Source organism: Ruegeria sp. CDSB013 (genome assembly GCF_059611165.1).
The window spans coordinates 56,104-110,790 of record NZ_JBXWPA010000016.1 but is presented as its reverse complement, the minus strand read 5'-3'; the positions used below and the strand labels follow the sequence as shown (position 1 = coordinate 110,790).

Sequence of the window (54,687 nt, the reverse complement as noted above, 5' to 3'; positions counted from 1 at the left end):
TGGCTCCGGCGGTAGGGATCGAACCTACGACCAATTGATTAACAGTCAACTGCTCTACCGCTGAGCTACGCCGGAACTGAGGGGCGTATAACAATCCGTTTTTTGCCCGTCCAGAGGAGAACTGCATCAATCGGAAAAAAATTTGGACAAGTCACGCGGTTCTGAAAAAATTGGCATTTCCCGATAGCGCATCAAGTGTGGAGACTTTTGATTTACCATATAGATCAATTAGATGCGCAAACACGTTGCGCTCGGCGGCTGGCAGCAGCGCGATAGGCGTATCGGTGTAAATGCGCTCGGCAAGTTGGCGGGCGGTGCCGGGCTGATCCTCGAGCGCCGCCAGTATCTGAGCTTCGCGCGTGAGGCGGTGATTGATCAGCCAGTCCAAACGTTCGCCAGGATCGGTGATCGGTGCACCATGGCCTGCGTGAAACACGGACCAGCTCCGGGCGCGCAACCTTTGGCAGGCTTGCATGAAATCCGTCAGATCCCCGTCCGGAGGGGAGACCAGCGAACTGGCCCAGCCCATGACGTGATCCGCTGTAAAGCAGACATTGCCCCATCCCAGGGCGATATGGTTTCCCAGATGACCGGGTGTATGGATGATCTCAAGCTGCCAGTCTTCACCCTCGACCATCTCGCCGTCCGCCAGTTCGATATCCGGACGAAATGCGGTGTCTATCCCTTCACCTCCGCCGACCAGACCTTGATGCGCCAGTTCGGTCATCACTGCACTGCGTCCGGCTTGTGGCCCGCCAAAGGCCAAAATCGGCGCACCGGTCCGTTCTGCCAATGGTGCCGCAAGTGGCGAGTGGTCGAGATGGCTGTGGGTGACGATGATGTGGCTTATCCGTTGACCCGGCTGCATGGCGTTCAGAATCGCCCCAAGATGCGTGTCGCTCAGGGGGCCAGGATCGATGACCGCCAGATCGCGACCTCCCAATAGATACGTATTCGTACCGCGATAAGTCATCGGAGACGGGTTTGGTGCCAGAATCCGCCGCAGGCCAGTTTGTAATTCGGTTGCCTGACCTGGTGGCGGGTTGAAATCGTCGGGCACCTGCATTCTGAGCTCTTTCTCTTGGCGGATCAGCCCGTTAGGTTTAGCGCATGTCCAGTCAATGGCTCAAACACTATATGCCGCGCAGCCTTTATGCCCGAGCAGCACTGATTCTGGTTCTTCCGGTTATCGTTCTGCTGTTGGTGGTTGGGATTGCCTTTTTGCAAAAACATCTTGAGGACGTCACCGCACAGATGACCCGATCCGCGGCGCGCGAAGTGACTCTGGTGCTTGAAACGATGCAGGGGGCCGAGACCCGGCAGCAGGCATTGGCAGCCATACGCCCGGATTTGGTTGCGCTTGAGATGAAGGCCCGCTTTGTCGACCCCGATCAGGATCCATTGACCGACAAGCGGCGGTGGTACGACTTCATCGCACCTCAGGTCGAGGCAAATTTACAGATGCGACTGCCCGATCTGGTTTCTGTGGCCTTGCCTTCGGGTGACGAGGCACGGTTGTATCTGGAAACCGATCTGGGGCTTCTGCAGTTGACGATAGATCGCCGCCGCTTGTCACCCACGGCGCCGCATCAGTTGATTGTGACTATGGTGTTTTTTGCCGTGGTCATGACCACGATCTCATTCCTCTATATGCGCAATCAACTGCGGCCCATCACCCGGCTTGCTGACGCCGCGCAGGCCTTTGGCCGGGGCAGGGTGGTACCCTATTCGCCGGGCGGTGCGATAGAAGTGCGCGCAGCCGGTAGTGCGTTTCTGGAAATGCGGGCAAGAATCGAGCGCCAGATGGAACAGCGCACGATGATGCTGTCGGGGGTCAGTCACGACTTGAGAACACCGCTGACGCGCCTGAAACTGGGCCTGTCCATGTTGCCTGAGGATGAGGCAGCACCGATGCAGCAGGACGTAGACGAGATGCAATTGCTGTTGGATGCGTTCCTCGATTTCTCTCGCGGCGCCGCTGAGGGCCCTGCCGAGGCAATCGAGCCCGCCGCGTTGTTGCGCCAGATTGTCGAAGACGCGCGACGGGCAGGTCATCAGGCCGAATTGGTCTCACTCGAAGGTGACGGCACGGCGATGCTGCGCCCTATGGCCATGCGCCGCGCGGTCGAGAACCTGATTGGCAATGCGGTGCGATATGGCAACCGGGCCGAGGTCAGCCTGTCCCTGACGCCCAAAACCACGCGCATCCGGGTCGAAGATGACGGACCGGGCATTCCGGTAGAGCAGCGCACTGAGGCTGTAAAACCGTTCTCGCGTCTTGATCCCGCACGCAACCAGAATCAGGGCAGTGGCGTTGGTCTTGGGTTGGCGATTGTTGCGGATATTGCCCGCGCACATGGCGGTGTCCTGCGGCTTGGCAAAAGTGAAAGGCTGGGTGGCCTTTGCGCAGATATCATTGTTGGGAGGTGATTTTGGTGGGATCGGAATTTACGTTTTGGTTCTCTGCCATAAGCGGCGCGCAAAATTTTTCTTTGGTCTAAAGCACCGATCACCCCGTACAACCTTTAGAATGGGAGGAAGTCATGACCAATAGTTTCGACGTAAAATCATCGTGGGTATCGGTAATGGATGAAACGAAAAACCCACTAAAAAAATACTCGCTATCCACAGCACACATGCTGATGCAGATGTTGGCATGGATGTGGAGCGCAATCTTCTCGCTGATGGTTGGCAGCTATTTTGTTTTCGGTGTAACCGCATTGGGCCATTTGCTTCTGATCGGCGGGTTGTTTGTCACCTTGGCAGTTTTCCAAAAGGCTGAGGCGACAGATCCTGAAGCGTAAATTCGCCGCCTCATATTAGACCGAACGGCTTTACCCGGGGTTTTTTGGTCCAATTCTTGACCCGCTCCGTATCGCCTTCACTACCCCAACTGCCTCCCGCGTTGTTTGTAACGGTTTCCCTCCGAACAACGCGGGTTTTTTGGAGCGGGAACGAGTGGCTACCCTGGTGTTTAACGGGGTGTAACTCCCCCATTAGACTTGAGGCGCATTTCTATCGTAACGTTACAGAACGTCTTTTGCGGCATAGGTTTAGGTATGGACAACACTGTATTGTATTTCTTGGTTGGTATATTTGTCGTCGGGCTTTTGACGCTTGGATATTACTCAAAAAGCAGTGGTGCATTGATCTCGATTGTCATCGTTGTTGGCGTTTTGGGTGCGATGGTCGGATACTTTGGTGGATACTTCGGTGAACCTCCAAGGTAGGCCTGAACTTCAATTGGAGGTTTGCCGGTGCGCTTTGTCTTTGGAAGCTTTTTTTCAAACTAAAAACGGCACAAAAAAACCAGCTTCGCGGTCCGAGTGAGCGGAGGGGTCGCGAAGCCGGTCAATTTCCTCCTACTGGGTGCTAGTCGGAGGCTGGGATGCACATGTATGGGACGTGCAAGATCATAAAAACATGAATTTACAAGTTTCGCTGAATGGAAATGGGATAGCCAAAAGCCCATTCGAATAGGTGATGTATCCAAAAGTATAGTATGCGTATGTGTCATTTTGTCTTGAATGTACCAAATGGCACTTCCGCTTGAGCGGGGACTCCGAACTCTAGGGGCTTGAATAAGGCTCAGAGTTACTGGGCAACCCTGCAGATTTAGAAGAATGAATCTTATGTTTGAACAGGACAGCAGAAACACCGTGCATTGCTGGTCTGGCAAGCATCTTTAACTGATAGCAAGGAATTAGTAGACGGTGGTAGGCCCGGCAGGACTTGAACCCGCAACCAAAGCGTTATGAGCGCTCTGCTCTAACCAATTGAGCTACAGGCCCGCCTGAGCGCTTTGAGTACCATGGTGAACAGCCGCGTCAAGCCTGACCGTTGCAACAAGTCGCACAATCGAATAACCCGCGCGGGAACCATTCATAAGGGGCTGGCCATGACCACGGGCAAGAACGGAATCACATATGCCGATGCGGGCGTTGATATTGATGCGGGGAATGCCCTTGTCGATCGGATCAAGCCGGCCGCAAAACGCACCAACCGCTCGGGCGTGATGAGCGGGCTGGGCGGCTTTGGCGCTCTGTTCGATCTAAAGGATGCCGGATATCAGGACCCGATTCTGGTTGGGGCCACTGACGGAGTGGGCACCAAGTTGCGCATCGCCATTGATACCGGCGTCGTCGACGGCGTGGGCATCGATCTTGTGGCCATGTGCGTCAATGACCTGATCTGCCAGGGCGCTGAGCCGCTGTTTTTCCTGGATTATTTCGCGACCGGCAAGCTGGATACGGATACGGCGGCGCGGATTATCGAAGGCATTGCCGAGGGCTGTGTGCAATCTGGATGCGCTCTGATCGGCGGTGAAACCGCGGAAATGCCCGGCATGTACCCGGATGGCGATTTCGATCTGGCCGGGTTCTCGGTCGGCGCGATGGAGCGTGGTGCGCATCTGCCGACTGGTGTTCAGGAAGGCGACGTGCTTTTGGGGCTGGCGTCGAACGGGGTGCATTCTAACGGCTATTCGCTGGTCCGCAAACTGGTAGAGATTTCGGGTCTGGGCTGGGATGCCGCCTCACCGTTCAGTGAAGGATCGCTGGGCGAAGCTCTGCTGACACCCACACGTCTGTATGTGAAGCCAGCTCTGCAGGCGATCCGAGCAGGGGGCGTGCATGCGCTGGCCCATATCACCGGCGGCGGCCTTACAGAAAACCTGCCCCGTGTGCTGCCCGAGGGGTTGGGTGCCGAGATTGACCTGAATGCATGGGATTTGCCGCCTGTATTCCGCTGGATGGCGGAAACCGGTGGGATTGTTGAGGCTGAGATGTTGAAGACCTTCAACTGCGGCATTGGCATGATCGTCGCGTGTGAAGCGGATCGCGCGGATGATTTGGCGGCGTTGCTGGCCGATGCGGGCGAAACGGTTGCGCGGATTGGCACTGTGACCGGGACAGCGGGCATGGCCTATTCGGGCACCCTGTTGTGAGCCATAAGCGCGTCGCAATTCTGATCTCGGGGGGTGGCTCGAACATGGTGTCGCTGGTCGACAGCATGACCGACGATCACCCTGCGCGGCCTTGTCTGGTTCTGTCCAATGATGCGAATGCGGGTGGCCTGACAAAGGCGGCAGAGCGGAGCATTCCGACGGCTTCGGTGGATCACCGCCCGTTCAAGGGCGACCGTGCCGCGTTTGAGGCCGAGTTGCTGAAACCGCTGGAAGAAGCGCAACCCGATATCGTTTGTCTGGCTGGCTTCATGCGTGTTCTGACAGGCGATTTCGTGTCACGCTTTCAGGGACGGATGCTGAATATCCACCCTTCGCTTCTGCCGAAATACAAGGGTCTCAACACCCATGCGCGCGCTATTGAAGCCGGGGATGCTGAACATGGATGTTCGGTTCACGAAGTCACCGCAGCCTTGGATGACGGTCCGATCCTTGGGCAAGCGCGAGTAGATATTGAACCGGGTGATACGTCCGAGGCATTGGCCGCCCGGGTGCTGGTATGGGAACACAAACTCTACCCCGCAGTGTTGCGCCGTTACGCCAGTGGGGATCGGACTCCGGTGTTGCTGCCCTGAACGTCTCAGGGCGATTTACACGCGCGTCAAATTCATCCTATGGTCCGCAATACGGCTGGGTACGGAATGAAACAGACAATCAGCCGCACAGAACAAGAGCAAGAACAGTACCGCGCATGAAAACCCTGACGACGACGCAAGAGCTGGCCGATTTCTGCAAGGCCGCGGCGGATTATGACTATGTCACCGTAGATACCGAGTTTCTGCGCGAACGGACTTACTATTCAAAACTCTGTTTGGTGCAGCTTGCGGTTCCATCTGATGATGAAGGCAGCGCCGTTCTGGTGGACCCATTGGCTGATGGCCTGTCTCTGGACCCGCTTTATGACCTGTTTCGCGATGAAAGCGTGGTCAAAGTGTTCCACGCCGCACGGCAGGATCTTGAGATTTTCTGGGTCGAGGCGTCCGTATTCCCGCAACCTCTGTTCGACACTCAGGTCGCCGCGATGGTCTGTGGCTTTGGCGAGCAGGTGGGATACGAGACTTTGGTGCGCAAAATCTGCAAGGAAGGCGTCGACAAAACCTCGCGTTTTACCGATTGGTCACGTCGGCCATTGACAGATGCGCAAAAGACCTATGCCTTGGCGGATGTCACGCATTTGCGGCAGATTTACGAATATCTGGCAGCCCAGTTGAACAAGTCGCAGCGCAGCCATTGGGTGTCCGAAGAGTTGCGCACCCTGACCCAACCCGGAACCTACGATATCCGTCCGGAAGATGCATGGAAGCGGGTAAAAACCCGGACGAATTCGGCCAAGTTCTTGGCTGTCGTGCGCGAGTTGGCGCAGTTTCGCGAAGCTTATGCGCAAGAGAACAACGTTCCGCGCAGCCGGGTGTTCAAGGATGATGCCTTGATCGAGCTTGCCTCGACCAAGCCAAAATCTCCGTCGGACCTTGGTGGTTCTCGCCTGCTGCTGCGCGAGGCGCGCAAAGGCGCGATTGCCGATGGTATTCTGGCGGCGGTGAAACAGGGGGTGAATTGCCCTGCCGATCAAATGCCGCGCGTTGATAACAGCCGTGACAAGCTAAAGATCAACCCGGCGCTCGCCGATTTGCTGCGCGTTTTGCTCAAGTCCAAAACCGAAAGCTCGGGCGTGGCGGCCAAGCTGATCGCCACCAGTTCCGAACTGGACCAGTTGGCTGCGGGCGAGCGTAAGCTGCCTTCGATGTCAGGCTGGCGATTTGAGGTGTTTGGCGAGGATGCCCTGAAACTGTGTGACGGCAAGATCGCTCTGGCCGCCAAGGGGCAATCCGTACAAGTCGTGTCGCTTTAGCGGCGGTTAGCGCCGCCGGGACTCTAGTGCATTCTGTTCACCACGAACGCGAACCAAACGGGTGTTTCGCAGCTCGGCCCGGCCAAGCGTCGTGGCACCATTGACCTCACGCGATTTTTCAGAGCCCTGATTGGTCGCGTAGCTTGGGTAGCTGACTTCGAACGTGTATTCCAGAATGCCGTTCTTTTCGTTTTCTTCGCTTTCCACGGGGACAAGGCGCGCATTATAGGCGCCCTGTCTTGCGGCCGTACCTTTGACATAGACGATTGCCCCGGTAGACGTGGGATCGATGCGCAGCTCATCTACCTTGGTTATGGCAAAGCCGATCACTTCCTTTTCGGGTCGCGAAAACAGGCCCGGGCCGTCGCGCCCCTGGGGCACCAGAGCATCGGCTTCGTTTACGGATACTTCAGTAGGGGCGGGTGTACTGGACCCGAACCAATTGGTCGGGTTCACGCGCGACTCGCTCCAGCCGCTGCAGGCGGCCAGTGTAAGCGTGCCGACCAATAGAAGAGGTGTTGATTTTTTCATGGTCCCAAAGCCCAGAGAAGTATTTTCAGCAATGGGTTATCGTAAATTCCAAAGATTGAAAACCCACACCGGGGCTAGACAGGTGCCCAACGGAGGCCTAGGTCACAATTGTGATCGCAACAAAAAGGACCACACCGAAATGGCAACGCCCGCCTTTGAGGAAATCGTCGAGGATTTCGAGTTTCTGGATGACTGGGAAGACCGGTATCGCCATGTCATAGATCAGGGTAAAGCGATGGAGCCGCTGGACGATGCGTTCAAAGTACCCGCCACTAAGGTGCATGGTTGTGCCAGTCAGGTGTGGCTGCAGCCCACGATCGAGGGGGGCGTTTTCCGGTTCGACGGCGACAGCGACGCGTTGATTGTGCGCGGGCTGATTGCGGTGTTGCGGTCTTTGTATAATGGCTTGCCTGTTGGCGAAGTCCCAAAGGTCGACGCGGGCGGCGAGTTGGCACGCCTTGGGCTGAATGATCACCTGTCCGCACAACGCTCTAACGGCTTACGGTCAATGATCGAGCGTATCCGCGAAGTCGCGCAAGAGAACGCCTGACGATCAGGCGGTCGACTTGCGGGCGGCCCACTCGGTCAGGGTGGTTTCCAGATCCCCATAGCCGGTGAACCGGCGTTCAAACGTCAAACCCATGCGTTCGGCGCATTCCTGAGCGCGGGCCGTCAGGTCCGGATCGTCTGTCTGGGCTTGATAGACAAGCTTGGTATAGTTCCCGAAATACATGTCCCGCAGTTGGGGGTGACGGTCCAGGCCAAGCGGTTTCCACACAAAGGCATCGAACTGGCGGGCCAGAAAATCCGTCAGGTAGAAGGCTGTTGTTTCATCATCGCCATGGTCTTCAAAGGCTTGATTTCCTTCGAAAAAGGAATAGCAGTGCGGGCCTTTGATCATCTCAATGCCCATCTCTTCGCAAGCCTTCTGCAACAACCCTCCGGTACCACAATCGGCATAGACGACGAAGATCTGGTCAAAGCTACCGCGGTGCTTGGCAACCGCTTCTTCGACGGCCTGCGTGATCCTTTCAGGGTGGACGTGCAGTATGGCGGGCAGGCAGGTCAGGGTCATATGATCCCAGCCGTTACGCTTTTTCAGATGCAGGATTTCACGCGCCAGTGCACCGCAGGCCAATAGCAGTATGCCGCCTTGCCGAGTGTCTTCGGTATAGCCTTTTGTCGTCAGGCTTACGTCATCCGGTGTGGTGTTCTGCTGCATCGTCAATTCCCTGAAGGATTGCAGCATCAAAGAATGAATGCCGGATCAAGGCAAGTCCGCTTCCGACATCCCGTGTCAGGCCACCGACGCACGCGTTTCAAAAGATTGAGGCGATGGGCGGGCAGGGGGACCATAGGCGGTGATCCCGTGACTGGCCAGTTCCGGAAACAGCGACAGGATCTCTTGCCGTGTGTCATCCTCAAAACTGTTCCACGCCTGGATTCCAGGGTGAAAGCTCTCGCTCAGGCACCCTTCGCCCCAGATCAGTTCGTGCTGGTCGAACATCAGGTGATAATAGGTCACAAGACCGCCGGGCTTCATCACGATATCGCGGCCATTCACCAAATGCTTGGCAGGCGCCAGCGCCTCAGCGTGGCCCGTATGCAGCTCGACCCGCCAGTCGCTGATCAGCATCCTGTGCTGTTGCGAGACCAAGAGATCGCGATCATTGCCAAGCGCACCCGCCTTGATCAGCACAGGCGTGAACACGCCTGCGGCACGCGCGGTCTGAGAGCCAATCCAACGCAGTGTTTGCAACCCATGATCCAGCGTCGGAATTTTGTCACCCACGCGCAAATTCTCGACCTCGACCAGGCCACGTTCCGTTTCGATCAGAGTGCCGGTTGCGAAACATCTGGCGATGTCCCAGGATTCACGGTCAGCGTTCAAACCCGTAGTTGTGGCGGTGTTTATACTGTTGAGCGTTAGTGACCTGATGCCCGCAAATTCCAATGCGGCCTGATCGCTGTTGGCTGAGAATTCTGGAACCAGAAAAGTGTTCCCGAGCGTGTCTTGCGCGATGACTGCCGTTATGTCTGCCGTTGTGCCGTCGACATACGTAATTGTCGCATTGTAGGCGACAGCTGCATCGAAAATGGTCGCAGCGCCATCAATTGCAAAAAAATCCACGTCAGAGTTGGCGTTGTTTTCGTAGGTTCCACCAGGGTTTCCTACCGGTGTCCAAACGACAGCGTCGTCAAGTAATGGATCACCCGGACCACCAAAAGTTTGTCCAACCAAAGCGCCCGCGTTTTCAGCAGTGTTGTTACCCTCAGTCGGGTCGATGATTGCAAGATTACCAAGAAAAATAGCATTAAACGTCGTAGGCATAACCCACCCTATATGTACTCGTTAACAACACGTGCGTCACAACAGATTCGCACTATCACAATTGACAGGTAATAAAACCTGTACTGCTTATCAAGCAGTTGAAGACAAAAAAGCCGCCCCGGAAAGGGCGGCCTTGATCATTTTCGTGTCACCTGAATTAGCTGGCCAGTTGGTTATGCTTGCGGGACACAAAGTCTTTGGCAGTTTCCACCGCAACCGCCGCGTCACGGCAATAGGCGTCTGCGCCGATGGCCTTGCCGAATTCCTCGTTCAGAGGGGCACCGCCAACCAGTACGATGTAATCTTCACGCCGTCCCTGTTCGATCAGCGTGTCTATGACCACTTTCATGTAGGGCATCGTTGTGGTCAGCAGTGCAGACATGCCCAGAATGTCTGGCTGTTCGGAATCCAAAGCTTCCAGATAGTTTTCGACCGGGTTGTTGATGCCAATATCCACGACCTCAAAACCGGCTCCTTCCATCATCATCGACACCAGATTTTTGCCGATATCATGGATGTCGCCTTTGACGGTGCCGATCACCATCTTGCCGACCCGCGGCGCGCCGGTTTCGACCAGCAGCGGCTTGAGGATCGTCATCCCACCTTTCATCGCGTTGGCCGCCAGCAAAACCTCGGGCACGAACAGGATGCCGTCGCGGAAATCGTGGCCCACGATGGTCATGCCACCGACCAATGCTTTGGTCAGGATGTCATATGGTGTCCATCCGCGTTCAAGCAGGATGTTCACACCTTCTTCGATCTCTTCTTTCAGGCCGTCATAAAGATCGTCGAACATCTGCTCGACAAGTTCGTCGTCGTTGAGTTCGGACAGGACGATGTCTTCTTCATCGGACATGGGGCATTTCCCTGTGCTGGGCGGGCCATCGGCCCGTGGTGGCATTTTTTCCGTTTTGGCCATTTCGTCGCAGTTAGACTGTTACGATTGCGACCTTGGCAGTTCCGGGACCGACCTATACGTCAAATTGTTTGCGATCACGATGGAATTATCTGCAACAACATCCTGCAATCTGTTCACAACCGGGGAAAAACCGGGCGTCCAGGATCGGGGGCGAATAGGGCGGTTCGCGCAGTTTTCCTTGTCGCATGGCGATTCAGGGTCTATTGATTCCTGAGCGAGAACATAACAGGAACAAATATGCCTGCACTCAACATAAAGGCCCGCGGCGTGGCCAGCAATGAATCAGGCAGATTCGAACGCTTTGCGACCGAGGCCTGTGACGATGGCTGGGAGATGGAAGAAGAACTTCCCCAGCTCAGAACCGAGGTCCGAGAAGAGGTAGCGCGCAGTGTGGTCACCTACAACCGATCGCCCGATCTGCCGTTTGACCGCTCGATTAACCCCTATCGCGGGTGCGAGCATGGGTGCGTGTACTGTTTTGCCCGCCCGACACATGCCTATCTGGGATTGTCGCCGGGATTGGATTTTGAAACCCGGCTGATTGCACGGCCAAACGCGGCAGAGGTCCTTAGGAAAGAACTGTCCTCAGCCCGGTACAAAGTGGCGACCATTGCGATGGGAACAAACACCGACCCGTATCAGCCGATCGAAAAATACCACCAAATCACAAGGGCTTGCCTGCAGGTCTTGCAAGAGTTCCAGCACCCGGTCGCAATCGTGACCAAAGGTGCGATGATCGAGCGGGACTTGGATATCCTTACCCCTATGGCGCAACTTGGATTGGTTCGGGTCGGCATTTCGTTGACAACTTTGGACCCAGGCTTGTCTCGACGTATGGAACCACGCGCGCCATCCCCTGTAAGACGGCTGGCGACGATCCGACGGTTGACCGATGCAGGAGTGCCGGTACGCGTCATGACATCGCCTTTGATACCGGGTCTGACGGATCACGAATTGGAATCCATGCTGGAAGCCGGGCGAGACGCGGGCGCTGATTCCGCAACCTGGATCATGCTGCGCCTTCCGCGCGAAGTCTCTGAGCTGTGGCAATCCTGGCTGCATCAGCATGAGCCGGCGCGAGCTGAAAAGGTCATGTCCAAACTGCGCGAAATGCACGGTGGTCGTGACTATGACCCGCGTTGGGGGCACCGCATGCGGGGGGAGGGTGAGTATGCCGGGCTGGTGGCCAAGCGGTTCAGCCTCGCGGTCAAACGTTTGAGGTTGGCCACAAAAACACCGCCACTACGATGTGATCTGTTTTCCAGGCCCGCGCAAGCCGGGGATCAACTGACGTTGTTCTGAAACGAAGAACGCCCCGGACAAGGGTCCGAGGCGTTTCGAAATTGTAACCGGCTATCAGCGGTTTTCGATGTCCACATAATCGCGGGTTGTTTCGCCGAGATACAGCTGACGCGGACGACCGATTTTGTTCTGTGGATCTGCGATCATCTCTTTCCATTGGCTGACCCAGCCAACGGTGCGCGACAGCGCGAAAATCGGCGTGAACATTGAGGTGGGGAAACCCATCGCCTCGAGGATGATGCCCGAGTAGAAGTCCACGTTCGGGAACAGTTTTTTCTCGGCGAAATACGGATCTTCCAGCGCCTGCTTTTCCAGTGCTTTGGCAACCTGCAGCTTCGGATTGTTCTCGACGCCAAGCAGTTCCAGCACTTCGTCGGCTGATTGCTTCATTACAGTCGCGCGCGGGTCGAAGTTCTTGTAGACGCGGTGGCCAAAGCCCATCAGGCGGAACGGGTCGTTCTTGTCCTTGGCACGGTCGATGTATTCCGGAATACGATCGACGGAACCGATCTCTTCCAACATCTCCAAACAGGCCTGGTTTGCGCCACCATGGGCAGGACCCCAAAGGCAAGCCACACCCGCCGCGATACACGCAAACGGGTTGGCGCCTGACGAAGACGCCAGACGCACGGTCGAGGTTGACGCGTTTTGTTCGTGATCCGCGTGCAAAGTCAGGATCCGGTCCATCGCACGGCTGAGGATCGGGTTCACCTCATATTCTTCGGCGGGAACGGCAAAGCACATGCGTAGGAAGTTGGACGCGTAGTCCAGATCGTTGCGCGGATAAACGAAGGGCTGGCCGATGTGATACTTATAGGCCCATGCGGCGATCGTCGGCATCTTGGCGATCAGACGGTGAGAGGCGACCTCACGCTGATGCGGGTCGGACACGTCGGTCGAGTCGTGATAGAACGCCGACATTGCTCCAACGACACCCACCATAATCGCCATCGGATGCGCATCCCGACGGAAGCCGCGATAGAAATACTGCATCTGTTCGTGCAGCATGGTGTGGCGGGTGATGGTGGTTTCGAACTGCTCGAGGTCTTTGGCGACCGGCAGCTCTCCGTACAAAAGCAGATAGCACACTTCGAGGAAGTGCGATTTTCCGGCCAGCTGGTCGATCGGATAGCCACGGTGCAGCAGCTCACCTTTTTCGCCGTCAATATAGGTAATGGTGCTGTCACAGCTTGCGGTCGACGTAAAACCGGGGTCGTAGGTGAACACTCCGGCATCGCTGTACAGCTTACGGATGTCGATGACGTCAGGTCCAGCGGTCGGAGAATGAACCGGCAACTCGTACGTTTCACCATGGACTGTCAGAGTGGCTGTTTTATTGCTGTCGGTCATAGTGTCCCTTCCTCATTCTTACGCATGTCGAATCGCTGTCCGACCTTGCGGGCAACGGCTGCGCGCGGGCGCGCAGTCCGGGTGTTAGCGGAGCAGCGTTACCCAAATATGAAGATTGGGTTTACGTCGCTGCGTCAGAAAGCCGGGCCAGGGTTTCTTCCTTCCCCAGCACAAGCATCATGTCAAAAACTGAAGGCGTCACTGCCCGACCTGCCAACACGGCCCGCAACGGGCCCGCCAGTTTGCCGAACTTAACCTCTTTCGCTTCTGCAAACGAATTTAGGGTTTGCTCCAGTTCGTTTCGCGTCCAGCTAGCATTTTGCACGTGCGGCGTCAATTCACTCAGTATACCATCGGATACTGAGGCCAGTGCTTTTGCGGCCTTTTCATCCGGCTCAATTGGGCGAGATGTCAAAACAAAGTGAGCTTTTTCAAGAAGTTCCGGGAACATGCGCGCGCGGTCCTTGAGGCAATACATCGCACGTTCCAGATCACCGGATTGTGTTTCCGTGAGGTCAGGCAATTTCGCCGCCGCCAGATAGGCTTCGATCTCTTGCCGCAATGCAGCATCACCCGCGATGGCGATATGCTGTCCACACAGATTTTCCAGCTTTTTCAGGTCGAAACGGGCAGGGCTTTTGCCGATTCCATCCAGATCGAACCATTCCTTGGCCTGTTCGTCAGTAAAGAATTCATCATCGCCGTGGCTCCAGCCCAAACGCGCCAAATAATTGCGCATTCCAGCCGCGGGGTAACCCATGGCCTGATATTCCTGCGCGCCCAACGCGCCGTGGCGTTTGGACAGCTTTTTTCCATCCGGCCCATGGATCAGAGGGATATGTGCCCAGACAGGGACGTCCCATCCCATCGCCTCATAGATCATCATCTGTCGCGCAGCGTTGTTCAGGTGGTCATCGCCGCGGATCACATGGGTCACGCCCATGTCGTGATCATCTACCACGACCGCCAGCATATAAACCGGAGTGCCGTCCGACCGCAGCAGGATCATGTCGTCCAACTGATCGTTGCGAATGGTCACATCACCCTGAACCTGATCGCGGATTACCGTCGTGCCGTCCTGAGGCGCCTTGATGCGGATCGCAAACGGAGCGTCCGGATGGGAGGACGCGTCTGCATCGCGCCAAGGGCTACGGAACAGGGTCGATTTCCCCTCGACCCGCGCTTGTTCGCGGAAGGCCGAGACCTCTTCCTGCGTTGAAAAGCACTTGTACGCCTTGCCCTCAGTCAGCAACTGATGCGCCACCTCGGCGTGACGTTCGGCACCCTCGAATTGACTAATTACATCGCCGTCGTGATCAAGACCCAGCCACTCCATCCCTTGCAGGATTGCAGCCGTTGCTTCGGGGGTCGAACGTTCACGGTCGGTGTCCTCGATCCGCAACAGGAACTTGCCGCCGCGGCCGCGGGCATAAAGCCAATTGAACAGCGCCGTACGGGCCCCGCCGATATGCAGGAAACCGGTTGGGGACGGGGCGAAACGAGTGACGACCTGATCGGACATTGTGTGGATTAACCTTTTGGTAACCGTGTCGGGCATAGATTGGCGCCTGTCTAACGAGCCGGAAGGACGGGGGCAACCATGCGTGTTCTGGCACGGGTCGAGACCGCATTACTGAACCAGACAGGGTATTTGTTTCAGTGGTCTCCGGTGTGTTTGGCAGTCGGTATTGGTCTGTATTTCAGCCTGCGGTTTGAACCGGGGTGGATGATCTATGCAGGCCTCGTTGCCGTGATCGCGATTTGCTTAGGCTTGGTGCGCTGGCTTCCGTCTGGCTGGGCTGCGTTGACAACAGGGGGGGCGCTGATCGCTGCCGGGTTTATCCTGGCGGGCGGGCGCGCCCACACGGTGGCAGAGCCGGTCCTGTCCTGGCGTTATTACGGCCCGGTCGAGGGGCGGGTTGTAGCCATGGATCGCTCTGCGTCGGATGCGCTGCGGATTACGCTGGATCGGGTGCGTATAGGTGATGTGCCCGGTGACCGGCGGCCGCAGCGCGTCCGGCTTTCCTTGCACGGAGGCGCACGTTCGCTGGCGCCCGGCCAAAGGATCATGACCACTGCCCATTTGTCGCCCCCTCAAGGTCCGGTGGAACCGGGAGGATTCGACTTTCGGCGACACGCGTGGTTTCAACGGCTGGGGGCCGTGGGATACACCCGAGTTCCGGTGCTGATCGCTGCGCCCCCGCAGCCCGAAGGCATCCGCACTACGGCATGGCGAATGGCGATTTCCCACCATGTCCGCACGATCCTGCCGGGTGAGATTGGCGGGTTTGCGGCCGCCGTCACAACGGGTGATCGCAGCGGTATGGGGCAAGAAACGCTAAAGTCACTGCGCGCATCCAACCTGGCGCATCTGTTGGCGATTTCGGGCCTCCACATGGGCCTGCTGACCGGGTTCGTCTACTTGATGTGCAGGCTCTTTTTCTCAACCATTCCTGCGCTGGCTCTCAGATTGCCTGTGCGCAAACTGGCGGCTGTCTGTGCGATGTTCGCAGCCACGATCTACTTGTTACTGTCTGGGGGGAATGTCGCCACGGAACGCGCCTTTGTCATGGCGAGTGTCATGTTGATGGCCATACTGATCGACAGACGCGCGATTTCCCTACGGGCCGTTGCGGTCGCCGCACTTATTGTACTCATTCTGCGCCCCGAATCCTTACTTAGCCCGGGGTTTCAAATGTCTTTTGCCGCAACGACAGCGCTTGTGGCGGTGTTCGGAGCGTTGCGTGACATTGGACCGATGCCGGGGCCAAAGTGGCTGAAACCTGTTGCGGGCCTACTGATGTCCTCAGCTATCGCGGGATTTGCAACCGCGCCAATTGGTGCGGCGCATTTCAACACATTGTCTCACTATGGTCTTCTGGCCAACATGCTGTCGGTGCCGGTCATGGGCATGGTTGTCGTCCCTTCGGCCGTGGTGGCAGCACTGCTGTCGCCATTCGGCTTTGAGATAGTGCCGCTGGCAGTGATGGGGCTGGGTTTAGAGTGGATTCTTGCGGTTTCGCAATGGGTATCGGGATTTGACGGCGCGCAAGGATATGTTGTCAGCCCGCCGACCCCTGTCCTGCCGCTAATTGCGCTTGGCGGCCTGTGGCTTGCGCTGTGGCAAGGACGGGCCCGATGGGTTGGGGTGGCACCAATGGCCGTGGCGTTGTTGTTATGGGGGCAGGGAAATCGCCCTGAAATACTGGTTGCGGATAGTGGCGGTCTTGTTGGCGTAATGACTGAACAAGGACGCGCCTTGAGTAAGAAAAAGGGAAGCGGGTTTGTCGCAACCGTCTGGCTGGAAAATGATGGGGACGGGGCAGATCAGTTGCAGGCGGCCAGCCGTTGGCCGCATGATTCCGGCACCATTCAACGGTATGACTGGCAGGGCAAAGAGGTGTTGCACGTTACAGGCAAACGCGCGGCGCGCGGGTTCAGTGCCTGCAATACCGATCAGATCGTGATTTCTCCCGTGGCGCTGCAACTGTCCGGTGGCTGTGAAGTCTTCGATCCGAAACGGCTGCTGGCAACGGGAAGTCTGTCCCTGTCGGGCGGCAAGATCACAACGTCTAAAGAGGCGATGGGCGACAGGCTCTGGTCCCCGAACACATCCGGGAACCGGGATACCAAGCAGTTTTAGTAGCTGCGGATCAGTCCAACCAGACGACCCTGCACCTTGACCTTATCTTCTGGCAGAACGCGGGTTTCATAGGCGGGGTTCGCGGCCTCAAGCGCAATCGCCTGACCTCGGCGGAAGAACCGCTTCAATGTGGCTTCCTGATCTTCGACAAGAGCAACAACGATATCGCCGTTATCGGCAACCGAGGTTTCCCGGATTACCACTACATCTCCATCGTTGATCCCTGCGTCAATCATCGAGTCGCCGCGCACTTCCAGTGCGTAATGCTCACCCTTGCCGGATACCATTGAACCGGGCACGGCGACGCGGTGCGAGACATGGCTGATCGCCTCAATCGGGACGCCGGCGGCGATGCGGCCCATCACTGGCAATTCCATCGCATCCACGGTCACCGGCTCAAAATTCGCGGGGCGGGGGCCGGACGGCTTGTCGCCTTCTATCACACGCGGCTTGAAGGCCACTGTGGGTTCTCCACCCAGGCTTTCCGGCAGTTTGACGATTTCAATGGCCCGCGCACGGTGCGCCAGACGCCGAATGAACCCACGTTCCTCTAGAGCCGTAATCAATCTGTGGATGCCAGATTTGGACCTGAGGTCCAGCGCGGCCTTCATTTCATCGAAACTAGGCGGAACACCATCCGCCTGAACGCGTTTGTGAATGAATTCCAACAAATCCAACTGCTTCTTGGTCAACATTGCTCACACCTCGTCGGTCATGCGTTTTCTTTTGTTCTACGCATGTTCACGTTTTGTGTCAACGGATTTGAGCGGGATTTAGATCGGCAGGTATTGAACCTCATCCCCGGCAGGTCGGGCGGGGTCATGCGGAATCCTCACCAACAGAGCGTTTGCCTGCGCCAAAACGCTGAGCAGTGAACTGTCCTGATCGGAACATGCGCGAATGCCGGTTTCATCCAGCATAGCCCGCATGTAATGCTCACGCGGACCGTTTTCGCCGAGCGGTTCAGCAAGCCTTGCGGTTCGCAATGGGGGCAGTACCTGTTCGACACCCAACATCCGACGCACCATTGGCAACAGGAAGAGATAGCCGCAAACCATTGCACTAACAGGATTTCCGGGCAAGCCGACCATTGCCGTTTGTCCCAATCGACCTGCCATCAGGGGTTTGCCGGGACGCATTCGGATCTTGTAGAAAGATTGCTCCATTCCCAGCCGGGTTGAGACATCTGACACCAGATCGTAGTCTCCAACCGATGCGCCGCCGATGGTCACAACCAGATCCGCTCCTTCGGCCAGTCCGAAGGCAGTTTGAAGCGATGACACCGTATCGCGCGCGACCGGAAGGATGCGGACGTGCGCGCCAGCGCCCTCCAGCAGTGCTTTCAAGCCAAACGTATTGGATGCGATGATCTGATCGGGGCCCGGGGTTTCGCCCGGCATCACCAATTCATCACCGGTGGAGATCAGCGCAATAACAGGCTTTCGAGTCACTGGTACGGTCGCAATATTCATCGCCGCCATCAGCGCGATGTCCTCGGCGCGCAACTGACGTGGGGCCGAGATCTTTGTGCCTGCTTTGAAATCGACGCCCGCAGGTCTGATATTCGATTTTGGGCCGGGTAGGTCCGAGATTGTGATCAGGTCGCCGCGACGTTCGGTATCTTCTTGTATGACAACGAAATCAGCACCTTCGGGAACCGGGGCACCAGTGAATATGCGCACCGCCTGTCCGGGCCCGACGCGACCGGTGTAGCGGTTGCCAGCTGCCGACTCGCCGATGACCTTGAACATGGCGTGCAGCTCGACCTCGGTCGATTTCAGCGCGTAGCCGTCCATCGAGGACGCTTCAAATGGCGGCTGGTCGCGGGTGGCCTCGATATCCTGAGCCAGAACACGACCTGCGGCGTCGGACAAAGCAACGGTCTCGGCTGGAAGGGGCGAGACCAGTTCAAACAACAGCGCGCGGGCCTCTTCGACGGTGATCATTTTGCTTCGTAACGCCCTGATTTACCGCCATCTTTCAGCAATACACGGATACCGCCAATTTCCATCGCCTTATCCACGGCCTTGGTCATGTCATAGACCGTTAGCGCAGCCGTGGACACGGCGGTCAGCGCCTCCATCTCGACACCGGTCTGGCCCGATGTTTTGACTGTGGCTTCGACCAGCACGCCGGGCAAGTCGGGATCCAGCGTCAGTTCGACTGCAACTTTGGTGACTGGAAGCGGGTGACACAAAGGGATCAGATCAGGCGTTTTCTTTGCGCCCATGATGCCCGCAAGACGTGCCACGCCCAGAACATCACCTTTCTTAGCGCGGCCTTCGGAAATCAGATCAAAGGTGTCCTGCGCCATTTTGATGTGACCAGCCGCCACGGCGACGCGGTCGGTGACTTCCTTGTCCGAGACATCGACCATATGGGCCTGTCCCTGAGCATCAAAATGGGTCAAGGGCATCACATGACTCCGGGGATCAGAGGGCTTGCGAGAAGGTGGCGGGTGGCTGCTGCCACGTCGTCCTGACGCATCAGGCTTTCACCGATCAGGAAGCTGCGCGCGCCGTAACGTGCGATGTCGGCCAGATCTTCAGGCGTGCTCAGACCGCTTTCGCAGACGATCGTCCGGCCCGCTGGCACAAGCTTGGACAGGTGGCGAGTGGTATCAAGAGATGTCTCGAAGGTCTTGAGATTACGATTGTTTATCCCAATCAGTGAGCTTTTCAGCTCTGCTGCACGTTCCAACTCGTTCTGGTCGTGAACTTCGATCAGGACATCCATACCCCAGTCGAATGCAGTCTGTTCCAGTTCAGCGGCTTGCGCGTCGTCGACCGATGCCATGATGATCAAGATGCAATCCGCACCCAAAGCACGCGCCTCGACCACTTGATAGGGGTCGTACATGAAGTCCTTGCGCAGCGCTGGAAGTGAGGTGGCAGCCCGGGCTTCGGTCAGGTATTCTTTTGCACCCTGAAAACTAGGCGTGTCGGTCAGCACCGATAAACACGTAGCGCCGCCTTCCTCATAGGCTTTGGCCAGAGCGGGTGGATCGAAATCCGGGCGGATCAGACCCTTGGACGGGCTGGCTTTCTTGACTTCGGCTATCAGGCCGTACCCCCGACGCGCTGCTGTTCGAAGCGCATCGGCAAAACCGCGGACCTCTGGCGCGTTGCGGGCCTCGTTTTCCAGTGTTTCCAGCGACTTCTGCGTCTTGTCTGCCGCAACTTCTTCAAGTTTGTAGGCTTTGATCTTGTCCAGAACCGTCTCGGTCATGCGGCCTCCTGCGTAATTCGGGCCAGGGCCGCGATTTTGTCTTTAGCTTTTCCGCTGTCGATGCTTTCCCGCGCCTTGGCAGCGCCGTCTTTCAGGTCATCAGCAGAGCCAGCAACCACAAGGGCTGCGGCAGAGTTCAACAGAACAGCGTCGCGGTAGGCCGATGGCGCGCCGTCCAACAAGGCGCGGAAGGCCACGGCGTTTTCCTCGGGCGTTCCGCCGATGATATCCTCGAACGGGTGGACCGGCAGCCCTGCGTCTTCAGGATGCAGCTCAACCTCTTTCACAACGCCGTTTTCCAGCGCAGCGACCCAGCTTACACCGGTGATCGTCAGCTCATCCGTGCCATCCGATCCGTGTACCAGCCAGGCATGTTCGGCACCCAAAAGGCCCAGCGTTTCCGCCATTGGCCGGATCAAGTCTCGACTGAACGCGCCGGTCAGCTGACGTCGAACACCAGCGGGATTGGTCAATGGGCCAAGGATATTGAATATCGTACGCGTTCCCAGCTCTTGTCGGCTGGGCATGACATGGGCAATTGCTGGATGATGCATGGGGGCCATCATAAAGCCAATGCCGACTTCTTGCAGTGCTTTTTCAACGGTTTGTGGGCCAACCATAACGTTGATTCCCAATTGTCCCAGCGCATCTGCAGCGCCTGATTTGGAGCTCAGGTTTCGATTGCCGTGTTTGGCTACAGTAACGCCCGCACCAGCAACGACAAACGCCGTGGCGGTCGAAATGTTCAGTGTACCTTTGCCGTCGCCACCGGTGCCGACAATATCCATCGCGCCTTCCGGGGCTTTGACGGCGTTGCATTTCGCGCGCATCACGGCGGCAGCGGCTGCATATTCGTCTACCGTTTCACCACGTGTGCGCATCGCCATCAGCAGGCCGCCAATCTGGCTGGGCGTGGCTTCGCCGTCAAACAGAATACCAAAGGCCTGTTCAGCCTCGGCACGCGTCAGGGGCCGATCGGCTGCGGCTCCGATCAGTGGTTTCAGAGCGTCGCTCATGCAGGAACTTTCATCTCGGACAGGAAATTCTTGAGCAGGGCATGGCCATGCTCTGAAGCGATTGATTCAGGGTGGAACTGGACGCCGTGGATTGGCAGTTCCTTGTGCTGCAGCCCCATGATTGTGCCGTCTTCCAGCTCTGCCGTTATCTCAAGAGTGTCGGGCAGGGTGTCACGATCCACAATCAGCGAGTGGTAACGGGTCGCCTCAAACGGGGTGGGCAGGCCCGCAAAAACACCTTTCCCGGTGTGATGCATCATTCCCATCTTGCCATGAACGATTTCGTGGCAGCGGACAACGTTGCCGCCAAACACCTGACCAATCGTCTGATGGCCAAGACAGACACCCAACAGCGGCGTTTTTGTTTCAGCCGCCGCTTCAGTCAATGCCAGACAAATCCCGGCCTGATCGGGATCGCATGGACCAGGGCTGAGAAGGATCCCCGCGGGGTTCATGGCCATGGCTTCTTGCACATCCAAGGCGTCATTCCGCCGAATGACCATTTCGGCGCCAAGTTCGCCTAAATAATGTACCAGGTTGTAGGTAAACGAGTCGTAGTTGTCGATCAGCAGCAGCATTTGGGCACTTGTCTCGGCTTGGGCATTTCGGACTGGCGATACAGCCCCTGGCCACGGTATAATGTCGGGACATACATGCTCAGGCTTGCGGGGCAGCGTCAAGAGGACATCCTGTTCAGGGCGCAATCGCAGGCCAAAGGCGCGGTAAACGGCGTTGAGGCGATCGAAGCAGGATGAAGGCGAGAGGCAGTTAAGATGGGCGGATTTCTAGGCGGGATGATCGCAGGGGCGGTCGTTGTTGGTCTGCTTGGTGCGGTACTATCCCTGAATACCCCGTTGACCCGAAAACCGGTTGTGAACGCCGAGGCGCCCGAGCCTGCACCGGCGGCGGCCCCCGAGGTCAGCACCGAAGCGGCCGAGACGGTGGCAGATGCCGATCTGGTGACCGCGCCGCCGGTGGCATCCGATGCTTCCGGGGATCAAACGGACAATCTTGCCGGACTGGCGGACGTGGAGACTGTGCCAGACTCTGAGCCGACGATCAGTGAGGCTGTCACGCAGGTCGAAGGGATCGAAATACCTGACACGGCTGAGGTAACCATATCAAACGAGGCACCGGTTGTGCCGCAGTCGCCTGCGCAATTGCAGCCATTGCCCAGTACCGAAGGTGAGCCGATCATCTCGGAAACCGCGCCCGAGCCGCCGGTTGCACTCAAGGAAGAAGAAACCATCGTTGAGGTTGAGCCGCAGCCTGCGCCGGAGGTTCTGGAAATACTGCCCGAGCCGGAAGTAGAACAGGTGCAGCCCGAAGTTGCTGAGACCCAGCCTGAAGTCGCAGAGGCATTGCCGGCAATCATCGAAACAGAAAATGAACCCGAGCCGAAGCCCGAACCCACGGCAATCGAACCGCAGACGCCTGAGGTCGATCCACTTGAGAACAACCCGATTGCCGTAGAAGGGGAAGAAGACCCGCAGCTTAAGAAGCTGCCCCGGATCGCGGCGGTCCCGCAGATCGGCGGTGAAGAAACGGATACCGACGGTTTGACCGTTGGCAAACGAGTCGTCCCGCTGACTGAACGCGATGACGCGCCGGTCTCCGAAGATGAGCAACCCGCGATACTTCTGCCCGGTAAGCCAATTGATGCCTATGCCGCCAAGTTCGAAAACCCCGAAGCCAAACCGCTAATGTCGATCATTCTGATTGATGATGAAGGGGCCTTTGGAGCCGAGGCGTTGAAGGATTTCCCGTATCCGCTCAGCTTTGCTGTCAGCCCGTCTGACCCTGATGCGGCCGAAAAAATGGCCCGCCATCGCGCAGCGGGTTTCGAGGTTCTGGCGCTTGCCGATTTGCCCAAGGCGGCCAGCGCGCAAGATGCTGAGGTTTCGATGGCTGTGTGGCTGGACACTCTGCCGGAAACCGTTGGTATTCTGGAAGGCGTGGGAACCGGCATTCAAGGTAACCGCAAATTGGCCGATCAGGTGGCTGCAATTGCCGGTGATACCGGGCGCGGGCTTATCACTCAGGATAATGGCCTGAACACCGTACAGAAACTGGCCGCGCGCAACGGCATCCCTTCCGGGGTCATCTTTCGCGACATCGACGGTGCCCGTCAGGACCCCACGATCATGCGACGTTTCTTGGATCAGGCGGCGTTCCGGGCTGGTCAGCAGGGAACTGTCGTCATGTTGGGACGGCTGCGCCCGGACACGATCTCGGCCCTGTTGCTATGGGGACTGGAAGATCGCGGTGGCCGCGTGGCCATGGCCCCGATTTCAGCGGTCATGACGCAAGAAGCTCAGTAAGGCTGATAATGAAAAACGGCTGACCATCAGGTCAGCCGCAATTCCTTAAGTGTTGCCAGAGCCAGTAAACCGGGCCGCGTCTGCAGCCGCACGCCGAATGGCGTTCGATTTATGGACGGTTTCCATAAATTCGGCCTCGGGGTCGCTGTCATAGACCACGCCTCCGCCTGCCTGAATATAGAGCTTCTGGTCTTTCACGATGGCCGTACGCAGGGCGATACACATATCCATGTCGCCGCCAGCACTGAAATACCCCACACCACCGCCATAAACGCCGCGCTTTTCGGGCTCGAGCTCGTCAATGATCTCCATAGCGCGGACCTTTGGCGCGCCTGAAACGGTGCCCGCAGGCATTCCGGCAAAGAAGGCATCCAGTGCGTCTTTGTCTTCGGCCAACTCACCAACAACGTTGGAGACGATGTGCATCACGTGGCTGTAGCGTTCGATGATGAACTTTTCGGTAGGGCGCACAGTGCCGATCTTTGCCACGCGCCCGGTGTCGTTGCGGCCCAGATCCAGCAGCATCAGATGTTCTGCCAACTCTTTCTTGTCGGCCAGCAGATCAACCTCGTTGGCCTTGTCCTCTTCGGGGGTCGCGCCGCGTGGCCGAGTGCCGGCGATGGGGCGGATCGTGACCTCATCTCCGAAAACGCGGACCAGAATCTCGGGGCTGGCGCCCACGACCTGAAAGCCGCCAAAGTTGAAATAGAACATGAAGGGCGACGGGTTCGTGCGCCGAAGCGAACGATAAAGCGCAAAGGGAGGCTGCGGAAAGTCCTGAGTCCAGCGCTGTGCCGGAACAACCTGAAAGATGTCGCCCGCGCGGATGTATTCCTTGGCCTTTTCGACCGCTTCTAAATAGCCGGACTTAGTGAAATTCGACACCGGCGCCGCGACCTCGGACGCATCGCCAAGATCGCGCGTCTCGGCGGGCATGGCGCGTTCCAGATCGCGCACCGCGTCCATGACACGTTCTGCGGCCTGTGCATAAGCAGCCTTGGCCGACTGGCCCTCGCTGACCCATGCAGGTGACACAACCGTAACCTCGCCCTTAACGCCGTCCAGCACTGCAATGACCGAGGGTCTGAGCATGATGGCATCAGGCAGGCCAAGCGGATCGGGGTTCACGTCGGGCAGGTATTCCACCAGCCGCACCATGTCATAGCCGAGATAGCCGAACAGCCCGGCAGCGGCCTGGGGCAGATCGTCCGGCAGGTCGATCTTACTTTCCGCCAGCAGCGCCCGCAGGTTATCCATAGGGTTGCCCGTTTGGGGCGAGAACGCATCCGGGTCGAACCGCGCCGAGCGGTTCAGCGCGGACGTCTCGCCTTGGCACCGCCAGATCAGGTCCGGCTTCATCCCGATGATCGAATAGCGGCCACGAACCTCACCACCGGTGACCGATTCCAACATGAACGCGTCTTTCTGCGCGCCTGTCAGCTTGAGCATCAAGGAAACCGGCGTGTCCAGATCAGCGGCTAAGCGTGTGTAGACAACCTGATTTTCGCCTGCCTCATAGGCGCGGGCGAAGCTGTCGAAGTCGGGGGTCAGCGCCATATTCAGTCTCTTTTAATAGCTCGCCTGAACAGCATTCAGGGCCTGCTGATCTACGACGGGACGGGCACGGACCTGTGCATCGCGGACAAACGCATCAAAGATGTTCTGGGCCAAAGCCTGGTCCAACTGGGCGGTAAGGGCCGCTTGCACCTGACGCAGTTCATCTGTTTCGGCAGGCGGCAACAGTTCATCCAGACGCACGATAAACGCGGTTCCGGCACCGGGAATGACGCGCAGATCTCCTTGTTCCATTTCGAAGACCTGAGTCATGAAGTCTGCAGGTACATCTTCCAAAAAGGCCGTGCGGGTCAGGGCGTTTTCTACCCGGAACGGCAATTCGGTTGCGGCAAAGTCACCGTCGGTCTGCACCTGCTCCAGAACAGCATTTGCCTGTTCTTCCAACGCCTTGTTGGTTTCGGCCTGGGTCCAGGCGGCAACAACGCGGTCACGTGCAGACTCAATCGGTTCCGGCCGGGGTTCAAGAACCTCATTCAGGCGCAGGGCAAAGATCGAGCCATCTTCAAGAAACGCTACCTCAGGAAAATCGCCATCCTGCACGGCTTCGGCTGCACTGCGGAACTCGTCATAGGCGGCGACGCCTTCACCGGTTTGCGCGGTCCAGTCGATCTGGCCCAGCTCCATTTCGGTCTCGGACGTCAGTTCTTCCAAAGTCGCGCCGCCGGCCAGCAGGTCATTGATGTCCTCGGCCTGGGCTTCAATTTGGCGGCGGGCGCGATCGGCTGCCAATTCTTCGCGCAGGGCAGGGGCGGCATCTTCAAACGACGTGTTGTTTTCGGCAAGCGATCCGTTGATGCGGAACAGTGCCGGTCCGAAGGTGGAAGGCAGCGGGCCGACAACAGCGTCCAAATCGGCAGCAAAGACACCATCGGCGGCTTCGCCCAGATCCTCGCGGGTGACGTCGCCAAGGTCGATATCGCTGAGCTCAAGCTGGCGATCCCGGACCAGTTGCTCGAAGGTCTTACCGCCAACCTCTAGCTGGGCCATGGCGTTTTGGGCTGCGTCCTGATCCGGGAAGGTCAGGCGCTCGATCAGGCGGCGTTCGGGCTGCTGGAATTCAGCCGCGCGCTGTTCATACAAACGCTTTACCGAATCCTCGTCGACTTCCACGTCATCTAGCAGCATTTCGGGTGACAGGATCGCATAAGTCAGCTTTTTGGTCCGCGGCAATGTGAACAGCTCGGTGTTCTCATCATAAAACGTTTGGACCTGCTCGTCGGTCGGAGCGGGGACGGGCGCGGGCAGGGCATCCGGTGCCAGCGTAGCAACGGTAAAGCTGCGACGAGCGCCAACGTAATCGGTCAAGACCTGCGTCAGGGTCTCAGGCATCTTCACACCGCTGACCACGGCGTTCTGCACGATGGTACGGGATGTTTCCTTGCGCAGATCCGATTCGAACTCGGTATCCGACATGCCGACCTGTTCCAGTTGGAATTGATACGCGTCACGGTCGAATGTACCGTTGACACCCTGAAAAGCAGGAATCGCTACAATTTCTTCCTGCAGGTTCTCATCACCGATCGAGATGCCCAGCAAACCGACCTCATTGTCCAGCGCTGCTAAAGCCGTCAGACGAGACAAGGCAAGACGATCCAGACCAAACTCAATGGCCTGCGACATTTGCAAAGGCTGGCCTGTCTGTTGTTCAACCGCGCGGATCTCGCGCTGCAGCTCGCGGACATAGTCATCAACCGAGATATCCTCGTTCCCGACCTGGGCCACCGAACGCACGGTGCCAGAGAGGCTGGTTGCGCCAAAGCCTGCAAGTCCGAGCATCAAAAGGCCCATGAGAATCCAGACAAAGGTCTTTGATAGGTTTTTCATGCCTGCGGCCATAGTGCCCTCTTTGTGCGTTTGTCGGCAGGTTACTGCCCAGTCGGTTGCGGCCCTGAATACGACGCGCACCGTCGGGGGGCAAGCTCAGAAGGACAGAGCCTGCAGACGTTCGAACAAATGCCCCAAACCGGCGCGGTCAAGATTGGCAAAAGCGATGCGAACCTGACGTTTTCCGGCCGGATCATTTTCAGGCATGAACATGGTGCCGGGCAGCAGCAGAATGCCTGCGTCGGGGACCAGCCGTCGTGCCAGTTCGTCGGATGGGATATCGAACGGGTGTTCGAAATAGGCGAAATAGGCGCCCAGACCCAACAACCGCCAACCCTTGTTGGTCAAGCTTGGCAAAAGCTCGGCAATTGCGGCGCGGCGGTCGAGGATCTCATCCCGTTCAACTGCCAGCCATTGCGACAGGTTCTGCATTCCCCAAAGGGCTGCGTGCTGGCCGATCTGGCTTGGGCAGATAGCGACCGTGTCCAAGAACTTTTCAATCTCGGATAGCAGGCCAGTGCCGGTCGCAATCGCGCCGACACGGTGGCCGGTCAGCCTGTATGCTTTGGAAAAGGAATAGAGGTGGATCAGGGTCTCGTCCCAGTCAGGCCGGGCGAACAGGTCATGGGGTGGGCCGCTGCGGCTGTCGAAGTCCCGATATGTTTCGTCCACGATCAGCCGGATGCCGACCTCTTGCGCAAGATCAAAGAATGCGCGCACCAAAGGGGCAGGGTATTCCACTCCGCCGGGATTGTTCGGGGTCACCAGAACGATAGCGCGGGTTTTGTCAGTGATCAGAGCACGGGCTGCGTCCGGATCGGGCAGCAGAGCGTCATCGGTTGGCAGATCCACGGTTCGGACGCCTGCCATGTCCAGCCACATCTTGTGATTAAAGTACCAGGGCGTCGGAACGATGACCTCGTCAACCTGATCGGTGATTGCTGTGATCGTAGCGGCAAATGCCTGATTGCAGCCCGAGGTGATTGCGACCTGATCGCTGGACACCTGCGCGTCATAGTGCGACCCGATCTGAAGGGCGAGTTCAGCTCGCAGGGCTGGATTGCCCAGAACCGGCCCGTAAAGATGGGCGCTGTCTTCGGTCACGGCAAAGCTGGCAATCGCTTCGCGCAGCGCCAGCGGCGGTGGATCGACCGGGGCAGCCTGGCTGACGTTGATCAGGGGACGGTTATCAGGAAACTCCACCCCCTCCAACCAGCGCCGCGCCTCCATGACCGGAGGCGCAAATGTCGCGGTGGTACGGGACTGGGTCATGACGGGCCTGTCCTTTGTAAGGCTTTGCCTCACTCTTTGTGGGTTGAGGGAGGTCTTTTAGTCGGTCCCGCGGTAGGGCTCGACATATTGCAGGGCCATATCCCACGGGAAAAAGATCCAGGTATCCTGGCTGACCTCGGTGATGAACGTGTCCACCATCGGGCGACCTTTGGGCTTGGCGTAAACTGTCGCGAAATGCGCCTTGGGGTACAAGTCTCGCACCAGCTCCAGCGTTTTGCCGCTGTCGACGAGATCGTCGATGATCAGTATACCTTCGCCGTCGCCCATCAGATGGGCATCGGGGGCTTTGAGAACCTCGGCTTCGCCTTGGTCCTGATGGTGGTACGAGCGCACGCTGATCGTGTCGACGGTGCGAATGTCCAGCTCGCGGCTGACGATCATCGCAGGCGCCATACCGCCACGGGTGATGGCCACAACTGCGCGCCATGCGCCGTCATCGGGGCCTTGCCCGTCCAAACGCCAAGCCAGGGCGCGGGAATCACGGTGAATCTGATCCCAGCTGATGTGAAACCCTTTTTCGTGGGGCAGACGATCCTTGGCGCTCATGTCTTTATCCCTTTTCGACGTCAGGTGCGTCGACGGCTTTCATGCCGACAATGTGATAACCCGAATCCACGTGCAGGTTTTCACCCGTCACGCCGCTGCTGAGGTCAGACAGCAGATACAGTGCTGATTTGCCGACATCGTCGATGGTCACGTTACGGCGCAGGGGCGAGTTATACTCGTTCCACTTCATGATATAGCGGAAGTCGCCGATACCACTCGCGGCCAGCGTTTTGATCGGACCGGCCGAGATCGAATTCACGCGGATACCGTCCTTGCCCAGATCCTCGGCCAAGTATTTGACTGATGCCTCAAGTGCGGCTTTGGCGACACCCATCACGTTATAATGCGGCATCACCTGCTCAGCGCCATAATAGGTCAGGGTTACTGCGCTGCCGCCTTCGGACATCATCTTCTCGGCCCGTTGCATCACAGCGGTGAAGGAATAGACCGACACGTCCATGGTCAGTTTGAAGTTCGCACGCGACGTGTCGACGTAGCGGCCCCGAAGTTCGTTCTTGTCCGAAAAACCGATGGCGTGAACAACAAAGTCCAGCTTGCCCCATTTCGCTTCCAAAGATGTGAAGAGCGCATCAATCGATTCTTCGTCACTGACGTCGCAGGGCAGAACCATTTCGCTGCCAAGCTGTGCCGCTAGTGGATCAACGCGTTTCTTAAGTGCGTCGCCTTGATATGAAAAAGCCAGCTCTGCTCCGGATTCGGACAAAGCACGGGCTATTCCCCATGCGATTGATTTATCATTGGCCAGTCCCATGATGAGGCCGCGTTTGCCGGCCATCAACTGATTTGACATGTTTGGTTCTCCGCCTGTCTTCGCGTTATGTTGGGATGGTTTATGCCATTGGGTGCGCTGCATCAAGGCCGCGCGCTCTTGCCCGTGGCGGGTTCTCGCCCTAGGGTGGACTTTATTAGTTTCCAGGGGATGGGAATGAGCGAACGTAGCGGCATATTTGCCGGCACCGATCCGTTTGAAATAGCGGGGCGGTGGCTGGCTGAGGCCAAAGAGAATGAACCGAACGATCCGGATGCGATCGCTTTGGCGACCGTCGATTCGGACGGCATGCCGAATGTGCGCATGGTTCTTCTGAAAGAGATCGAACCGGCGGCTTTTGTGTTCTACACCAACTACGAAAGTGCCAAGGCGGCCGAGTTGGACAGCGCCGGAAAAGCTGCTTTTGTGATGCATTGGAAATCTCTGCGGCGGCAAATCCGAGTTCGTGGTACAATAACCAGAGAAAGCGGGCCGCAGGCAGATGAGTATTATGCGTCCCGCTCGCTAAAAAGCCGATTGGGGGCCTGGGCGTCCAAGCAGTCTCAGCCTCTCAGCAGTCGCTCGGTTCTGATGGCCGAGGTGGCCAAGGTAACAGCCAAGTTGGGCCCGAACCCGCCACGCCCGCCGTTCTGGGGCGGCTATCGGCTGGTGCCAACCGAAATCGAATTCTGGGCCGATGGGGCCTTTCGGTTGCACGACAGGTTCCGATGGCAGCGGGATCAAGTGGGTTCCGACTGGCAGATACAGAGGTTGAATCCATGACGTTCGCGTATCGTGAAATGCAAGAGGCCGAAAACAAAAGGTTTTTTCAGCTTGAATTTGCGCGCCATTCCCATACACATCGGACCCTTAACGAAATGACAATTTTCGCGATGGGAACGCCGTGCCAGAAGATCTGAACAACATGTACCGCGTCCGTGGACACGTGAAATGGTTCGACCCTGCAAAGGGATTCGGATTTGTTGTGTCTGATGAGGGCGGTCCGGATATTTTGTTGCATGTCAATGTGTTGCGCAATTTCGGCCAAAGTTCGGTCGCGGATGGTGCGGGCATAGAAATCATGACCCATCGCACGGACCGTGGTGTTCAGGCGGTTGAGGTCATCAGTGTCGATCCGCCCGCCCGGACGGAGACGATGATGCTGGCTGATTTTGCCGAGCTTGATCCTGTTGAGATCGCCGCTGCCCCGCTAGAGGCCGCGCGAGTCAAATGGTTCGACAAAGGCAAAGGCTTTGGGTTTGCCAATGTTTTTGGCCGCGGTGAAGACGTGTTCCTGCATATCGAAGTGCTGCGCCGCTCTGGCCTGTCGGATCTGCAGCCGGGCGAGGCCCTCGCGATGCGTGTCATTAGTGGCAAGCGTGGACGTATGGCGGCTCAGGTATTGGCCTGGGAAGCTGCTTTGGACGACTGAGTGATTCATGCCTAAGTTTCTTCCGGGTCTATTAGCGATTTTGTTGCTTTGGTCCGGAATGACCTGGGCTGCGTGCAAGCCTGATCAGATCGACATCAAGAACGACTCGGCGCAGATCCGATTCAATATCGAATTGGCGATTAGCCCGCAGGATCGGTCGCGTGGACTGATGTTCCGCGAGTCGCTGCCAAACCGTTCGGGCATGCTGTTCGTTTTTGACCCGCCGCAACCGGTGGTGTTCTGGATGAAGAACACACTGATTCCCTTGGATATCATTTTCATCGATAGGGCTGGGACCGTGACGCATGTTCATCAAGGTGCGATTCCCGGTGATCTGACACCAATCGAAGGTGGCGATTCCGTGTTTGCGGTTCTCGAAATCAACGCGGGACTCGCCGCGCGCTACTCAATTAAGCCCGGAACCGTCATGCGGCACGAAATTTTTTCGCAAGGTCCTGCAATTTGGTCCTGTTAGGGCTTTTCAAATCAGATTGGCATGGTTAGGAAGGCGCACGGTTCGGGGCGTGGCGCAGTCTGGTAGCGCACCTGTTTTGGGTACAGGGGGTCGTAGGTTCGAATCCTGCCGCCCCGACCACTTCTTCCACTTATGTTGGCGATCCACCCAACGCTTGGTAAAGCGCGCCAAGCGCCTTATCCAGCGTTTCGCTTTCCACTGGTACTTTGACCGACGGGCCGCTTTTGCGTGGGACGTTGAAATACAGCTCGGCATCGACACGGTAGCCCGAGTTGTTCTTGGTCGTTGTCAGCCGCATCACGCTTTTGGGCAGGTCCTGAGGGTATCCGTCATAGTTGAGAATCAGAAACGCGGTTGTGTCCGGGGGCAGAAACTCGGTGCATTCAAATACCCGATTCCCGGTTTTTTCAAAGCGCTCGCCCGGGCCGTCGCAACTGATCTCGAACGTGTCGAACAGTTTTTTGGGGTAGCTGTCAAATTGAGCGCTGCGCGCCGGTGGGGGCACATCTTGTGGTGTACAGGCCACGATCAGGGCCAGAATCGGAATTAAACGTAACAACGACATCTGTCCGCTCCCCTTTGAGTGATCGCGCCCGGCGGTTTACCCAGCGCCGCGGTTCAAAATGACCGCTTCGTGATTCTCATTCAACGTAGACACCTTAGCGTTAGATTATCAAATTCCGATAACTGTGCCGGGAAACACAGTTAATTTACCCGCAGGTTTTGGGAATCGACGTGCGCACGTGGTGGATGAACCTGTGGAGGAATCAGAACAGGGTGTCCCGAAGCAAGTTGTCAGAAATGGGTCAACACAAAAGATATCAAAAATGACCTAAAAATGGCGTTGACGATCTATGGGTGGATACGCCAAGTTGTATGGGCCGGAAGGGTTGCCACAAAATCTGGTATCAAAACCAGAATAGGGCACAGGGCGAGGGTCGGAAAGCACATCATAGTAACGTGCAACCGTTTGATCGGTTTTGCGCTGCGGAATGCAGCGGCTGGTCTATTGCGCCCAATTTTATACGGCATGGCGATCGGTCCGCGTCTGAGGACCTGACGCTGAAAGACAAGTTGATTGAATCTAGGGCGTGCGGACATGAAGATTGACAGGAAATTTACGAAACCGGGGCAGGACGCTTATGCGGAACTGGACTTTGTCTCAGCAACGTCTGAGATCCGAAACCCGGATGGCACCATCGTTTTTCGCCTGGACAACATCGAAGTGCCCACGCGCTGGAGCCAGGTTGCCAGCGACGTCATTGCGCAAAAGTATTTCCGCAAAGCAGGCGTCCCGTCCAAGCTGAAGAAAGTTAAGGAAAAAGACGTCCCCGAATTCCTGTGGCGTTCGGTCCCCGCCGATGGCGCAGAATTTGATGGTGAGACGTCTTCGAAGCAGGTTTTTGACCGCCTTGCAGGAGCCTGGGCTTATTGGGGCTGGAAAGGTGGCTATTTCTCGACCGAGGAAGATGCGCGCGCTTACTTTGACGAGATGCGTTATATGCTGGCGACACAGCGCGCCGCGCCGAACAGCCCGCAGTGGTTCAACACCGGTCTGCACTGGGCTTATGGAATCGACGGTCCTGCGCAGGGTCACCACTATGTCGACTACAAAACCGGCAAGCTGACCAAATCGAAATCCGCTTACGAACATCCGCAGCCGCACGCATGCTTCATCCAGTCCGTTGATGATGATCTGGTGAACGAAGGCGGCATCATGGATCTATGGGTGCGCGAGGCGCGCCTGTTCAAATACGGCTCGGGGACCGGGACCAATTTCAGCCACTTGCGCGCAGAAGGCGAAGCACTGTCAGGTGGCGGCAAGTCTTCTGGCCTTATGGGCTTTCTCAAGATCGGCGACCGCGCCGCTGGCGCGATCAAATCAGGCGGGACAACCCGTCGAGCAGCAAAGATGGTAATCGTCGATGCCGATCACCCTGACATCGAGAAATTCATCGAATGGAAGGTGATCGAAGAGCAGAAGGTGGCCTCGATCGTTGCCGGATCGAAGATGCACGAGAAGATGCTGAACGGCATTTTCGAGGCCATCCGCTCATGGGATGGTGCGCAGGACGATGCGTATGATCCCAACAAGAATGACAGCTTGAAGAAAGCGGTTCGCGAGGCCAAAAAGGTTGCGATCCCCGAGACTTATATCAAGCGCGTGCTTGATTATGCAAAGCAGGGCCACGATATCATCGAGTTCCCGACCTACGATACGGATTGGGATTCGGAAGCCTACAGCTCGGTCTCGGGCCAGAACTCGAACAACTCGATCCGTGTGACCAACGCATTCCTGACCGCAGTTGAAAAAGATGCGGATTGGGAACTGATCAACCGGACGGATGGTAAGGTTTCCAAGACCGTCAAGGCGCGTGATCTGTGGGAGAAAGTCGGCCATGCGGCATGGGCCTGTGCTGATCCGGGTATCCAGTTTCATGACACCGTCAACGAATGGCACACTTGCCCCGAAGACGGAGCCATCCGCGGCTCGAACCCTTGCTCGGAATACATGTTCCTCGATGACACGGCTTGTAATCTGGCGTCGATGAACCTTCTGACCTTCCTCAAGGATGGTGAATTCCAGGCGGCGGACTACATGCACGCTTCGCGCCTGTGGACCCTGACGCTGGAAATCTCGGTCACGATGGCGCAGTTCCCATCCAAGGAAATCGCGCAACTGTCCTATGACTTCCGCACCTTGGGTCTGGGTTACGCCAATATTGGCGGTCTTCTGATGAACATGGGCTACAGCTATGACTCAGACGAGGGGCGTTCGATCTGTGGCGCGCTGACCGCGATCATGACCGGTGTGGCCTATGCGACCTCGGCCGAGATTGCAGGTGAGCTGGGTGCGTTCAAAGGGTATGAGCGCAACGCCGACCACATGCTGCGCGTTATCCGTAACCATCGCCGTGCGTCGCAGGGTGTGACCGAGGGTTATGAGAAACTGGCGGTCAAGCCGGTGCCTCTAGATCACGACAACTGCCCGGATAAGCGTCTGATCGATCTTGCCATGTCCGCTTGGGATGAAGCGCTGAGCCTCGGCGAAAAGAACGGCTACCGCAATGCGCAGGCCACTGTGATCGCACCAACCGGTACAATCGGTCTGGTCATGGATTGCGACACGACCGGGATCGAGCCTGACTTTGCTCTGGTGAAGTTCAAGAAGCTCGCGGGTGGCGGTTACTTCAAGATTATCAACCGCTCGGTGCCGTCGGCGCTGGAGAAGCAGGGTTATTCCTCGTCTCAGATTGAAGAGATCGTGGGTTACGCGGTTGGTCACGGCACCATCGGCAACGCGCCGGGGATCAACCACACCTCGCTGACCGGTCACGGGTTTGGCCCAAATGAGCTGGCCAAGGTGGATGCCGCACTGGAAAGCGCCTTTGATATCCGGTTCGTCTTCAACCAGTGGACACTGGGCGAGGATTTCTGCACCGGCGTTCTGGGCATCCCGGCGACCAAGCTAAATGATCCGACCTTCGATCTGCTGCGCCATCTGGGCTTTACCAAGGCGGATATCGACGCGGCGAACGACCACGTTTGCGGAACCATGACACTGGAAGGCGCGCCGCACCTGAAGGAAGAGCACTATTCGATCTTTGACTGCGCCAACCCGTGCGGCAAGAAAGGTAAGCGTTTCCTTGGGGTTGATAGCCACATCACCATGATGGCCGCGGCCCAAAGCTTCATCTCGGGTGCGATCAGCAAAACGATCAACATGCCGAATGACGCGACCATCGAGGATTGCCAGAAAGCCTATGAACTCAGCTGGTCGTTGGGTGTGAAGGCCAATGCACTGTATCGTGACGGTTCGAAACTGTCGCAGCCGCTGGCAGCCGCACTGGTCGAGGATGATGACGAGGCGGCAGAGGTCCTGGAAAGCGGCACGGCCCATGAAAAAGCCGTCGTTCTCGCTGAAAAGGTTATTGAGAAGGTTGTCGTCAAGGAAATCATCCGCAGCCATCGTGAGAAACTGCCGCATCGCCGTAAAGGGTATACCCAGAAAGCGATCGTGGGCGGCCACAAGGTCTATCTGCGGACGGGTGAGTTCGAAGACGGCAAGCTGGGCGAGATCTTCATCGACATGCATAAGGAAGGCGCTGGCTTCCGGGCGATGATGAACAACTTTGCCATCGCAGTGTCGGTTGGCCTGCAATACGGTGTGCCGCTGGAAGAATTCGTCGACGCCTTTACCTTCACCAAGTTCGAACCGGCAGGGATGGTGCAGGGCAATGACTCGATCAAGAACGCGACGTCGATCCTGGATTACATCTTCCGCGAATTGGCGGTGTCCTATCTGGACCGTACCGATCTTGCCCATGTGAAACCCGAAGGTGCCACATTTGATGATCTGGGTCGAGGCGAAGAAGATGGTCTGTCCAACGTATCAGAGATCAGTGACAGCGCAGCGTCCAAGTCCTTGGAAGTGTTAAAGCAAATCAGTTCGACCGGTTACCTGCGCAAACGTCTGCCGCAGGATCTTGTGGTGTTCAACGGCGGCCAACCGGAAGTGAACGGCATGGCAGAACCGGCTGCGCAATTTGAAGCTCCGGTTGCGGAAACTGCCGTTGCCACGGGCATGGACGCACGGACCAAGGCCAAGATGCAGGGGTACGAGGGCGATCCTTGCGGCGAATGCGGAAATTACACACTGGTGCGCAATGGCACCTGCATGAAGTGCAACACCTGCGGGGCGACCAGCGGGTGTAGCTAAGGAAAACGCCCCGTCAGGCGGGGTGTAGGGATCAGGGTTTCCCCTCGGATGTCCGATCCCGACGAACACGGAACAAGGCGTTGAGACTTACCAAATACGCCTTGGTCCACTCGGTCGACATGCCCGTGTCGACCGGGAACAGGGTGGGGCGGAATATTTGCTCTTTCCCACTCTCTCACGGGACGGGTGCGCTCGTTCCATGCGACGTCCAGGCCGCAGGCAAACAAAACACCGGGCGGTCAACGAATGGAGCCTGGATGGCGAAACTGACAGGGGGCTTCGGCCCCCTTTCTTTTTGCGCCTCCGAGTCGGTGAATTAGGCAGGGCCTTGCCGGAACTGCAAAGGCGCATCGGGCAAGAACCGCCGAAACGTGAATTGTACATTTCGCCCAGCGGTTGATTGCAGATGCGACTCGGACAAACACGCGGAGAATGGCGCGAAACAGGGCGTGTTGCCGCGTTGGGGTGACGACGTTCATCGGTTTGGTGTCTGTGGTGCCTGTCCGGACGAAAACACAGACAATACCACTTAGGAGGCATCACAATGAAACCGCAAAACCTGGCAATCATTTCCGCATTCGTATTGGGCCTGCCGGCGATGGCTGCTGCGCAGTCCTCGGCGGACACCAACGGCGACGGAGTTCTGACCATAGAAGAGGTTCAGGCCGTTCTGCCCGAGGTTGACGCCGATGGTTTCTCGGCGATGGACGCCAACGGCGACGGGTCGCTGGACGCAGATGAAATTGCCGTCGCGCAGGAAGCAGGGTTGCTGCCGCCCAGCAACGGCTAAAATCGCGACGACATCGGCGGCCCGTTCCCCCACGGGCCGCCGTATTTCAATGGGTTACGCGGGCAAGTAAATGTTGAATTTGCTGCGTAACTCGGCATCCAAAAGCGGATCGAATCTGGCCGGAGACGGCGTCGCAAGGATCTCTTCCTTCCGTTTCACGGCCTTTGCGATCAAATCGGGTTTGCCAATTTCCACCCATTCTTTCGGGGACGACCGGTCGCCAAAAGTCGGGTAGACATAGTCCGCCTGCATGCGGCTCAGCGTTGCATCGGTTCCCAGATAGTGACCCGGTCCGCCGATACAGACTTCGGCCATCTGATCCAGTGCCAGCGTTTCGTCCGTCACTTCGATACCACGTACACAGCGTTGCGCTTGCCCGATAAGGTCATCGCTGAGGATCAGGCTTTCGTGGCAGAATCCCAGCAGCGAGGCATGCATGCCCGCGGACTCATACACCATGTTCAAACCCGAAAGCCCGGCCATGACGTTCGAGCACATCTGCTCCCACCCGGCTTGCATGTCGGGCAGTTTCGCATCCGATGCACCGGCGGCCGCGCCGCCCGGCAGGTCGTAGAAGTGGTGCATTTGGGCGCAGCCCGCGGTCAGCAGTGCCTGTTCACCGGAACCGATGGACATCGCACCTGTGCGCAGATCAAGGCCAAAGGGCCAGGTGCCAAAAATCGCGGGGGCGCCGGGACTTACGGCGTTTACATAAACCAACCCGGCCAGGCATTCGGCGGTGGCCTGCGCGATAGCACCGGCGATTGTCGAAGGCGCGGTGGCTCCGGCCATTCCGGCCGATAGCAGCAGAACGGGCATGCCCGCCTTGATGCATTCCTCCATGACTTCGCAGCTTTCGGTTGCGAATTTCATCGGCGGAACTACAAAGCAGTTCGAGTTCGACATAAAGGGCCGTTCTCGCCACTTATCCTCGCCACCAGCGATCATGTGCAGCATCTCAATCGCAGGGGCAACATGGCTGGGTTCGGTGAAGGACGTGCCGATATGTTTGAACGTGCCGGATGTGGTGGCGTAGACCGTGTTCAAATCCATCTCAAGGTTGTCCGCAATGTCGCGGCACACCATTGGGCGCTGAACAAAGTGAATGTTTTCAAGTTGTTCACAGATTCGGGACGCGTCGTGCAGGTCTTGAAGGGTCGAATCCCGATATTCCTGCCCGTGCACATCAACCATGCTGACGGCCGCCCCGGCGGTGCCAAAGTGGACGCGGTTGCCCGATAGTTCCAGATCGGAATTGCCGTCCCGGGAATGCAAAGTGACCGAGCGATTGGCCTTGGCGATTGTGTCTTCCACCAAAGCGCGCGGGAAGCGGATACGCCCGTCGTCACCTAAGATACAGCCAGCGCCGACAAGATAGTCGATCCCGCTTTGTGGGGCGTCCGCCAGACCAATGGTTTCCAGCGCGGTCAGCGCGGCTTGGTGAATACGCTCGATCTGCGCCGGGGTCAGCACTTTCAGCGTTCCGCCCTCCATGCCGGGGCGAATCGGACGCAGATGTTCGGGCAGCGCTGTGGCACGGGCTGCACGGCGCGCGGCACGCCCGCCGCTGCGCGATGAATTTCGGGTTTGTTCGTTCATAATTTAAGGTCCGGTCGAAAAAGTACGTTCAGGGTTAGTGTACTCAGACCACAACCGGCCGCCCCCGTGCGGCACGCCCACGATCCGCACCAATGGTACGGCTGATCAGGCGAATCTTCCAAACGTCACTTTGCATGCGGGTCCTCATTTGGTGATGTGAACTCTCTCAATACGAGGGTGCACAATCTGTCCTGTTTGCGACCTGAGGGGCCAAAAACGAAGTGTTGTGCCCTGTCGGCATCACGTTCTTGCCGTGGGGTAAAGTTTTTTCCCGAATGTGGGAAATTCTGTTAAGCTTCTATCACTTATTTAAGAGTGGTCCGTGATCTCAATGGATTTTTAACGATTGCAGACCAAGTTTTATGTGATGAAGCCTATCGTTTGGTGGGCGCGCTACAAGGAATTTTGGAGAGGTTGATGAAAGCCCTGATGGCCCTCATGACCACTTGCCTGACAATCGGCATTGCACCGGTATATGCAGAGGATTGGACAGGGGCGTATGCGGGCTTCAGCTTTGGCTATGCGGATGTTGATGGCCCAAATAGCTCTGGCGGAAACGACACGACTTTTGGCCCGCTTGTCGGTTATGATCATGACTTCGGTAATTTCGTTCTTGGCGGTGAGTTGGAGTACAACCGGCTCTCGCTTGATCTGGGGCAGGGTGAAGGCAGCGTGGACAGTCTGACCCGCCTTAAGTTGCGCGGTGGTTATGATTTCGGACCGGCCTTGGGCTATGTCGTCGTGGGCGCGGCCCGATTGGATGCGTCACCGGAAAATGACACCGCTGCAGTGTACGGCATCGGAATTGCCTATCCCATCGGCGACAATTTCGTCATCAGTGGTGAGGCCTTGCGACAGAATTTTAACGACGTCACACGAAGCCAGGGCGATATTGACGCCAACGTGTTCAACCTGCGTACAACCTTCCGGTTTTAAGGCCGTCTATTCCGCCGCGTGACTTTCCGCCAAGCCGGTTGCGAATTCGCAGATCGTTCTGAGTGCTGCGGCAAAGCGGTCGTCGTCAATTGTCATAGCAACGCGCACGTGACCTGCCGCCGCCTCGCCAAAACTTTCACCCGGCATGACAGCAATTGCGTGAGTGTCTAGCAGCGCGTTGGCAAAGTCCTCGCCGCTCATCCCGGTGGCCCGAATGTCCAGCATCAGGTACATCGCACCCTGCGCGGGCACCAGGCCGACGATGTTTTGTTGAGCCATAATGTCGACCGCCAATGCGCGACGACGCCGGAACGGGGCAGCGATTTCCTCTTCAAGATCATGACCCGCGCTCAAAGCAAAACTGGCGGCGTCCTGAATGAACCCGGGCACGCCGTAAGTTGTGTGCGTTGCCAGATTGATGAGATGGGTGATCACCTCTTCAGGGCCGACCACCCAACCGCATCGGGACCCGGTCATCGCGTGTGACTTGGACATCGAACCAACGACCAAGGTACGCTCGGCCATTCCGGGCAGGGTACGTGGTGAGATATGCTCACCTTCCCAGACCTGCGTGTCGTAAACTTCATCTGAGATCAGCCACAGGTCGCGGTCACGGCAGACACCTGCGATACCGTTCAGTGTCTCGCGCGAATATACGACGCCAGTGGGGTTGTTCGGGCTGTTGATCAATAGCGAAACCGCACCATCTGCCGCCGCATCGATCTGCTGCGCGCGCGGCTGGAATGCATCCTCGGCGGTGGTCTGGATGGCCCGGGCTGTCGCACCGGCGCCCCGGATCGTGCCGGGGTATGTCGCGTAATAGGGATCGAGATACAGACCGACATCACCGGGATCGCACACCGCCACGTGGGCAGCAAAAAGGGCAGATTGGCCGCCCGGGGTGATCAACACGTTGTTTCGGCTTGTCTTCTGAGCAGTGCGGCCCTGAATGCGCGCGGCAACAGTATCGCGCAGCAAATCAGACCCGGGCACCACAGCGTAGCCGGTGTTTCCCTGACGTGCCGATAGATCCATGGCATCCAGAATGGTCGGGTGCGTGCGAATGTCATGCTCACCAATGGTGAGTTCAGTAATGACGTGCCCTTCGCTGATCATCCGGCGCGCGCGGTAAAATACATCCCACCCATCACTGCCACCTCCGGTCAGATGAGTGATACGCTGCGACAGTTTCATGGCACGCTCCGATCTTGTCTTCAGCGCAGAATGGGCCAGAGGCATTGGAAAATGTCAATCAGCTTCGTGGGGGTAAAGTGGACTGCACTTTTTTCGTCAGGGAAGACCGCACCAGATCGTAGGATGTGGCCAGCCGATGACGCATCTCATCCTCGTCACAGCCAAACGGCAGGCGGATCCAGCTGTGATGAAAATAGGGGGCTTTGGTACCGACGCCTGCTTCGATCAGCATCTGAGCTGTCTCGATATCAGGCGTTTTGACGGACACGCCATCGTTGGCGGTGCCGATGCAGGCAAACATCTTGCCGCCAACCTTCCAGGCATCATGGCCTCCGCCCCAAGGGTCGGAAAGGTCAGCGCCTGGAAACGTGCGGCAGATGGAATTGACAAATTCTCGGCTCATGGCCGAAAAGGTGCGCCACCTTGAGATTGAACTCAAGTCTTGGCTGAACGCGTTGTCCATGCTAGGGGGAGGACATGAACCGTATGACCTGCATCATTATCTGCTGCATTACCTGCTGATTTATCAAGCGGGCCGGTTTCTTTCGTTTTCATCCCTGAGACAAGTTGCTAAGCCCGCGCCAAGCGCAAGCATTTGCTGTCTTTAGGAGCCGACCGATGACGACAATCAAACTGCACAACACACGGACACGGGCGAAAGAAGATTTCGTTCCGATCAGTGCCGATAACGTGCGGATGTATGTCTGCGGACCTACGGTCTATGATCGCGCCCATCTGGGCAACGCGCGGCCCGTGGTGGTTTTTGACGTGCTCTATCGATTGCTGCGCCATGTCTACGGCGCGGATCACGTGACCTATGTGCGCAATTTCACCGACGTGGATGATAAGATTAACGCAACCGCGCTGGCACGCCAGAAGGCGGGTGCTGAGGGCACGCTGGAGCAGTTGGTGCAGGAGCGGTCGGATGAAACCATCGGCTGGTATCTGCACGACATGGGTGCGTTGGGCGCGCTTGAGCCCGACGAGATGCCGCGTGCGACTCAGTACATCGCGCAAATGGTTGCGATGATTGAGGATTTGATCGCGAAGGGTCACGCCTACGCAGCCGAAGGGCACGTTCTATTCGCGGTTGACAGCTGGAAGGAGCACTACGGCGCTTTGTCTGGTCGGTCGGTGGATGACATGATTGCCGGTGCCCGGGTTGAGGTTGCGCCTTACAAGCGGAACCCGATGGATTTCGTGCTGTGGAAGCCCTCGACCGATGAGTTGCCGGGGTGGGACTCGCCTTGGGGTCGCGGTCGTCCGGGGTGGCACATCGAATGCTCGGCCATGAGCTATGAGCTGCTGGGTGAGAGCTTTGATATTCACGGCGGCGGAAACGACCTGATGTTCCCGCATCATGAAAATGAGATCGCGCAGAGCAAATGCGCCCATCCGCACGGTGAGTTCGCGCGGTACTGGTTGCATAATGAGATGTTGCAGGTGGAAGGCAAGAAGATGTCCAAATCGCTGGGCAACTTCTTCACCGTACATGACTTGCTGGAGCAGGGCGTGCCGGGCGAGGTGATCCGGTTAGTCTTCCTGCAGACGCATTATCGCAAGCCGATGGATTGGACCGAGAAAAAGGCGCGTGAGGCTGAGGCGACGCTGCGCAAATGGCGGGCGCTGACAGCGGGCATCGAGCCCGCCGCCAGCGCTGCGCCTGCTGTGGTCGCTGCACTCAGCGATGACCTGAACACTGCGGGCGCGCTCACAGAGTTGCACCGTTTGGCTGCAGATGGTGATGCGGCGGGATTGTTGGCGAGCGCACAGGTGCTGGGCCTATTGTTGTCAGAAATGGGAGCATGGGCTGACACAGCGTCGGTGGACCTGTCGTCTCACGCAGATCGGTTGGCCGATGCCCGCGCGAGTGCAATGCAGAACAAGGACTTCTCGGAGGTTGACCGTCTGAAAGCGGCCTATGTTGCAGCAGGGCTGGAAGTACGCATGAGTAAGGACGGGGTCGAACTGGTTCCGGGCACCGGGTTCGATGCGGCCAAGCTGGAGGGCGTATGATGACTAAAGAACGCCTCTACCTCTACGACACCACTCTGCGCGACGGGCAGCAGACACAGGGTGTGCAGTTCTCGACCGCTGAGAAGGCGCAGATCGCGCAGGCTCTGGACGAGTTGGGCGTGGACTATATCGAGGGCGGCTGGCCGGGGGCGAACCCGACGGACAGCGCGTTTTTTGATGCGGCTCCCACAACGTCAGCCTGCTTGACGGCCTTTGGGATGACCAAACGGTCGGGCCGGTCGGCTGAGAATGACGATGTTTTGGCGGCGGTGATGAACGCGGGCACGCGGGCGGTCTGTCTGGTGGGTAAGTCGCACGATTACCACGTGACCCATGCGCTTGGCATCTCGCTTGAGGAGAATGTCGAGAACGTCCGTGCCTCTGTTGCACATATCGTAGCGCAGGGGCGCGAGGCGCTGTTTGATGCCGAGCATTTCTTTGATGGCTACAAGGACAATCCAACCTATGCGCTTGAGGTCTGCCGGGCCGCGATGGATGCCGGTGCGCGCTGGGTTGTTTTGTGCGACACCAATGGCGGGGCTTTGCCTGCGGAAGTGTCGCGGATTGTGTCCGAGATGGTCGCGGCGGGCCTGCCGGGGGACCGGTTGGGTATCCATACCCACAACGATACGGAAAATGCAGTGGCCTGTTCTTTGGCGGCTGTCGATGCGGGCGCGCGGCAGGTTCAGGGAACCTTGAACGGATTGGGAGAGCGTTGCGGAAATGCGAACCTGACCTCTTTGATCCCGACGCTGCTGCTAAAAGAACCTTATTCATCGAACTTTCACATCGGCGTCAGTGTCGAGGCCCTGGCGGGTCTGACTCGCGTCAGCCGCATGCTGGACGAGATCCTGAACCGGGTGCCCAGCAAGCAATCAGCCTATGTCGGGGCGTCGGCTTTTGCGCACAAGGCTGGGCTGCATGCCAGCGCGATCCTTAAGGACCCGACGACCTATGAACATGTGGATCCGGCGTCGGTTGGGAACACACGGATCATTCCGATGTCGAACCAGGCGGGGCAGTCGAACCTGCGCCAGCGCTTGATCGAGGCCGGTTTGTCGGTCGAACCCGGTGACCCGGCCCTGGGCCGTATCCTCGAACGGATCAAGTTGCGTGAGGCGGAAGGTTATTCCTACGACACCGCGCAGGCCAGCTTTGAGCTGCTGGCGCGGGACGAACTGGGTCAACTGCCTCAATTCTTTGAGGTAAAGCGGTACAAGGTGACCGTTGAACGGCGCAAGAATAAGTACAACAAGATGGTCAGCCTGTCCGAGGCGGTTGTTGTGGTGAAGGTCGATGGTGAAAAGAAGCTGTCGGTCAGCGAGTCTCTGGATGGGTCCGGCGGTGACCGCGGTCCGGTGAACGCGCTGGCCAAGGCGCTGGCCAAGGATCTGGGGCAGTATTCGCGGATATTGGATGATATGCACTTGGTCGACTTCAAGGTACGTATCACGCAGGGCGGCACCGAGGCCGTGACCCGCGTCATCATCGATAGTGAAGACGGGCAGGGGCGCCGGTGGTCCACCGTTGGCGTCAGCGCGAACATAGTCGACGCCTCGTTCGAGGCGTTGCTGGACGCGATCCAATGGAAACTGGTGCGTGATTGCGGCCCACAGTCGGCAGTCGCCGAGTGAGTGCGCCTTTTGACGATGACGTCAAGGCCTGTGCCGCGCTGTTGCATCGGGCCGATCCCGACCGGTTCATGGCGGCCATGGCGGCACCAGTGTCCGCCAGGGCGGTGTTGTTTCCGATCTATGCGTTAAATATCGAGGTCGCCCGGGCACCCTGGGTGACGCAAGAGCCGATGATTGCCGAGATGCGCCTGCAATGGTGGCGCGATGCTTTGCAAGAGATTGCCGAAGGTCCAACCGTGCGTCGGCATGAGATCGTTACGCCGCTGTCGCGTGTCTTGTCCCCTCATCTTGCGTCGATGATGGATGAATATGTGGCCGTAAGGCGTTGGGATATCTATCGCGACCCGTTCGAGGACGAAGATCATTTCGACGCGTACATAAACCACAGCGCGGGCACGCTCACGGTGGTAGCGGCACAAGCGCTGGGGTCGGCGGATGAGGATGTCGTGCGGGACTTTGGCTATGCCGTTGGGGTCGCCAATTGGTTGCGCGCCATTCCGGATCTGGAAGCGCGTGGGCGAATTCCGCTGCTGGATGGAACGCCTGCGGGTGTTCAACGTCTGGCTGAAAAAGCGTACGGGCGTTTGAAACAGGCACGTACTCAACGACACTCGGTTTCGGCAAAAGCTGCTGCCGCGTTTCATGCCGGTTGGCAAACTGAATTGGTTCTAAAACAGGTCATTGCGCGCCCGGACAGGGTCGCCTCTGGAGCCCTTGGGCCGGGTGAAATCCGCCGCCGCCTGTCGCTGATGGTCCAGGCGGCAACGGGGCGCTGGTAGTTATTCCCAGCCGCCGGCGCGCATTTCGGCCGAGATTTTCAGCTGCACCAAGTCTGACGTTCCCGGGGCAAACATCCCGACGCCGTATTCGCTGCGTAAAAGCTGGCCAGCAGCTTCGACGCCAACCCAGTCACCTTTGTAATAATCGAAAAATCCGGCCAGGGGATGTTCGCCCATGAAGGTCAGGTCGATCTCAAGCGTTGCGGGCTTGGTCTGATCCTTGATTGTCAAATCACCGATCATTTGCAGGGTGCTTGCACCGGTTTGCACCGCCGAGGTCGAGACGAATTTGATGTTTGGGTAAGCTTCGACATCGAAGAAGTCACCGCTTTTGAGGTGATCGTTGAGCGGCCCCCAACCGGTTTCGACACTTGAGGCGTCGATTGTGATATCCGCGCTGGTTGCGGTGACATTTTCAGGGTCAAACTCGACCGTGCCGGATACGGCGGTCCATTCGCCGGATTGTTCGGTCAGTCCCGCGTGGTTGTAGTAGAACCGGATTTCGGTGTGACTTTGATCAAAGTGATAGGTTTCGGCAAGGACTGGTGTGGCCAGTGCCAAGACGAGGGCAGATGCGGTAAACAGCTTCATGACATTTCTCTGATTTGCAGGGTTGATAATTAACATGTAAATGCATCTAAATTGATGAGCAAAGGAAAACCACAATCCTCGCGGAGGCGTGATGGGCGGATTTGAAGAACGAGAGGCGGCCTGGATCGCTCTGAACCAGACACGCACCCGGATCTTTTCCCGGGCTGAGCGCGCGCTGGTGGCAGCGGGATATCCACGGCTGCACTGGTATGACGTGTTGTGGGAGTTGGAACGAGCACCAGACGGCCTGCGACCTAAACAGCTGGAGCAACAGCTGCTGTTTGATCAGTCCAGCTTTTCCCGTCAGGTCGCACGGATGGCGGAGGACGGATTGTTGACGCGCCATGCTGCAGCGGGGGACGGACGGGGAAAAATCCTGCGCATTACCGAAAAAGGCCGTACCCTGAGACGGCAGATGTGGGATATCTACCGCATGCACATTGATGAGGGGATCGCCGAGGCACAGAGATTAGGTGCCTTTGCACCGATACTGAACATTAACGATTAGGCCGTTCGGGGCCGCATCGTCAGCCACAAAAGCGCGCCGCCCGCCAAAGTCAGAAGGGGGATCATCGCGACGTTCACCGCGGTCCAACCTTCAATCGGAGAGCCGCCAGAACAGTTCATCAGCCCACCGGAAGCCAGTGAGGCAAACGTGACGCCACCAAACACCAGCAAGTCGTTCAACCCCTGCATGCGTCCGCGCTCGCTGACGTCATGAGATTCAGCCAACATGGTGGTTGCGCCGATAAAACCAAAGTTCCAGCCGATGCCCAGCAGGATCAGCGCGACAAAGAAATTACCCAGCTCAACGCCCTGTAAAGCAACCACTCCGGCCGCGGCAAGAATGAGTAGGCCCAGTGCCACGATCCGTTCGACCCCAAAACGTGCGATCAACTGTCCGGTGAAAAAGCTGGGAATGTACATCGCCAACACGTGGCTGGTGACGACATCCGCCGCGTCATTGGCGCTGAACCCGCAGCCCACGACGGCCAGCGGTGTCGACGTCATCACAAGGTTCATCAGCGCGTAGGACACCATGGCGCAGATGATTGCAACCGCAATACGCGGCGTTTTCAGAAGCTCGATCCGGGACCGACCTTTGGGGGCATCAGCGGCAGGTTTGGGCGGGGTCGGGATGTCGAGAAAAAAGAACAGGGCCGAGCCAATGACGTTCACTGCGATGACAGCGATATACGTACCGAGAAAAGGGATGACATACGCGGTCGAGGTCAGTTTGACGATCTGAGGCCCGATGATTGCCGCTGCCAGACCGCCCGCCATGACATAGGAAATCGCTTTGGGACGGAAATCGTCCGATGCGGTGTCAGCGGCGGCAAAGCGGTAGAAACCGTGCGCGCTCATGTAGATGCCGGTCAGCAGGCTGCCAGCAAGAAACACAGGGAATGATCCCAGAAACAAGCCATAAGCGCCGACAAGCCCGCCGCAAGCACCTGCCGTCGCGCCGACCAGAAATCCAGCCCGGCGACCCCACCGTTGCATGATGGCCGAGATCGGCGTCGCCGCCAGCATTGAGCCAAGCACGATCAAAGATATGGGCAGAGTCGCCAGGCAGGGATTGGTCGCCAATGACTGCCCGGCCAACCCACCGACGATAAAGATCATCGGCATCTGTGCGCCCAGCAGGGCCTGCGCAGCCACCAGAACGGCGACATTGCGTTTGGCCAGACTGTTGTCCGGGGTTGTGGCGGTCATGGTCATGAGCACATGCGTAATGGCGAAAACGATTGTGCACAAGCGGGTTGCATCTGCGGCAAAGCGGCCTAACGTGCAGTCGATCATCGAGGCCGGAGAGCACATGTCCGTTGGACGGATCATAGAAACACCCGACTGTGTGGAAGAAGGCGCGACATGGCTGGCCGAAAGCTGCCCGCGCATGGCCTATGCGATGGAACAGACCGGTCCGTTGCCCTTGCGCCGTCGCCCGGACGGGTTTGCGCAACTGCTTAGCGCCATAGTCAGCCAGCAGGTGAGCGTGGCCTCGGCCAATGCGATCTGGAACCGGTTGAAGGATGCGAAACTGACCGGCCCGCGTAAAATCATGTGGGCCACCGACGATGATCTGCGTGCAGTTGGGTTGAGCCGCCAAAAAATCCGGTATGCCCGCGCTTTGGCTGAGGCGCGCATTGACTACAAAGCCTTGCGGGACGTTTCAAACGAAGACGTGGTGGCGATCCTGACCGAGGTGTCGGGTATTGGCGTCTGGACGGCCGAGATTTATGCGATGTTCTCTTTGGGTCGTGCCGACGTGATCGCGCCGGGCGATCTGGCGCTGCAAGAGGCCGCGCGCATCTTATATGATTTGCCCGACCGGCCTACCGACAAACAGCTGCGCCAGATGGCCGAGGCATGGTCGCCCTGGCGGTCGGTTGCGGCGCGGGTTTTGTGGGCCTATTACCGGGTGGCAAAAGAACGAGAAGGGATCAGATGACACGGGTTTTGAATGCGCTCCGAAAAGAGCCGGTTTCGGGCGATACACGCTCGGTCGTGGTGTTCGTGCACGGCTATGGCGCCAATGGGGCCGATTTGTTGGGGTTGGCCGATCCGTTGGGTGAGCATCTGCCTGACACGTTGTTCGTGTCACCCGATGCGCCGGAACAGATCCCCGGAATGCCTAACGGATATCAGTGGTTTCCGATCCCGTGGATTGATGGCTCATCCGAAGAAGAAGCACGCCGTGGCATGGAAATGGCCGTTGAGGATTTCAACGCCTTCCTTGATGCCCTGATGGTGGATGAAGATGTGCTGCCCGAACAGGTGGTTCTGTTTGGGTTCTCGCAAGGTACGATGATGAGCCTGTACGTCGCCCCGCGCCGCGAAGACCCGGTGGCTGGGGTCGTTGCCTTCTCGGGCCGGTTGTTGGAACCGGATCTGCTGCCCGACGAAACCGTCAGCCGGATGCCCATCCTTCTGGTGCATGGCGATGCCGACGACGTCGTTCCGCCACAGTCGTTGCCCGAAGCTGCCGAAGCGTTGCAGGCCGCAGATTTCAAAGAAGTTTACGCGCATGTCATGAAGGGCACCGGCCACGGGATTGCCCCCGACGGTCTTAGTGTCGCGCTTGCCTTCATGCGCGACAAGCTGAGCCTGTAGCCATGATCGCGGTTCGTCCCATGATGCCTGAGGACGTGGCAGTTGCCTGCCAAATTCTCAACGAAATCATTGCTATCGGCGGGACGACCGCGTTTGAAACACCGTTTTCCGAGGCGCTGTTTGCTCAAGTCTACCTGAATGGCGCAGACAAAATCTGTTGCCACGTTGCCCTGGATGAACAGGGTGAGGTGGCCGGATTTCAATGGTTAGGCACCAATGAGGACTTGCCAGAAGATTGCGCGGATATCGCAACCTTCACCCGGCGAGAGCCGGTGTTGAAAGGGGCAGGGCGGGCGTTGTTCTCGGAAACCACGACCTATGCCGCAGCCGTTGGGTTCCGTGCGCTCAACGCGACCATCCGCGCCGACAACCGGCAGGGGCTTAGCTATTACGACAAGATGGGTTTCCGCGACTACTCGGTCACATATGCTGTTTCTCTGCAAGACGGAACGCCGGTCGACAGGGTTTCGAAACGGTTTGAATTGAAGAAGGATACGACATGCTGATTGTCACCGGAACGGTTGAAGTCTCGACAGATGGCGTCGGCAAAGCCATTGAGGCGGCACAGAAAATGGTCGCCGAGACTGTGAAAGAGCCCGGCTGCCTGATCTATGAATTCAGCCAGATACTCGGGCAATCTAACAAGTTCCGTGTTTATGAAGAATGGCAGGATCAGGCCGCGCTCGAGGCGCATTTTGCAGCCCCGCATATGGCCGAGTTTCAGGCTGTTCTGGGCGAAGTGGGCGTTGTTTCGAGCGACATCTACCGGATTGTCGGGGGAGAAAAGCAACCGCTGCGCTAAGTGATCAGTTCCACAGGTGACCTTCAGCGAATTCCACCGAGTTTCCGGCGGGGTCCCGAACATACAGCGATCGTGCCCCGCTTGGCCAATCGAACTCGGCGTCTATGGGGATGTTCCACTCCAGCAGATGCTTGCGCATTTCGTCTATCTCTGTCCGCGATAAAGTCATGCAGACGTGACCGGGACCGCGTGCGCCATGCGGCGGGACGGGAAGCTTCGGATTCTCCGGCGGCTTTGCCGTCTCATCTGCGTTGAACAGCAACAACACCGATCCGCCGACGCGGAAAAATACATGTCGGTTCGCGACGCGTTGGATACATTCTAACGCCAGTATTTCACCATAGAATCGTTCGGCCGCGTCCAGATCGCCAACATAAAGCGCGGCCTCAAGGATACCCTCTGGGGATGGTGTGCTTCGGGTGACTTTCATGCCTTAAGTCTATTACAAAAGGACGTTTTTGTCACCTGCGCGGTCGGCGGTCCCGTTTACGTTGCGGCGCGGAATCTAATGTAGGGGCTGTCAAGCTGTCCCATTGGCCGGGCGCCAACCCCTCTAGCGTCCAGTCCCCGATCCGGGCGCGGATCAGGCGCAGGGTGGGATGACCGACCGCTGCCGTCATACGTCGAACCTGCCGGTTGCGGCCTTCGCGCAAGGTCAGCTCAATCCAGCTGTCCGGTATAGTCTGGCGGACGCGGATAGGTGGGTTTCGTGGCCACAGGCCTTCGGGCTCATCCATCAACCGGGCCTTGGCCGGGCGCGTTTTACCGTCCTTCAGATCGACCCCGTCGCGCAGCGCTTTCAGCGCAGTAGCATCGGGCAGACCTTCGACCTGAACCCAATAGGTCTTGGGCATCTTGTGCTTTGGGTCCGATATTTGCGCCTGCAGCCGACCGTTGTCGGTCAGCAGCATCAGGCCCTCGCTGTCGCGATCCAGACGTCCAGCCGGATACACACCGGGCAGGTCGATAAAATCCGACAAAGTGCTGCGCGGCGAGTCGGCGTTTGCACGGTCGGTAAACTGCGGCAAAACATCGAAGGGTTTGTTGAATCGTATGAACCAGCTCATGATCTCGCCATAGCCCGCCGGGCACAGCGAATGCAACCTGTGGATAACTGTCATGCCTCTGTTACGGATTCGGCATACCCAATACCCGAGATGTTGTGGAAACTCAGGGCTTGTCAGAGTTTTAACACGATATATAGTTAAGTTAAGGCCGGGGCGGGTGTTCCCCGCTCTGGTGTCAATAACGGGCAGAGCAGAGCGAGGAGCGATTCCGATATGGACGGAGAATTCAGGACCGAATTTGTCAGGGAACCGGGTGCCCTAAAGCACCATCCGGCATTGGTTTTGAACGCCGATTATCGCCCCTTGTCCTATTACCCCTTATCCCTGTGGCCCTGGCAAGAAGCGATCAAGGCGGCCTGGCTGGACAGGGTGGACATTGTGGCCGAATACGACGAGGTCGTCCGAAGCCCAAGTACCGAGATCCGAATACCGTCGGTCGTTGTCCTGAAAGACTATGTAAAACCCAGAAAGCGCGTGGCCTTCACGCGCTTTAATTTATTTTTAAGGGACGAGTTCCGCTGCCAGTATTGTGGAAGCCGGGACAACCTGACCTTTGACCATGTTGTTCCGCGGGCTGCCGGGGGTGTGACCAGTTGGCAGAACGTTGTGGCGGCGTGCAGCCCCTGCAACCTGAGGAAGGGATCGAAGTCGCTGCGGCAGGCGGGCATGTCGCTGCGCAAACCGCCGCGTCAGCCAGATGCCGAGGCACTGCGAAACATCGGACGCAAGTTCCCCCCGAACCACCTGCATGACAGTTGGATCGACTTTCTGTATTGGGATGCCGAACTGGACGCGTAGTAACGCTTATTTCGCACGGAACGCGGCCAGCCAGACCAAAACTAGGCCCGCAGATAGCAGAGCGTTCCACCCGGCCATCGACAGGCCGAACATCTCCCACGGGATATCATCACAGCGCACAAGTGGCGCGGACATGATCTGATCCATCAATTCTTCAGCGGACAACCCGCCAATATCACCCGACGTGCAGCTGGTTGGACCTTCCCACCATTTCTGCTCGACACCTGCGTGGTACATGCCAATCCCGGCAGTCACCATCGCAGCAACTGCACCCAAAAGGGGCAGGGGGCGGATGCCCGGAAAGGCAAAGGCCAACACGCCAATCAGAACGGCCGCGCCGTGGGGATAGCGTTGCCAGATGCACATTTTGCACGGGGCCATGCCGCCCAGGTGTTGAAACGCCCACGCGCCCAGCAAGAGTGCAGCGGAACCGCCAGCCGCTATCAGGATCAACAGTTTTTTGCGTGTCATAAGAACTTCACCGCTAAGAACCCACCGAACAGCAGGATGACAAACAGAGTGAACATAAGCCCCAGACGCTTTTCGATGAAGTTGCGAATGGGTTCACCAAAGCCCCAAAGCAGCCCGGCAACAACAAAGAACCTGAGCGCGCGGGCCAGAATCGACGTGGCGATGAATGTGCCCAGCGGCATGCCCGTCCAACCGGACATGATGGTGATTACCTTATACGGGAATGGGGTAATCCCTGCGCCCAGCACGGCCCAGAATCCGAAATCGTTGAACTTGGTGTTGAACTCTTCCATCGCATGCGCCTTGCCCATGGATTCGAGGATGGGTTGGCCGATGCTTTCATAGAAGAACGCGCCAATAGCATATCCCAGCATGCCCCCCAGCACCGACGCCACCAGGGCAACTGTCGCGATCAGCCATGCACGCGACGGGCGCGCAAGAATCATGGGAATCATCAGAACGTCCGGGGGAATCGGAAAGAACGAGCTTTCGACAAATGCCACAATGGCCAGAGCCCAAAGCGCGTGCGGGTGTTCGGCCAGACGAATGGTCCAGTCATAGAGCGATCGCAACATCAGATGCTAAAATCCCGTTCCTTTGTTGCGTCAGCCAAACCATGCGCCTGATGGGCCGTCAACCGTGCCTGAAGAAAACAAACTGAATATCGGTTGTTTTTTGCCTCTGGACCTTCCCGATTATGAGCGCTAATCCAGTGTTCGTGGCCCAAGTGGCGGAATGGTAGACGCAGGGGATTCAAAATCCCCCGGTAGTGATACCGTGCCGGTTCGAGTCCGGCCTTGGGTACCAAAGTAAAAACAGAGGGTTAGGGAAACCTGCTCTCTGTTTTTTCTTTTTGGGTTTCCCCGTTACTCACAGTGCTTACTCACAGTTTCACGTTCTGGTCCTGTTCTGTTCCTACGGCAGACATTGGCTGTATCAGTTGTGAATCACTGTTTCTAAGGAAATTTTTCTACAGCCATTCGAATCTCCTTTTGTTCTCGAATAGCCAAACATCTCGTTTTGGCACTTGATGTGCAATCCTAGATTGAAAGCCTGTGCTAGCACCACATTTCCTTAGTTGCATAATCCTCACTTGCAAGCCACTTGCGACTAGGGTTACCTGCCCACAATAAAAATACGTTTTTTCAGGAGTATAGGCATGGTGAAGCTAAACGAAGTCTTTGGTGTAAGCTCTAACGCTGTAAGGTCATATTTCCCAAGGCCCCAGATCGACGGACAGTTCAAAGACGCAATAGTTTCAGATAAACATGTGGTGGTTTATGGAGCCTCGAAACAGGGTAAAACAGCGCTGGTGTCACGATATCTTTCTTATGACGAAAATATTGTCGTAAGGCTGGCACCAAAGACCACGGTGGAAGATATCTATGCGAGTATTCTACGGCAGGCCGGTGTTTCGATTGAGACAGGCTCGGCCTCTGAAAACGTGGAGAAAATTGGCGGGAAAACGGGAGCTAAATTCAAGGCAAAGATTCCGGTATTTGGCGAAGCAGAGCTGAATGGAGGTGCTTCGGGTGAGGCTTCTCAGCGGGAATCCATACAGAGCGAAGCTATTCCATTTAGCATCTCTTTGCCTCAGGATGTGTCCGAACTGCTTCACAAAGTGGGATTCAACAAGAAGGTCATTCTGGAAAACTTCCACTATCTGGATGAAGGTCTTCAGAGACAGATTTCCTTCGACCTCCGTCTCTATCAAGAGATGGGCATTCTTTTCGTAATTTTAGGTGTCTGGAGACAGAAAGATAAGCTTCGAATTTACTGTTCAGACCTGACGGATCGAGTTATCGATGTCCCTGTTGAGCCTTGGGAAAACAGTGATTTTCTAGAAGTTGCAGCTCTGGGCGCTGAAGAGCTGAACGCTGAACTAGGCCCCGAGATAGTTAACATTTGTGTCGGGAACTCCTTCGGCAGTATAGGTGTTTTTCAAGAGCTAATGCGGGAAGCGTGCGAAGCGGGCGGTCTAAGAGAGCGTGGCGAAACCGTATTTGGAGTTTACGACGAAGGCTTCGTCAAGAAAGCGATCCAAGAAAAATCTGATCAGTATGGCACTACACACAGGCAGGCATTGGAGCTAATTGCATCCGGAAACGTAACACATTCCAAAGATAAAGCTCTCCAACCGCTACACCTGCCTTTCTACCTTGTGCAAGTGATACTCGAACTTGGATATGATGGGCTTGAGCAAGGCGTCGACAGGTCGGTAATTACTGACAAGATCAAAGGTATCCATCACAGAAAAGATGATGTACGCGCTAGCGATATGACCAATCTATTGCATAACTTAAGTGGCACGCAGCACAAGAAGGGAATTAACCCCCCTCTTATCGATTATGACCAAAGCAAGCGCCGTCTATTCGCTATTGATTCTACATTCTTCTTTTTCTTAAAAAATTGTGATCTCGCAGAATTCGCTGAAGAACTACCTTCTCCAATGTCGCAAACGTGAGTTTTTGAAAGCATAGCAAGGTCATCGTTCCTTACGGTTCCCGTCGAGAACGGCCCTCAATGAGCGTCGTGACCGGCAAGATAGTCCGCTTTTGGCTGCGAGCGGCCTTATGCATCCGCAGCTACCCGATCACCTGGCAAGGGCAGGTCAGGGCTCGTAGGTGCCAATCTTTAATCAAAGTCGTCGTGTCTGGGCGGACTTTGATAGTCTTCTCCGGTCAGCTTTCCGCCGGTAGTACGCGACCATTTCCGCGCTCTGGTTCGTCACGGCCTGAATTTCGGCGTCTGAACATCCAGCTTCGGCCAGTCGGATAATGGCCAGTTTGCGCAATCCGTGCAGAACGT

The 54,687-nt window shown here is 57.3% G+C and carries 56 protein-coding genes and 4 tRNA genes (1 of these 60 only partly in view); 29 read left to right on the top strand and 31 right to left on the bottom strand.

Features of this window, described 5'->3' with window-relative positions; genetic code table 11:
• Both AC2FJF_RS21930 and AC2FJF_RS21925 read right to left on the bottom strand, forming a co-directional pair.
• A tRNA-Asn gene (locus tag AC2FJF_RS21930) sits at positions 1–75 on the bottom strand.
• A gap of 76 nt (positions 76–151) precedes the next feature.
• A complete protein-coding gene (locus AC2FJF_RS21925; protein WP_496727181.1) occupies positions 152–1,066 on the bottom strand; it encodes an MBL fold metallo-hydrolase in 915 nt (304 codons plus the stop codon).
• Positions 1,067–1,110: 44 nt separating this feature from the next.
• Between AC2FJF_RS21925 and AC2FJF_RS21920 the strand changes: the two genes are divergently transcribed.
• The 3 genes from AC2FJF_RS21920 (at position 1,111) to AC2FJF_RS21910 (ending at position 3,230) form a co-directional block, all read left to right on the top strand.
• Positions 1,111–2,430: an ATP-binding protein gene (locus tag AC2FJF_RS21920; protein ID WP_496727180.1), complete on the top strand. Its 1,320-nt coding sequence runs from the start codon at positions 1,111–1,113 to the stop codon at positions 2,428–2,430.
• Between the two features lie 113 nt (positions 2,431–2,543).
• Entirely contained in the window at positions 2,544–2,804 is a 261-nt protein-coding gene (locus AC2FJF_RS21915) for a hypothetical protein (protein ID WP_058271760.1), read from the top strand.
• A gap of 255 nt (positions 2,805–3,059) precedes the next feature.
• Positions 3,060–3,230: a hypothetical protein gene (locus AC2FJF_RS21910; protein WP_496727179.1), complete on the top strand. Its 171-nt coding sequence runs from the start codon at positions 3,060–3,062 to the stop codon at positions 3,228–3,230.
• A gap of 484 nt (positions 3,231–3,714) precedes the next feature.
• Here AC2FJF_RS21910 and AC2FJF_RS21905 read toward each other — a convergent pair.
• A tRNA-Ile gene (locus AC2FJF_RS21905) sits at positions 3,715–3,791 on the bottom strand.
• A gap of 107 nt (positions 3,792–3,898) precedes the next feature.
• Here AC2FJF_RS21905 and purM point away from each other — a divergent pair.
• The 3 genes from purM to rnd all read left to right on the top strand — a co-directional run bounded on the left by purM (position 3,899) and on the right by rnd (position 6,812).
• Entirely contained in the window at positions 3,899–4,945 is a 1,047-nt protein-coding gene (purM, locus tag AC2FJF_RS21900; RefSeq protein WP_496727178.1) for a phosphoribosylformylglycinamidine cyclo-ligase, read from the top strand.
• Positions 4,942–5,538, top strand: coding sequence for a phosphoribosylglycinamide formyltransferase (gene purN, locus AC2FJF_RS21895; RefSeq protein WP_496727177.1), 597 nt, complete (start codon positions 4,942–4,944; stop codon positions 5,536–5,538). Before purM ends, purN begins: the two co-directional genes overlap by 4 nt.
• A gap of 116 nt (positions 5,539–5,654) precedes the next feature.
• The gene (gene rnd / locus AC2FJF_RS21890) at positions 5,655–6,812 is read left to right on the top strand and encodes a ribonuclease D (RefSeq protein ID WP_496727176.1); all 1,158 of its coding nucleotides are present in this window, start codon (positions 5,655–5,657) and stop codon (positions 6,810–6,812) included.
• Between the two features lie 6 nt (positions 6,813–6,818).
• Here the strand turns inward: rnd and AC2FJF_RS21885 are convergent, their stop codons facing one another.
• Positions 6,819–7,343, bottom strand: coding sequence for a hypothetical protein (locus AC2FJF_RS21885; RefSeq protein WP_496727175.1), 525 nt, complete (start codon positions 7,341–7,343; stop codon positions 6,819–6,821).
• Between the two features lie 139 nt (positions 7,344–7,482).
• Between AC2FJF_RS21885 and AC2FJF_RS21880 the strand changes: the two genes are divergently transcribed.
• Positions 7,483–7,893: a SufE family protein gene (locus AC2FJF_RS21880; RefSeq protein ID WP_496727174.1), complete on the top strand. Its 411-nt coding sequence runs from the start codon at positions 7,483–7,485 to the stop codon at positions 7,891–7,893.
• A gap of 3 nt (positions 7,894–7,896) precedes the next feature.
• Here AC2FJF_RS21880 and AC2FJF_RS21875 read toward each other — a convergent pair whose 3' ends face one another.
• The 3 genes from AC2FJF_RS21875 to AC2FJF_RS21865 all read right to left on the bottom strand — a co-directional run bounded on the left by AC2FJF_RS21875 (position 7,897) and on the right by AC2FJF_RS21865 (position 10,531).
• On the bottom strand, positions 7,897–8,565 hold the full coding sequence (locus AC2FJF_RS21875; protein WP_496727173.1) for a DUF1638 domain-containing protein: 669 nt from the start codon (positions 8,563–8,565) through the stop codon (positions 7,897–7,899).
• A gap of 75 nt (positions 8,566–8,640) precedes the next feature.
• On the bottom strand, positions 8,641–9,675 hold the full coding sequence (locus tag AC2FJF_RS21870; RefSeq protein WP_496727172.1) for a Hint domain-containing protein: 1,035 nt from the start codon (positions 9,673–9,675) through the stop codon (positions 8,641–8,643).
• 157 nt (positions 9,676–9,832) lie between these two features.
• Entirely contained in the window at positions 9,833–10,531 is a 699-nt protein-coding gene (locus AC2FJF_RS21865) for a corrinoid protein (protein WP_496727171.1), read from the bottom strand.
• A 300-nt stretch (positions 10,532–10,831) separates the two neighbouring features.
• Here AC2FJF_RS21865 and AC2FJF_RS21860 point away from each other — a divergent pair, with 300 nt between their 5' ends.
• Complete coding sequence (locus AC2FJF_RS21860; RefSeq protein ID WP_496727170.1) at positions 10,832–11,896, top strand: PA0069 family radical SAM protein; 1,065 nt, start codon at positions 10,832–10,834, stop codon at positions 11,894–11,896.
• Positions 11,897–11,950: 54 nt separating this feature from the next.
• Here the strand turns inward: AC2FJF_RS21860 and gltA are convergent, their stop codons facing one another.
• Together gltA and gltX are read right to left on the bottom strand one after the other, a co-directional pair.
• Positions 11,951–13,246 (bottom strand): citrate synthase, encoded by a 1,296-nt coding sequence (gene gltA, locus AC2FJF_RS21855; RefSeq protein WP_496727169.1) that lies wholly within the window; start codon positions 13,244–13,246, stop codon positions 11,951–11,953.
• A gap of 121 nt (positions 13,247–13,367) precedes the next feature.
• Entirely contained in the window at positions 13,368–14,768 is a 1,401-nt protein-coding gene (gltX, locus tag AC2FJF_RS21850; RefSeq protein ID WP_496727189.1) for a glutamate--tRNA ligase, read from the bottom strand.
• 78 nt (positions 14,769–14,846) lie between these two features.
• Here gltX and AC2FJF_RS21845 point away from each other — a divergent pair, with 78 nt between their 5' ends.
• Positions 14,847–16,889 (top strand): ComEC/Rec2 family competence protein, encoded by a 2,043-nt coding sequence (locus AC2FJF_RS21845; protein ID WP_496727168.1) that lies wholly within the window; start codon positions 14,847–14,849, stop codon positions 16,887–16,889.
• Here AC2FJF_RS21845 and lexA read toward each other — a convergent pair.
• The 6 genes from lexA to AC2FJF_RS21815 all read right to left on the bottom strand — a co-directional run bounded on the left by lexA (position 16,886) and on the right by AC2FJF_RS21815 (position 21,711).
• Positions 16,886–17,584: a transcriptional repressor LexA gene (gene lexA / locus AC2FJF_RS21840; RefSeq protein ID WP_496727167.1), complete on the bottom strand. Its 699-nt coding sequence runs from the start codon at positions 17,582–17,584 to the stop codon at positions 16,886–16,888. The genes AC2FJF_RS21845 and lexA overlap by 4 nt on opposite strands.
• Positions 17,585–17,662: 78 nt before the next feature.
• Complete coding sequence (locus tag AC2FJF_RS21835) at positions 17,663–18,835, bottom strand: molybdopterin molybdotransferase MoeA (RefSeq protein ID WP_496727166.1); 1,173 nt, start codon at positions 18,833–18,835, stop codon at positions 17,663–17,665.
• On the bottom strand, positions 18,832–19,305 hold the full coding sequence (gene moaC, locus AC2FJF_RS21830; protein WP_170413610.1) for a cyclic pyranopterin monophosphate synthase MoaC: 474 nt from the start codon (positions 19,303–19,305) through the stop codon (positions 18,832–18,834). Before moaC ends, AC2FJF_RS21835 begins: the two co-directional genes overlap by 4 nt.
• The gene (gene trpC / locus AC2FJF_RS21825) at positions 19,305–20,117 is read right to left on the bottom strand and encodes an indole-3-glycerol phosphate synthase TrpC (protein WP_496727165.1); all 813 of its coding nucleotides are present in this window, start codon (positions 20,115–20,117) and stop codon (positions 19,305–19,307) included. The genes moaC and trpC overlap by 1 nt, the downstream gene beginning before the upstream one ends.
• The gene (gene trpD / locus AC2FJF_RS21820; RefSeq protein ID WP_496727164.1) at positions 20,114–21,133 is read right to left on the bottom strand and encodes an anthranilate phosphoribosyltransferase; all 1,020 of its coding nucleotides are present in this window, start codon (positions 21,131–21,133) and stop codon (positions 20,114–20,116) included. The genes trpC and trpD overlap by 4 nt, the downstream gene beginning before the upstream one ends.
• Entirely contained in the window at positions 21,130–21,711 is a 582-nt protein-coding gene (locus tag AC2FJF_RS21815) for an anthranilate synthase component II (RefSeq protein WP_170557132.1), read from the bottom strand. The genes trpD and AC2FJF_RS21815 overlap by 4 nt, the downstream gene beginning before the upstream one ends.
• A gap of 195 nt (positions 21,712–21,906) precedes the next feature.
• Here AC2FJF_RS21815 and AC2FJF_RS21810 point away from each other — a divergent pair, with 195 nt between their 5' ends.
• Positions 21,907–23,454, top strand: a complete 1,548-nt coding sequence (locus AC2FJF_RS21810) for a divergent polysaccharide deacetylase family protein (protein WP_496727163.1) — start codon at positions 21,907–21,909, stop codon at positions 23,452–23,454.
• A gap of 45 nt (positions 23,455–23,499) precedes the next feature.
• Here the strand turns inward: AC2FJF_RS21810 and trpE are convergent, their stop codons facing one another.
• The 5 genes from trpE to fabI all read right to left on the bottom strand — a co-directional run bounded on the left by trpE (position 23,500) and on the right by fabI (position 29,503).
• Positions 23,500–25,011: an anthranilate synthase component I gene (gene trpE / locus AC2FJF_RS21805; protein WP_496727162.1), complete on the bottom strand. Its 1,512-nt coding sequence runs from the start codon at positions 25,009–25,011 to the stop codon at positions 23,500–23,502.
• Between the two features lie 12 nt (positions 25,012–25,023).
• Positions 25,024–26,865, bottom strand: a complete 1,842-nt coding sequence (locus AC2FJF_RS21800; RefSeq protein ID WP_496727161.1) for a peptidylprolyl isomerase — start codon at positions 26,863–26,865, stop codon at positions 25,024–25,026.
• A gap of 84 nt (positions 26,866–26,949) precedes the next feature.
• Positions 26,950–28,125 carry an aminotransferase gene (locus tag AC2FJF_RS21795; RefSeq protein ID WP_496727160.1) on the bottom strand — a complete coding sequence of 392 codons (1,176 nt, stop codon included), beginning with the start codon at positions 28,123–28,125 and terminating at the stop codon, positions 26,950–26,952.
• Positions 28,126–28,182: 57 nt separating this feature from the next.
• Positions 28,183–28,692, bottom strand: a complete 510-nt coding sequence (gpt, locus tag AC2FJF_RS21790; RefSeq protein WP_496727159.1) for a xanthine phosphoribosyltransferase — start codon at positions 28,690–28,692, stop codon at positions 28,183–28,185.
• 4 nt (positions 28,693–28,696) lie between these two features.
• The gene (gene fabI, locus AC2FJF_RS21785; protein ID WP_496727158.1) at positions 28,697–29,503 is read right to left on the bottom strand and encodes an enoyl-ACP reductase FabI; all 807 of its coding nucleotides are present in this window, start codon (positions 29,501–29,503) and stop codon (positions 28,697–28,699) included.
• Positions 29,504–29,638: 135 nt separating this feature from the next.
• Between fabI and pdxH the strand changes: the two genes are divergently transcribed.
• The 4 genes from pdxH to AC2FJF_RS21765 all read left to right on the top strand — a co-directional run bounded on the left by pdxH (position 29,639) and on the right by AC2FJF_RS21765 (position 31,488).
• Positions 29,639–30,244 (top strand): pyridoxamine 5'-phosphate oxidase, encoded by a 606-nt coding sequence (gene pdxH / locus AC2FJF_RS21780; protein ID WP_113790196.1) that lies wholly within the window; start codon positions 29,639–29,641, stop codon positions 30,242–30,244.
• A gap of 142 nt (positions 30,245–30,386) precedes the next feature.
• Positions 30,387–30,893 carry a cold-shock protein gene (locus tag AC2FJF_RS21775; protein WP_496727187.1) on the top strand — a complete coding sequence of 169 codons (507 nt, stop codon included), beginning with the start codon at positions 30,387–30,389 and terminating at the stop codon, positions 30,891–30,893.
• 7 nt (positions 30,894–30,900) lie between these two features.
• Entirely contained in the window at positions 30,901–31,368 is a 468-nt protein-coding gene (locus AC2FJF_RS21770) for a DUF192 domain-containing protein (RefSeq protein WP_496727157.1), read from the top strand.
• Positions 31,369–31,411: 43 nt separating this feature from the next.
• Positions 31,412–31,488: transfer RNA gene (locus AC2FJF_RS21765), tRNA-Pro, on the top strand.
• Positions 31,489–31,498: 10 nt separating this feature from the next.
• On the opposite strand, the gene AC2FJF_RS21760 is transcribed toward AC2FJF_RS21765, so the two are convergent.
• Positions 31,499–31,933 (bottom strand): hypothetical protein, encoded by a 435-nt coding sequence (locus tag AC2FJF_RS21760; RefSeq protein WP_496727156.1) that lies wholly within the window; start codon positions 31,931–31,933, stop codon positions 31,499–31,501.
• Positions 31,934–32,467: 534 nt separating this feature from the next.
• Here AC2FJF_RS21760 and AC2FJF_RS21755 point away from each other — a divergent pair.
• On the top strand, positions 32,468–36,088 hold the full coding sequence (locus tag AC2FJF_RS21755) for a vitamin B12-dependent ribonucleotide reductase (protein WP_496727155.1): 3,621 nt from the start codon (positions 32,468–32,470) through the stop codon (positions 36,086–36,088).
• A 544-nt stretch (positions 36,089–36,632) separates the two neighbouring features.
• The gene (locus tag AC2FJF_RS21750) at positions 36,633–36,878 is read left to right on the top strand and encodes an EF-hand domain-containing protein (protein WP_496727154.1); all 246 of its coding nucleotides are present in this window, start codon (positions 36,633–36,635) and stop codon (positions 36,876–36,878) included.
• Between the two features lie 54 nt (positions 36,879–36,932).
• Here the strand turns inward: AC2FJF_RS21750 and AC2FJF_RS21745 are convergent, their stop codons facing one another.
• The gene (locus AC2FJF_RS21745; RefSeq protein WP_496727153.1) at positions 36,933–38,477 is read right to left on the bottom strand and encodes a trimethylamine methyltransferase family protein; all 1,545 of its coding nucleotides are present in this window, start codon (positions 38,475–38,477) and stop codon (positions 36,933–36,935) included.
• Between the two features lie 417 nt (positions 38,478–38,894).
• Between AC2FJF_RS21745 and AC2FJF_RS21740 the strand changes: the two genes are divergently transcribed.
• On the top strand, positions 38,895–39,413 hold the full coding sequence (locus tag AC2FJF_RS21740) for an outer membrane protein (protein WP_496727152.1): 519 nt from the start codon (positions 38,895–38,897) through the stop codon (positions 39,411–39,413).
• A 6-nt stretch (positions 39,414–39,419) separates the two neighbouring features.
• On the opposite strand, the gene AC2FJF_RS21735 is transcribed toward AC2FJF_RS21740, so the two are convergent.
• Both AC2FJF_RS21735 and AC2FJF_RS21730 read right to left on the bottom strand, forming a co-directional pair.
• Entirely contained in the window at positions 39,420–40,607 is a 1,188-nt protein-coding gene (locus AC2FJF_RS21735; protein WP_496727151.1) for a pyridoxal phosphate-dependent aminotransferase, read from the bottom strand.
• 58 nt (positions 40,608–40,665) lie between these two features.
• Complete coding sequence (locus tag AC2FJF_RS21730; RefSeq protein ID WP_496727150.1) at positions 40,666–41,010, bottom strand: MmcQ/YjbR family DNA-binding protein; 345 nt, start codon at positions 41,008–41,010, stop codon at positions 40,666–40,668.
• Between AC2FJF_RS21730 and AC2FJF_RS21725 the strand changes: the two genes are divergently transcribed.
• The 4 genes from AC2FJF_RS21725 to AC2FJF_RS21710 are packed head-to-tail and all read left to right on the top strand — an operon-like array spanning position 41,009 to position 45,036.
• Complete coding sequence (locus AC2FJF_RS21725) at positions 41,009–41,215, top strand: hypothetical protein (protein ID WP_496727149.1); 207 nt, start codon at positions 41,009–41,011, stop codon at positions 41,213–41,215. The genes AC2FJF_RS21730 and AC2FJF_RS21725 overlap by 2 nt on opposite strands.
• A 10-nt stretch (positions 41,216–41,225) precedes the next feature.
• Positions 41,226–42,623, top strand: coding sequence for a cysteine--tRNA ligase (gene cysS / locus AC2FJF_RS21720; protein ID WP_496727148.1), 1,398 nt, complete (start codon positions 41,226–41,228; stop codon positions 42,621–42,623).
• Positions 42,623–44,257, top strand: a complete 1,635-nt coding sequence (gene cimA, locus AC2FJF_RS21715) for a citramalate synthase (RefSeq protein ID WP_496727147.1) — start codon at positions 42,623–42,625, stop codon at positions 44,255–44,257. Before cysS ends, cimA begins: the two co-directional genes overlap by 1 nt.
• Positions 44,254–45,036, top strand: a complete 783-nt coding sequence (locus tag AC2FJF_RS21710) for a squalene/phytoene synthase family protein (protein WP_496727146.1) — start codon at positions 44,254–44,256, stop codon at positions 45,034–45,036. The genes cimA and AC2FJF_RS21710 overlap by 4 nt, the downstream gene beginning before the upstream one ends.
• Here the strand turns inward: AC2FJF_RS21710 and AC2FJF_RS21705 are convergent, their stop codons facing one another.
• Entirely contained in the window at positions 45,037–45,627 is a 591-nt protein-coding gene (locus AC2FJF_RS21705; RefSeq protein WP_496727145.1) for a YceI family protein, read from the bottom strand.
• A 91-nt stretch (positions 45,628–45,718) separates the two neighbouring features.
• Here AC2FJF_RS21705 and AC2FJF_RS21700 point away from each other — a divergent pair, with 91 nt between their 5' ends.
• Positions 45,719–46,135: a MarR family winged helix-turn-helix transcriptional regulator gene (locus AC2FJF_RS21700; RefSeq protein WP_496727144.1), complete on the top strand. Its 417-nt coding sequence runs from the start codon at positions 45,719–45,721 to the stop codon at positions 46,133–46,135.
• On the opposite strand, the gene AC2FJF_RS21695 is transcribed toward AC2FJF_RS21700, so the two are convergent.
• Positions 46,132–47,349 (bottom strand): MFS transporter, encoded by a 1,218-nt coding sequence (locus AC2FJF_RS21695; protein ID WP_496727185.1) that lies wholly within the window; start codon positions 47,347–47,349, stop codon positions 46,132–46,134. The genes AC2FJF_RS21700 and AC2FJF_RS21695 overlap by 4 nt on opposite strands.
• Positions 47,350–47,446: 97 nt before the next feature.
• On the opposite strand from AC2FJF_RS21695, the gene AC2FJF_RS21690 reads away from it, so the two are divergent.
• The 4 genes from AC2FJF_RS21690 to AC2FJF_RS21675 are packed head-to-tail and all read left to right on the top strand — an operon-like array spanning position 47,447 to position 49,543.
• Positions 47,447–48,079: a DNA-3-methyladenine glycosylase family protein gene (locus AC2FJF_RS21690; protein WP_496727143.1), complete on the top strand. Its 633-nt coding sequence runs from the start codon at positions 47,447–47,449 to the stop codon at positions 48,077–48,079.
• The gene (locus AC2FJF_RS21685; protein ID WP_496727142.1) at positions 48,076–48,741 is read left to right on the top strand and encodes an alpha/beta hydrolase; all 666 of its coding nucleotides are present in this window, start codon (positions 48,076–48,078) and stop codon (positions 48,739–48,741) included. Before AC2FJF_RS21690 ends, AC2FJF_RS21685 begins: the two co-directional genes overlap by 4 nt.
• Positions 48,742–48,743: 2 nt before the next feature.
• A complete protein-coding gene (locus AC2FJF_RS21680) occupies positions 48,744–49,247 on the top strand; it encodes a GNAT family N-acetyltransferase (protein WP_496727141.1) in 504 nt (167 codons plus the stop codon).
• Positions 49,241–49,543, top strand: coding sequence for a putative quinol monooxygenase (locus AC2FJF_RS21675; RefSeq protein ID WP_496727140.1), 303 nt, complete (start codon positions 49,241–49,243; stop codon positions 49,541–49,543). Before AC2FJF_RS21680 ends, AC2FJF_RS21675 begins: the two co-directional genes overlap by 7 nt.
• 4 nt (positions 49,544–49,547) lie before the next feature.
• Here AC2FJF_RS21675 and AC2FJF_RS21670 read toward each other — a convergent pair whose 3' ends face one another.
• Together AC2FJF_RS21670 and AC2FJF_RS21665 are read right to left on the bottom strand one after the other, a co-directional pair.
• Positions 49,548–49,973: a VOC family protein gene (locus tag AC2FJF_RS21670; RefSeq protein WP_496727139.1), complete on the bottom strand. Its 426-nt coding sequence runs from the start codon at positions 49,971–49,973 to the stop codon at positions 49,548–49,550.
• 31 nt (positions 49,974–50,004) lie between these two features.
• A complete protein-coding gene (locus tag AC2FJF_RS21665; RefSeq protein ID WP_496727183.1) occupies positions 50,005–50,610 on the bottom strand; it encodes an rRNA large subunit pseudouridine synthase E in 606 nt (201 codons plus the stop codon).
• 213 nt (positions 50,611–50,823) lie between these two features.
• On the opposite strand from AC2FJF_RS21665, the gene AC2FJF_RS21660 reads away from it, so the two are divergent.
• Positions 50,824–51,408, top strand: a complete 585-nt coding sequence (locus tag AC2FJF_RS21660) for an HNH endonuclease (RefSeq protein WP_058278012.1) — start codon at positions 50,824–50,826, stop codon at positions 51,406–51,408.
• Positions 51,409–51,414: 6 nt separating this feature from the next.
• Here AC2FJF_RS21660 and AC2FJF_RS21655 read toward each other — a convergent pair whose 3' ends face one another.
• Both AC2FJF_RS21655 and AC2FJF_RS21650 read right to left on the bottom strand, forming a co-directional pair.
• Positions 51,415–51,879 carry a disulfide bond formation protein B gene (locus AC2FJF_RS21655; protein ID WP_058278011.1) on the bottom strand — a complete coding sequence of 155 codons (465 nt, stop codon included), beginning with the start codon at positions 51,877–51,879 and terminating at the stop codon, positions 51,415–51,417.
• Positions 51,876–52,454 carry a YqaA family protein gene (locus AC2FJF_RS21650; protein ID WP_058278010.1) on the bottom strand — a complete coding sequence of 193 codons (579 nt, stop codon included), beginning with the start codon at positions 52,452–52,454 and terminating at the stop codon, positions 51,876–51,878. The genes AC2FJF_RS21655 and AC2FJF_RS21650 overlap by 4 nt, the downstream gene beginning before the upstream one ends.
• Before the next feature lie 146 nt (positions 52,455–52,600).
• Here AC2FJF_RS21650 and AC2FJF_RS21645 point away from each other — a divergent pair.
• A tRNA-Leu gene (locus tag AC2FJF_RS21645) sits at positions 52,601–52,686 on the top strand.
• A gap of 352 nt (positions 52,687–53,038) precedes the next feature.
• The gene (locus tag AC2FJF_RS21640; protein WP_496727138.1) at positions 53,039–54,343 is read left to right on the top strand and encodes a P-loop NTPase family protein; all 1,305 of its coding nucleotides are present in this window, start codon (positions 53,039–53,041) and stop codon (positions 54,341–54,343) included.
• Positions 54,344–54,517: 174 nt separating this feature from the next.
• Here AC2FJF_RS21640 and AC2FJF_RS21635 read toward each other — a convergent pair whose 3' ends face one another.
• Positions 54,518–54,687, bottom strand: partial view of a site-specific integrase gene (locus AC2FJF_RS21635; RefSeq protein ID WP_496727182.1) — the 3' portion only. It continues 70 nt past the right edge of the window; 170 of the gene's 240 nt are visible here — the last part of the coding sequence; the start codon falls outside the window, past its right edge; its stop codon occupies positions 54,518–54,520.

Coding starts and splice junctions, on each gene's coding strand:
- AC2FJF_RS21925 (WP_496727181.1), bottom strand. CDS start 1,066: ATGCAGGTGCCCGACGATTTCAACCCGCCACCAGGTCAGGCAACCGAA.
- AC2FJF_RS21920 (WP_496727180.1), top strand. CDS start 1,111: ATGTCCAGTCAATGGCTCAAACACTATATGCCGCGCAGCCTTTATGCC.
- AC2FJF_RS21915 (WP_058271760.1), top strand. CDS start 2,544: ATGACCAATAGTTTCGACGTAAAATCATCGTGGGTATCGGTAATGGAT.
- AC2FJF_RS21910 (WP_496727179.1), top strand. CDS start 3,060: ATGGACAACACTGTATTGTATTTCTTGGTTGGTATATTTGTCGTCGGG.
- purM (WP_496727178.1), top strand. CDS start 3,899: ATGACCACGGGCAAGAACGGAATCACATATGCCGATGCGGGCGTTGAT.
- rnd (WP_496727176.1), top strand. CDS start 5,655: ATGAAAACCCTGACGACGACGCAAGAGCTGGCCGATTTCTGCAAGGCC.
- AC2FJF_RS21885 (WP_496727175.1), bottom strand. CDS start 7,343: ATGAAAAAATCAACACCTCTTCTATTGGTCGGCACGCTTACACTGGCC.
- AC2FJF_RS21880 (WP_496727174.1), top strand. CDS start 7,483: ATGGCAACGCCCGCCTTTGAGGAAATCGTCGAGGATTTCGAGTTTCTG.
- AC2FJF_RS21875 (WP_496727173.1), bottom strand. CDS start 8,565: ATGCAGCAGAACACCACACCGGATGACGTAAGCCTGACGACAAAAGGC.
- AC2FJF_RS21870 (WP_496727172.1), bottom strand. CDS start 9,675: ATGCCTACGACGTTTAATGCTATTTTTCTTGGTAATCTTGCAATCATC.
- AC2FJF_RS21865 (WP_496727171.1), bottom strand. CDS start 10,531: ATGTCCGATGAAGAAGACATCGTCCTGTCCGAACTCAACGACGACGAA.
- AC2FJF_RS21860 (WP_496727170.1), top strand. CDS start 10,832: ATGCCTGCACTCAACATAAAGGCCCGCGGCGTGGCCAGCAATGAATCA.
- gltA (WP_496727169.1), bottom strand. CDS start 13,246: ATGACCGACAGCAATAAAACAGCCACTCTGACAGTCCATGGTGAAACG.
- gltX (WP_496727189.1), bottom strand. CDS start 14,768: ATGTCCGATCAGGTCGTCACTCGTTTCGCCCCGTCCCCAACCGGTTTC.
- AC2FJF_RS21845 (WP_496727168.1), top strand. CDS start 14,847: ATGCGTGTTCTGGCACGGGTCGAGACCGCATTACTGAACCAGACAGGG.
- lexA (WP_496727167.1), bottom strand. CDS start 17,584: ATGTTGACCAAGAAGCAGTTGGATTTGTTGGAATTCATTCACAAACGC.
- AC2FJF_RS21835 (WP_496727166.1), bottom strand. CDS start 18,835: ATGATCACCGTCGAAGAGGCCCGCGCGCTGTTGTTTGAACTGGTCTCG.
- moaC (WP_170413610.1), bottom strand. CDS start 19,305: ATGCCCTTGACCCATTTTGATGCTCAGGGACAGGCCCATATGGTCGAT.
- trpC (WP_496727165.1), bottom strand. CDS start 20,117: ATGACCGAGACGGTTCTGGACAAGATCAAAGCCTACAAACTTGAAGAA.
- trpD (WP_496727164.1), bottom strand. CDS start 21,133: ATGAGCGACGCTCTGAAACCACTGATCGGAGCCGCAGCCGATCGGCCC.
- AC2FJF_RS21815 (WP_170557132.1), bottom strand. CDS start 21,711: ATGCTGCTGCTGATCGACAACTACGACTCGTTTACCTACAACCTGGTA.
- AC2FJF_RS21810 (WP_496727163.1), top strand. CDS start 21,907: ATGGGCGGATTTCTAGGCGGGATGATCGCAGGGGCGGTCGTTGTTGGT.
- trpE (WP_496727162.1), bottom strand. CDS start 25,011: ATGGCGCTGACCCCCGACTTCGACAGCTTCGCCCGCGCCTATGAGGCA.
- AC2FJF_RS21800 (WP_496727161.1), bottom strand. CDS start 26,865: ATGGCCGCAGGCATGAAAAACCTATCAAAGACCTTTGTCTGGATTCTC.
- AC2FJF_RS21795 (WP_496727160.1), bottom strand. CDS start 28,125: ATGACCCAGTCCCGTACCACCGCGACATTTGCGCCTCCGGTCATGGAG.
- gpt (WP_496727159.1), bottom strand. CDS start 28,692: ATGAGCGCCAAGGATCGTCTGCCCCACGAAAAAGGGTTTCACATCAGC.
- fabI (WP_496727158.1), bottom strand. CDS start 29,503: ATGTCAAATCAGTTGATGGCCGGCAAACGCGGCCTCATCATGGGACTG.
- pdxH (WP_113790196.1), top strand. CDS start 29,639: ATGAGCGAACGTAGCGGCATATTTGCCGGCACCGATCCGTTTGAAATA.
- AC2FJF_RS21775 (WP_496727187.1), top strand. CDS start 30,387: ATGTACCGCGTCCGTGGACACGTGAAATGGTTCGACCCTGCAAAGGGA.
- AC2FJF_RS21770 (WP_496727157.1), top strand. CDS start 30,901: ATGCCTAAGTTTCTTCCGGGTCTATTAGCGATTTTGTTGCTTTGGTCC.
- AC2FJF_RS21760 (WP_496727156.1), bottom strand. CDS start 31,933: ATGTCGTTGTTACGTTTAATTCCGATTCTGGCCCTGATCGTGGCCTGT.
- AC2FJF_RS21755 (WP_496727155.1), top strand. CDS start 32,468: ATGAAGATTGACAGGAAATTTACGAAACCGGGGCAGGACGCTTATGCG.
- AC2FJF_RS21750 (WP_496727154.1), top strand. CDS start 36,633: ATGAAACCGCAAAACCTGGCAATCATTTCCGCATTCGTATTGGGCCTG.
- AC2FJF_RS21745 (WP_496727153.1), bottom strand. CDS start 38,477: ATGAACGAACAAACCCGAAATTCATCGCGCAGCGGCGGGCGTGCCGCG.
- AC2FJF_RS21740 (WP_496727152.1), top strand. CDS start 38,895: ATGAAAGCCCTGATGGCCCTCATGACCACTTGCCTGACAATCGGCATT.
- AC2FJF_RS21735 (WP_496727151.1), bottom strand. CDS start 40,607: ATGAAACTGTCGCAGCGTATCACTCATCTGACCGGAGGTGGCAGTGAT.
- AC2FJF_RS21725 (WP_496727149.1), top strand. CDS start 41,009: ATGGCCGAAAAGGTGCGCCACCTTGAGATTGAACTCAAGTCTTGGCTG.
- AC2FJF_RS21730 (WP_496727150.1), bottom strand. CDS start 41,010: ATGAGCCGAGAATTTGTCAATTCCATCTGCCGCACGTTTCCAGGCGCT.
- cysS (WP_496727148.1), top strand. CDS start 41,226: ATGACGACAATCAAACTGCACAACACACGGACACGGGCGAAAGAAGAT.
- cimA (WP_496727147.1), top strand. CDS start 42,623: ATGACTAAAGAACGCCTCTACCTCTACGACACCACTCTGCGCGACGGG.
- AC2FJF_RS21705 (WP_496727145.1), bottom strand. CDS start 45,627: ATGAAGCTGTTTACCGCATCTGCCCTCGTCTTGGCACTGGCCACACCA.
- AC2FJF_RS21700 (WP_496727144.1), top strand. CDS start 45,719: ATGGGCGGATTTGAAGAACGAGAGGCGGCCTGGATCGCTCTGAACCAG.
- AC2FJF_RS21695 (WP_496727185.1), bottom strand. CDS start 47,349: ATGACCATGACCGCCACAACCCCGGACAACAGTCTGGCCAAACGCAAT.
- AC2FJF_RS21690 (WP_496727143.1), top strand. CDS start 47,447: ATGTCCGTTGGACGGATCATAGAAACACCCGACTGTGTGGAAGAAGGC.
- AC2FJF_RS21685 (WP_496727142.1), top strand. CDS start 48,076: ATGACACGGGTTTTGAATGCGCTCCGAAAAGAGCCGGTTTCGGGCGAT.
- AC2FJF_RS21680 (WP_496727141.1), top strand. CDS start 48,744: ATGATCGCGGTTCGTCCCATGATGCCTGAGGACGTGGCAGTTGCCTGC.
- AC2FJF_RS21675 (WP_496727140.1), top strand. CDS start 49,241: ATGCTGATTGTCACCGGAACGGTTGAAGTCTCGACAGATGGCGTCGGC.
- AC2FJF_RS21670 (WP_496727139.1), bottom strand. CDS start 49,973: ATGAAAGTCACCCGAAGCACACCATCCCCAGAGGGTATCCTTGAGGCC.
- AC2FJF_RS21665 (WP_496727183.1), bottom strand. CDS start 50,610: ATGAGCTGGTTCATACGATTCAACAAACCCTTCGATGTTTTGCCGCAG.
- AC2FJF_RS21660 (WP_058278012.1), top strand. CDS start 50,824: ATGGACGGAGAATTCAGGACCGAATTTGTCAGGGAACCGGGTGCCCTA.
- AC2FJF_RS21655 (WP_058278011.1), bottom strand. CDS start 51,879: ATGACACGCAAAAAACTGTTGATCCTGATAGCGGCTGGCGGTTCCGCT.
- AC2FJF_RS21650 (WP_058278010.1), bottom strand. CDS start 52,454: ATGTTGCGATCGCTCTATGACTGGACCATTCGTCTGGCCGAACACCCG.
- AC2FJF_RS21640 (WP_496727138.1), top strand. CDS start 53,039: ATGGTGAAGCTAAACGAAGTCTTTGGTGTAAGCTCTAACGCTGTAAGG.